Source organism: Paenibacillus sp. NPDC058177 (genome assembly GCF_042883835.1).
Classification (GTDB): domain Bacteria; phylum Bacillota; class Bacilli; order Paenibacillales; family Paenibacillaceae; genus Paenibacillus_AQ; species Paenibacillus_AQ agri.
This window is the reverse complement of sequence record NZ_JBHVVB010000008.1, coordinates 17,359-75,029: the sequence shown is the minus strand read 5'-3', so window position 1 is coordinate 75,029 and position 57,671 is coordinate 17,359. Positions and strand designations below refer to the sequence as shown.

General features: G+C 49.7%; 48 protein-coding genes (1 of these 48 running past the window's edge). 23 read left to right on the top strand and 25 right to left on the bottom strand.

The annotated features are described in order from the left end of the window. Nucleotides 1–666 carry the 5' portion of an MDR family MFS transporter gene (locus ACFVU8_RS25160; RefSeq protein WP_387430996.1) on the bottom strand. It extends 594 nt beyond the left edge of the window, so the window shows 666 of its 1,260 coding nt (coding positions 1–666); its start codon is at nt 664–666; its stop codon lies off the left edge, out of view. A gap of 199 nt (nt 667–865) precedes the next feature. Here ACFVU8_RS25160 and ACFVU8_RS25155 point away from each other — a divergent pair, with 199 nt between their 5' ends. The 3 genes from ACFVU8_RS25155 (at nt 866) to groL (ending at nt 4,137) form a co-directional block, all read left to right on the top strand. Continuing rightward, nucleotides 866–1,750 carry a LysR family transcriptional regulator gene (locus ACFVU8_RS25155; protein ID WP_387430994.1) on the top strand — a complete coding sequence of 295 codons (885 nt, stop codon included), beginning with the start codon at nt 866–868 and terminating at the stop codon, nt 1,748–1,750. A 324-nt stretch (nt 1,751–2,074) separates the two neighbouring features. Next, nucleotides 2,075–2,356: a co-chaperone GroES gene (gene groES / locus ACFVU8_RS25150; protein WP_175373947.1), complete on the top strand. Its 282-nt coding sequence runs from the start codon at nt 2,075–2,077 to the stop codon at nt 2,354–2,356. A 149-nt stretch (nt 2,357–2,505) separates the two neighbouring features. Further along, nucleotides 2,506–4,137, top strand: coding sequence for a chaperonin GroEL (groL, locus tag ACFVU8_RS25145; protein WP_175373948.1), 1,632 nt, complete (start codon nt 2,506–2,508; stop codon nt 4,135–4,137). An 800-nt stretch (nt 4,138–4,937) separates the two neighbouring features. On the opposite strand, the gene ACFVU8_RS25140 is transcribed toward groL, so the two are convergent. Further along, nucleotides 4,938–5,891, bottom strand: a complete 954-nt coding sequence (locus tag ACFVU8_RS25140) for a hypothetical protein (RefSeq protein WP_387430992.1) — start codon at nt 5,889–5,891, stop codon at nt 4,938–4,940. 333 nt (nt 5,892–6,224) lie between these two features. Between ACFVU8_RS25140 and ACFVU8_RS25135 the strand changes: the two genes are divergently transcribed. Continuing rightward, on the top strand, nt 6,225–7,994 hold the full coding sequence (locus tag ACFVU8_RS25135) for a M3 family oligoendopeptidase (protein ID WP_387430990.1): 1,770 nt from the start codon (nt 6,225–6,227) through the stop codon (nt 7,992–7,994). Between the two features lie 459 nt (nt 7,995–8,453). On the opposite strand, the gene ACFVU8_RS25130 is transcribed toward ACFVU8_RS25135, so the two are convergent. Further along, complete coding sequence (locus ACFVU8_RS25130) at nt 8,454–10,049, bottom strand: bifunctional metallophosphatase/5'-nucleotidase (RefSeq protein ID WP_387430988.1); 1,596 nt, start codon at nt 10,047–10,049, stop codon at nt 8,454–8,456. 171 nt (nt 10,050–10,220) lie between these two features. Between ACFVU8_RS25130 and ACFVU8_RS25125 the strand changes: the two genes are divergently transcribed. The 9 genes from ACFVU8_RS25125 (at nt 10,221) to ACFVU8_RS25085 (ending at nt 19,637) form a co-directional block, all read left to right on the top strand. Continuing rightward, entirely contained in the window at nt 10,221–11,204 is a 984-nt protein-coding gene (locus tag ACFVU8_RS25125) for a phosphate/phosphite/phosphonate ABC transporter substrate-binding protein (protein WP_066377456.1), read from the top strand. A 109-nt stretch (nt 11,205–11,313) separates the two neighbouring features. Next, nucleotides 11,314–12,102 (top strand): phosphonate ABC transporter ATP-binding protein, encoded by a 789-nt coding sequence (gene phnC / locus ACFVU8_RS25120; protein WP_387430986.1) that lies wholly within the window; start codon nt 11,314–11,316, stop codon nt 12,100–12,102. Next, nucleotides 12,099–12,890 (top strand): phosphonate ABC transporter, permease protein PhnE, encoded by a 792-nt coding sequence (gene phnE / locus ACFVU8_RS25115; RefSeq protein WP_387430984.1) that lies wholly within the window; start codon nt 12,099–12,101, stop codon nt 12,888–12,890. The genes phnC and phnE (ACFVU8_RS25115) overlap by 4 nt, the downstream gene beginning before the upstream one ends. Next, on the top strand, nt 12,887–13,690 hold the full coding sequence (gene phnE / locus ACFVU8_RS25110) for a phosphonate ABC transporter, permease protein PhnE (protein ID WP_387430981.1): 804 nt from the start codon (nt 12,887–12,889) through the stop codon (nt 13,688–13,690). The genes phnE (ACFVU8_RS25115) and phnE (ACFVU8_RS25110) overlap by 4 nt, the downstream gene beginning before the upstream one ends. A 139-nt stretch (nt 13,691–13,829) precedes the next feature. Further along, on the top strand, nt 13,830–14,351 hold the full coding sequence (locus ACFVU8_RS25105; RefSeq protein WP_387430979.1) for a GNAT family N-acetyltransferase: 522 nt from the start codon (nt 13,830–13,832) through the stop codon (nt 14,349–14,351). A gap of 86 nt (nt 14,352–14,437) precedes the next feature. Further along, on the top strand, nt 14,438–15,169 hold the full coding sequence (locus ACFVU8_RS25100; RefSeq protein WP_083205455.1) for a ZIP family metal transporter: 732 nt from the start codon (nt 14,438–14,440) through the stop codon (nt 15,167–15,169). Between the two features lie 45 nt (nt 15,170–15,214). Then, nucleotides 15,215–16,675, top strand: a complete 1,461-nt coding sequence (locus tag ACFVU8_RS25095; RefSeq protein ID WP_387430976.1) for an O-antigen ligase family protein — start codon at nt 15,215–15,217, stop codon at nt 16,673–16,675. A gap of 113 nt (nt 16,676–16,788) precedes the next feature. Continuing rightward, nucleotides 16,789–19,443 carry an S-layer homology domain-containing protein gene (locus ACFVU8_RS25090; protein WP_387430974.1) on the top strand — a complete coding sequence of 885 codons (2,655 nt, stop codon included), beginning with the start codon at nt 16,789–16,791 and terminating at the stop codon, nt 19,441–19,443. 29 nt (nt 19,444–19,472) lie between these two features. Further along, nucleotides 19,473–19,637, top strand: coding sequence for a hypothetical protein (locus ACFVU8_RS25085; RefSeq protein ID WP_387430972.1), 165 nt, complete (start codon nt 19,473–19,475; stop codon nt 19,635–19,637). A gap of 865 nt (nt 19,638–20,502) precedes the next feature. Here ACFVU8_RS25085 and mgrA read toward each other — a convergent pair. Both mgrA and ACFVU8_RS25075 read right to left on the bottom strand, forming a co-directional pair. Then, entirely contained in the window at nt 20,503–21,492 is a 990-nt protein-coding gene (gene mgrA, locus ACFVU8_RS25080) for an L-glyceraldehyde 3-phosphate reductase (RefSeq protein WP_387430970.1), read from the bottom strand. A gap of 193 nt (nt 21,493–21,685) precedes the next feature. Next, nucleotides 21,686–22,534 (bottom strand): AraC family transcriptional regulator, encoded by an 849-nt coding sequence (locus tag ACFVU8_RS25075; protein WP_387430968.1) that lies wholly within the window; start codon nt 22,532–22,534, stop codon nt 21,686–21,688. A 405-nt stretch (nt 22,535–22,939) separates the two neighbouring features. Between ACFVU8_RS25075 and ACFVU8_RS25070 the strand changes: the two genes are divergently transcribed. Further along, nucleotides 22,940–23,848, top strand: coding sequence for a general stress protein (locus tag ACFVU8_RS25070; RefSeq protein ID WP_387430965.1), 909 nt, complete (start codon nt 22,940–22,942; stop codon nt 23,846–23,848). A gap of 162 nt (nt 23,849–24,010) precedes the next feature. Here the strand turns inward: ACFVU8_RS25070 and ACFVU8_RS25065 are convergent, their stop codons facing one another. Both ACFVU8_RS25065 and ACFVU8_RS25060 read right to left on the bottom strand, forming a co-directional pair. Next, complete coding sequence (locus tag ACFVU8_RS25065) at nt 24,011–25,207, bottom strand: polysaccharide deacetylase family protein (protein WP_387430963.1); 1,197 nt, start codon at nt 25,205–25,207, stop codon at nt 24,011–24,013. A gap of 181 nt (nt 25,208–25,388) precedes the next feature. Continuing rightward, entirely contained in the window at nt 25,389–26,315 is a 927-nt protein-coding gene (locus ACFVU8_RS25060) for a DMT family transporter (protein ID WP_387430961.1), read from the bottom strand. A 202-nt stretch (nt 26,316–26,517) separates the two neighbouring features. Here ACFVU8_RS25060 and ACFVU8_RS25055 point away from each other — a divergent pair, with 202 nt between their 5' ends. Next, complete coding sequence (locus ACFVU8_RS25055) at nt 26,518–27,936, top strand: aminotransferase-like domain-containing protein (RefSeq protein ID WP_387430960.1); 1,419 nt, start codon at nt 26,518–26,520, stop codon at nt 27,934–27,936. A 103-nt stretch (nt 27,937–28,039) separates the two neighbouring features. Here ACFVU8_RS25055 and ACFVU8_RS25050 read toward each other — a convergent pair whose 3' ends face one another. From ACFVU8_RS25050 to ACFVU8_RS25030, 5 genes are all read right to left on the bottom strand, one after another. After that, the gene (locus ACFVU8_RS25050; RefSeq protein WP_387430956.1) at nt 28,040–30,010 is read right to left on the bottom strand and encodes an FtsX-like permease family protein; all 1,971 of its coding nucleotides are present in this window, start codon (nt 30,008–30,010) and stop codon (nt 28,040–28,042) included. After that, complete coding sequence (locus ACFVU8_RS25045) at nt 29,985–30,755, bottom strand: ABC transporter ATP-binding protein (protein WP_175373967.1); 771 nt, start codon at nt 30,753–30,755, stop codon at nt 29,985–29,987. Before ACFVU8_RS25045 ends, ACFVU8_RS25050 begins: the two co-directional genes overlap by 26 nt. Nucleotides 30,756–31,093: 338 nt before the next feature. Beyond that, complete coding sequence (locus ACFVU8_RS25040; protein WP_387430955.1) at nt 31,094–32,089, bottom strand: sensor histidine kinase; 996 nt, start codon at nt 32,087–32,089, stop codon at nt 31,094–31,096. Further along, nucleotides 32,086–32,784 (bottom strand): response regulator transcription factor, encoded by a 699-nt coding sequence (locus ACFVU8_RS25035; protein WP_379467207.1) that lies wholly within the window; start codon nt 32,782–32,784, stop codon nt 32,086–32,088. Before ACFVU8_RS25035 ends, ACFVU8_RS25040 begins: the two co-directional genes overlap by 4 nt. A 42-nt stretch (nt 32,785–32,826) precedes the next feature. Then, nucleotides 32,827–33,987, bottom strand: coding sequence for a phosphodiester glycosidase family protein (locus ACFVU8_RS25030; RefSeq protein WP_387430952.1), 1,161 nt, complete (start codon nt 33,985–33,987; stop codon nt 32,827–32,829). 262 nt (nt 33,988–34,249) lie between these two features. On the opposite strand from ACFVU8_RS25030, the gene ACFVU8_RS25025 reads away from it, so the two are divergent. Both ACFVU8_RS25025 and ACFVU8_RS25020 read left to right on the top strand, forming a co-directional pair. Continuing rightward, on the top strand, nt 34,250–34,831 hold the full coding sequence (locus tag ACFVU8_RS25025) for a histidine phosphatase family protein (RefSeq protein ID WP_387430949.1): 582 nt from the start codon (nt 34,250–34,252) through the stop codon (nt 34,829–34,831). Between the two features lie 295 nt (nt 34,832–35,126). Beyond that, complete coding sequence (locus ACFVU8_RS25020; protein ID WP_387430947.1) at nt 35,127–35,954, top strand: diguanylate cyclase domain-containing protein; 828 nt, start codon at nt 35,127–35,129, stop codon at nt 35,952–35,954. Nucleotides 35,955–36,002: 48 nt separating this feature from the next. Here ACFVU8_RS25020 and ACFVU8_RS25015 read toward each other — a convergent pair whose 3' ends face one another. The 9 genes from ACFVU8_RS25015 to ACFVU8_RS24975 form a co-directional block, all read right to left on the bottom strand. Next, nucleotides 36,003–37,271 carry an SLC45 family MFS transporter gene (locus ACFVU8_RS25015; protein WP_387431186.1) on the bottom strand — a complete coding sequence of 423 codons (1,269 nt, stop codon included), beginning with the start codon at nt 37,269–37,271 and terminating at the stop codon, nt 36,003–36,005. Between the two features lie 4 nt (nt 37,272–37,275). After that, a complete protein-coding gene (locus tag ACFVU8_RS25010) occupies nt 37,276–38,013 on the bottom strand; it encodes a glycerophosphodiester phosphodiesterase (RefSeq protein WP_387430945.1) in 738 nt (245 codons plus the stop codon). A 136-nt stretch (nt 38,014–38,149) separates the two neighbouring features. Continuing rightward, a complete protein-coding gene (cysC, locus tag ACFVU8_RS25005) occupies nt 38,150–38,686 on the bottom strand; it encodes an adenylyl-sulfate kinase (RefSeq protein ID WP_387430943.1) in 537 nt (178 codons plus the stop codon). Continuing rightward, a complete protein-coding gene (locus ACFVU8_RS25000; protein ID WP_387430940.1) occupies nt 38,683–39,549 on the bottom strand; it encodes an STM4011 family radical SAM protein in 867 nt (288 codons plus the stop codon). Before ACFVU8_RS25000 ends, cysC begins: the two co-directional genes overlap by 4 nt. Further along, nucleotides 39,546–40,931: an STM4012 family radical SAM protein gene (locus tag ACFVU8_RS24995; protein ID WP_387430938.1), complete on the bottom strand. Its 1,386-nt coding sequence runs from the start codon at nt 40,929–40,931 to the stop codon at nt 39,546–39,548. The genes ACFVU8_RS25000 and ACFVU8_RS24995 overlap by 4 nt, the downstream gene beginning before the upstream one ends. A gap of 35 nt (nt 40,932–40,966) precedes the next feature. After that, nucleotides 40,967–41,752, bottom strand: coding sequence for an STM4013/SEN3800 family hydrolase (locus ACFVU8_RS24990; protein WP_387430935.1), 786 nt, complete (start codon nt 41,750–41,752; stop codon nt 40,967–40,969). A 13-nt stretch (nt 41,753–41,765) separates the two neighbouring features. Next, a complete protein-coding gene (locus ACFVU8_RS24985; protein WP_387430933.1) occupies nt 41,766–43,253 on the bottom strand; it encodes an STM4014 family protein in 1,488 nt (495 codons plus the stop codon). Beyond that, complete coding sequence (locus ACFVU8_RS24980) at nt 43,213–44,058, bottom strand: STM4015 family protein (protein WP_175373978.1); 846 nt, start codon at nt 44,056–44,058, stop codon at nt 43,213–43,215. Before ACFVU8_RS24980 ends, ACFVU8_RS24985 begins: the two co-directional genes overlap by 41 nt. 175 nt (nt 44,059–44,233) lie before the next feature. After that, nucleotides 44,234–44,743 (bottom strand): GNAT family N-acetyltransferase, encoded by a 510-nt coding sequence (locus ACFVU8_RS24975; RefSeq protein WP_387430931.1) that lies wholly within the window; start codon nt 44,741–44,743, stop codon nt 44,234–44,236. A 293-nt stretch (nt 44,744–45,036) separates the two neighbouring features. On the opposite strand from ACFVU8_RS24975, the gene ACFVU8_RS24970 reads away from it, so the two are divergent. Further along, a complete protein-coding gene (locus tag ACFVU8_RS24970; RefSeq protein WP_387430928.1) occupies nt 45,037–45,729 on the top strand; it encodes a copper homeostasis protein CutC in 693 nt (230 codons plus the stop codon). Here the strand turns inward: ACFVU8_RS24970 and ACFVU8_RS24965 are convergent. Beyond that, nucleotides 45,718–47,409, bottom strand: coding sequence for a helix-turn-helix domain-containing protein (locus ACFVU8_RS24965; protein ID WP_387430926.1), 1,692 nt, complete (start codon nt 47,407–47,409; stop codon nt 45,718–45,720). The two genes, ACFVU8_RS24970 and ACFVU8_RS24965, sit on opposite strands and share 12 nt — an antisense overlap. A gap of 123 nt (nt 47,410–47,532) precedes the next feature. Next, complete coding sequence (locus ACFVU8_RS24960; RefSeq protein ID WP_387430923.1) at nt 47,533–48,558, bottom strand: ABC transporter substrate-binding protein; 1,026 nt, start codon at nt 48,556–48,558, stop codon at nt 47,533–47,535. Between the two features lie 302 nt (nt 48,559–48,860). Here ACFVU8_RS24960 and ACFVU8_RS24955 point away from each other — a divergent pair, with 302 nt between their 5' ends. Further along, nucleotides 48,861–49,916, top strand: a complete 1,056-nt coding sequence (locus ACFVU8_RS24955; protein WP_387430921.1) for an SPFH domain-containing protein — start codon at nt 48,861–48,863, stop codon at nt 49,914–49,916. Continuing rightward, nucleotides 49,913–50,908, top strand: a complete 996-nt coding sequence (locus ACFVU8_RS24950) for a diacylglycerol kinase catalytic domain-containing protein (RefSeq protein WP_379467193.1) — start codon at nt 49,913–49,915, stop codon at nt 50,906–50,908. The genes ACFVU8_RS24955 and ACFVU8_RS24950 overlap by 4 nt, the downstream gene beginning before the upstream one ends. Before the next feature lie 126 nt (nt 50,909–51,034). On the opposite strand, the gene ACFVU8_RS24945 is transcribed toward ACFVU8_RS24950, so the two are convergent. Next, on the bottom strand, nt 51,035–51,538 hold the full coding sequence (locus ACFVU8_RS24945; RefSeq protein WP_379467192.1) for a hypothetical protein: 504 nt from the start codon (nt 51,536–51,538) through the stop codon (nt 51,035–51,037). A 278-nt stretch (nt 51,539–51,816) separates the two neighbouring features. Between ACFVU8_RS24945 and ACFVU8_RS24940 the strand changes: the two genes are divergently transcribed. Together ACFVU8_RS24940 and ACFVU8_RS24935 are read left to right on the top strand one after the other, a co-directional pair. Further along, complete coding sequence (locus tag ACFVU8_RS24940) at nt 51,817–52,725, top strand: L,D-transpeptidase family protein (RefSeq protein ID WP_387430918.1); 909 nt, start codon at nt 51,817–51,819, stop codon at nt 52,723–52,725. Nucleotides 52,726–52,770: 45 nt separating this feature from the next. Beyond that, entirely contained in the window at nt 52,771–53,211 is a 441-nt protein-coding gene (locus tag ACFVU8_RS24935; protein WP_379467399.1) for an acetyltransferase, read from the top strand. A gap of 131 nt (nt 53,212–53,342) precedes the next feature. Here the strand turns inward: ACFVU8_RS24935 and ACFVU8_RS24930 are convergent, their stop codons facing one another. Then, nucleotides 53,343–53,822, bottom strand: a complete 480-nt coding sequence (locus ACFVU8_RS24930; RefSeq protein ID WP_379467397.1) for a GNAT family N-acetyltransferase — start codon at nt 53,820–53,822, stop codon at nt 53,343–53,345. 492 nt (nt 53,823–54,314) lie between these two features. Here ACFVU8_RS24930 and ACFVU8_RS24925 point away from each other — a divergent pair. Then, on the top strand, nt 54,315–57,671 hold a 3,357-nt coding region (locus ACFVU8_RS24925), incomplete at its 3' end, for a X2-like carbohydrate binding domain-containing protein (protein ID WP_387430916.1).

The following is a 57,671-nucleotide window of genomic DNA, read 5'->3' as shown; positions in this document are numbered from 1 at the left end:
GTTCTCTCGCTGTTTTGCTGCCGTTAGCCAAGGTACGGCTGGCCCAGCAGTTTGTCTGCTTCCCTGCAGCCTGGACGGTGCCGATTCTTTCAAGCGGAGCCAGAGCAGCCCTGAATAGGCAGCCAGCAGCAGTGCGGCGATCCAGAAGACGAAATGCACGTTCCAGGAGAACAGCATGAGTCCGAGGGCGGGACCGAAGGCAGCGCCGAAATTAAGCGCCATGTGCAGCAGTGCATAGACCTCTGCCCGCTTCTCCTGCAGGACAATGTCGGAGATCTGAGCGCTGGCCGCTGGCTGGAACAGGGCAGAGCCGATCCCGTTCAGGCTGGAGGCGGCTGCAAAGAGGATGATTCCATCCGCCAGGGCATAGCCGGCGAAGGATAGGGTTTGTAACAGTAGCGAAGCAACCATAACCGGCTTGCGTCCATACCGGTCACTGAGGCTTCCGCCGCCGACTCCGGCGAAGATGCCGAATAAAGGCTGCAGGCCGACGATCAGGATCGGCAGCAGCACAGAGCCGTTCATTTGGTCATGCAAGTATAAGACCAGAAAAGGCCGGATCATGAACATTGTTAATGAACTGAGAATAGTACCAGTGAACTGGAGCCAAACGGCCCCGTCGTAGGACCGAAAGAATGATAATAGGTTGATTTTTTTGGCTGACATGAAGTGTTTTCCCCGCTTTCTTTCACTTGGCTAGTGCATTCCCCGATCTGCACAACTGGAGTATACATGCCGCTATTTTGTTAGTAAAATTAAGGTTGATGATGTTGATATTAGTTTTTACTAATGGCTGATTTGGGCTTGATGAACAGATGTGTCACAGAGGGGAGGATTCTTCTGCCGGCTTCCGGCAGGGAGGAAGATGACTATACTCCAGTTGCAAGTGTTTGCGGCCGCAGCGGAAGCAAAGAGCTTCACCCGTGCTGCCGAAGATCTTGGTTTTACCCAATCTGCCGTATCGCAGATGATTCAAAGTCTTGAGAAAGAATTGGGCATTTTATTGTTTCACCGCAGCCGCCAAGGCATTGTTCTGACCGGGAACGGAGAGGCGATGCTGAAGCATGCCCGTCTTATTTTGCATACAACCCAGGTTATGAAGGAAGAAGCCGCTCTTGCGGTGCAAATGCAGGCCGGTTCGCTGCGGATTGGTGCCACGCCGGATATTGCCTGCCGGTTCGTGCCGGAATTGTCCGAGGTATTCAAGCAGTCTTTCCCTGGCGCGGAGCTTGTGATCTTCGAAGGAGAATCCGAGGAGATTAATGAATGGATCGCCAGTAGTGTTATTGATGTCGGCATAACGATGTTCCCGGACCCACAGTGGCATAGTGTGCCTCTGATCCGCGATGAGATGGTGGTGCTTTTGCCGGAGAATCATTTGCTGGGGCAGGAACCCTTTTTGAATTTTGAGCAAATCAAGGAACAGTGCTTCCTAATGCCGAAGGACGAGGATCTGCGCAAGCTGCTGCTGTCCCGTCATCCCGGTTTCAATGTTGTGATGGAAGTGAAGGATTTCAATACGATTCAGGCGATGGTACAGGAAGGCTTGGGTCTGTCTATACTACCCCGGTTCTATATTTCCAGACTCGGCGCCAAGCTACCGGCTGTTTCTTTCGCACCTGCACTCATGCAGGAAGTCGTGATGGCGGTCAAGAATGAGAGTGATATTCCGCCGCTGGCAGCCGAATTCATGCGACTCGGCCTCGCCTATATCCGCAAGCACAGACAAGATGCTGTTACGGGTGAATGATAGAGAGGAAAGGCATATTTTTCCGATGGCTGGATAGAATGTAAAGGGGCATGTGTCGGACAACCCTCCAAAACCATTTTTTCCCGAAAACAAAATACGAATTTGTGTAAAAGGACTTGAAATCCGCTCTCAAGTTGAGTATCATAAAAATTGTTGTTAGCACTACGGAGTGTCGAGTGCTAATGATGCTGAAAAATATGGAATGACGGGCATTTCCTATGCCAGATTCATATTTTTCAAAATATCGCAGTCTGTAGACTACAGCGATATTCCTAATCTCTGTTTTCAAGATCAATCACATAATTTTAAAGGAGGCTATTTTTCATGATCAAACCTTTAGGTGAACGCGTATTGGTAGAACCGAGCGAGCAGGAGGAAACTACTTCTTTCGGAATCGTGCTTCCGGACTCCTCCAAGGAGAAGCCACAAGAAGGCAAGGTTATCGCAGTAGGCAGCGGCGCATTGAAAGATGGCGTGCGTGTGGCACTGGAAGTTAAAGAAGGCGACCGTGTAATCTTCTCGAAGTATGCCGGAACCGAAATCAAATACGAAGGCAAAGAATATTTGATTATGAAAGAAAGCGACATTCACGCGATTCTTGACTAAGAATCGTTTATAAGATTGAACTCAATTACTTATGAATAGTGCACGAAGAAGTGTACGCTAACAAAACTAGGACGATGCTTTCGAAGCCAGTTTTGACGGAGAAGATCGAGGAAGTATATTCACAAAACTTTTGGGAGGTATATTACACAATGGCAAAAGAAATCAAGTTCAGTGAAGATGCTCGCCGCGCAATGCTGCGCGGGGTTGATGCTTTGGCAAACGCGGTAAAAGTAACACTTGGACCGAAAGGCCGCAACGTGGTACTGGAGAAGAAATTCGGTAGCCCGCTGATCACTAACGATGGTGTAACCATCGCCAAAGAAATCGAACTCGAAGATGCTTTCGAGAACATGGGTGCTCAACTGGTTAAAGAAGTAGCTACTAAAACCAACGATGTTGCTGGTGACGGTACTACAACTGCAACTGTTCTGGCTCAAGCCATGATCCGTGAAGGTCTGAAGAACGTAACTGCAGGCGCTAACCCTATGGTTATCCGCAAAGGGATCGACAAAGCAGTTCGTGCAGCAGTAGAAGAACTGCAAAAGATCGCTAAGCCAATCGAAGGTCAACAATCCATCGCTCAAGTAGCGGCAATCTCCGCTGCTGACGATGAAGTAGGCCAACTGATTGCTGAAGCTATGGAAAAAGTGGGTAAAGACGGCGTAATCACCGTTGAAGAATCCCGTGGATTCCTGACTGAGCTTGAAGTGGTTGAAGGTATGCAGTTCGACCGTGGTTACATTTCTCCGTATATGATCACTGACACGGATAAAATGGAAGCCGTTCTGGAGAACCCGTACATCCTGATCACTGACAAGAAAATCAGCAGCACGCAAGAAATCTTGCCGCTGCTTGAAAAAATCGTTCAACAAGCTAGACCGCTTGTAATCATCGCTGAAGATATCGAAGGCGAAGCACAAGCTATGCTGATCGTGAACAAACTGCGTGGAACTTTCAACGCTGTTGCTGTTAAAGCTCCTGGCTTTGGCGACCGTCGTGAAGCTATGCTGCAAGATATCGCTGCCCTGACTGGCGGCCAAGTGATCACTGAGAAGCTCGGTCTGGACCTGAAGAGCACTTCCATCGAGCAACTGGGTAACGCACGTCAAGTGCGCGTAACCAAAGAGAACACTACAATCGTTGACGGAAGCGGCGACAAAGCAGACATCACTGCTCGCGTGAACCAAATCCGTGCTCAACTGGAAGAAACGACTTCCGAGTTCGACAAAGAGAAATTGCAAGAGCGTCTGGCTAAATTGGCTGGCGGCGTAGCCGTTGTCAAAGTTGGCGCTGCAACTGAAACTGAATTGAAAGAGCGTAAACTGCGCATCGAAGACGCCCTGAACGCAACCCGCGCTGCGGTTGAAGAAGGTATCGTATCCGGTGGGGGTACAGCTCTTGTGAACGTATATAACGCTGTTGCGGCAGTGAATGTATCCGGCGACGAGAAAACCGGCGTAAACATCGTGCTTCGCGCGTTGGAAGAGCCAGTTCGCACAATCGCAGCGAACGCTGGTCAAGAAGGTTCCGTTATCGTGGACCGCTTGAAAAAAGAAGCTATCGGCATCGGCTACAACGCTGCTACCGGTGAGTGGGTGAACATGTTCGAAGCAGGGATCGTTGACCCTGCCAAAGTAACTCGTTCCGCACTGCAAAACGCTGCTTCTGTAGCGTCCATGTTCCTGACTACTGAAGCGGTAATCGCTGATAAGCCAGAACCTGCAGGCGCTGCTGGCGTTCCTGACATGGGCGGCATGGGTGGAATGGGCGGCATGATGTAATAAGTTTTAGAAAACCCTTGGAAGGCCTGGTTTTACGGGCCCTTCAAGGGTTTTTATTTTGGGGAAATATGGTTTACAGATCATACCAGCATCCAGTACAATAAATGCAACGGAAGCAACGTGCCCTGCCAGTAATGGCGGGGCATTTTACATAAGGAGTGTTAGGGTGAAAAAATATTCAGAGAGTTTGGTGTCCACTTTTGTGTGGCAACTATTCTTATAGTCATTTCGTTATTAATCAAAGATCATGATGATACGAATATGGAACAGCTATCCTTGATGATCGTACTGATGTCTGGAGCGCTTATATCTATCGGCGGATATCGCTATCTGAGAAACAGAAAAGGTATTGAAATGATAATTGGCGGAGTTATTGTGTTAGGCATAGCTTTGTTTTACTTGTCTTTTGAAGTGTGAACAATTCAGCGCTCAATGCAAAGTGCCGACTGAAGGGGATATAATATGTTTTTAGCAGATGAAGATTATCAATATAGAAGTACATATTTTATCGTTGCGCATTTGGAGCCACTAATCTATGGTCTGCTTATATTGCTTTTAATAGTAGTGGGCTTGTTATGCTGGAATAAATACATAAAGAAGAAAGATAAGGATTAAGAATAATAGTTAGGACGAAGAGGCTTCCTGAGTAGATTAAATTAATGAATTCAATTTTCTAGACATTGTTCGGTCCACCGTATAAGGAATGGGCCACATGATGTAATAAAGGCCGACCATTCCTTTTCCAGCGCGATGAGTAGAGCTATCCCTCAAGCTCCACCTTGAGGAGGACGGCTGAAAGGCTATGCAGAAGGACTCTTTTTCCGCCTAAAAAGATAAACAGCATTTTCATCCGACGGGGGCAGAATGAGAGAAGAAAGCTTCTCGTCTAGCTCCATAGTAAACTTATCAGCGTTATAATAGGCGTCGAAATCTCCGGTAAATGCGGGATTCCTTGTCCCGATAACGATATATAGGTCAACTGAGGGTGTCTTGAATACATGTTTTTCATATGCATTTTTAGGTACAGGCCAAGAACATAGCACTACCTGGGGAGTGTATTTGAGCAGGGCCGTTTTGGCGTCCGCTTTTTCCACAAAAGAGGGGTAAGCTATATAATGGCTCCAACTATAGTCGTCGGTAGCTTGGCAGTTTATATGCTCGCCCTTCAAAAAATTAGCCAAGGTGCCGTCACCGGCAGCGATTTCAAGACAGGACTGGTTTCCGATCAGACTTGAAAGCTCTTTAATAAACGCTCGCGAATAGAAACAATAGATCCCTTTTTTATTGACCAAAGGCATTAATATCTTCTTATGGATGACGAACCTCCACCAGAACTTAAAAAGTCCCAGTGAGACGGGCTTCCTCTCAAGACCTTTTCTGAACAAAAGCTTCTGCAAAATAGTGCCATCCCAAAGATTGAACTTTACATTGTTCTCCGGGGTTTTGGATGAAACGGCGATATTAAGCTGCTCTAGCAAATAAATAGCAAATCGGGCCTTGATCACATCGGGCAAAAATACATTTATTGTTGTTTCATTGAACCTGCTTTTTTGAATTTTAGTATGAGCAATCTTTGCGCTTGTCGTATATTTATCAAGGATGGCAGTAATAAGCTTAGACTCTCTGCCGTTTCTTAGTACACCAATTTCTTGCAGGACCTCTTCTTGATACTCCGGATATTGTTGTAATAATACTTCCATGCTAATTTCATTGGCCAATATTTTCTTGGCGGTGCTACTCGCAAAATTTCTCATGTTATTCTCCAGTAATCATTTAGTGATACTACTATATAGACTGACTAAGAAACTTAACATAAGGGGAACGGAATGGAGGGGAAGTTTGGAACTGAAGGAGCGAAAGCGACGCCTTTGTCTCCGGATTTTATCCGCGAATAGCGGTACAATCTAAAGAAATCTGGAGACAACAGCGGCCGAAAGTCCAAACCTTTTCCGCAATGACGATCTAACCCCGTGTAATAAAGAGTTTATAGGAAAGTGTAAAAAAGGATAATGAAAAATGACATTGACTACTGGTATTATTGAGGAATTGAACTTAACATATTGCCTGTACGAAGGAGAGGTTCATCAATGGGTATGACATGGGATCTGAACAGCCTGTATCCTTCTTTTGAGTCTGGGAAGCTGGAGGAAGACCGCAGTCGTCTGGGTCAATATATAGAGGATTTAAAAGAATGGGCTACGGCAAATTTGCATACTGAGAGGCCTACACCTGCTTCAACCGAGGCTTTTTTGCGAATATATAATCAATATAAAGGTGTATATGTTTGCCTGATGGCCTACGCAGAGCTAGTACTCAGCGCTGACGGCAGCAGTCAGGAAGCAATAAATCTTCTGGATGATATTGAAAATGCGAATGCAGGAATTGGCGGAGTGATCGCAGGATTTAAACGCTGGTATGCTAATTGTGAGAACCTGGACGAGCTTACCGGAAGTTCAGCGTATCTACTGGAGCATCGTTTTTATTTAAGCGAAGTGCTGTCCCAATCGAGGTTTGTGTTAAATGAAGAAGTGGAGGCCGCTATTGCCAAAATGCAGAGCACCGGGTCCAAAGCCTGGGAAAGGCTTTATATGGAGACGGCTTCGAGCGTACTTGCAGAACTTGAAACGGGTGATGGGTCGCGTAAAGCAACACTGGCGGAACTGAGAAGCATGGCCTATGATCACAATCCCAAGGTAAGAAAAGCAGCACATGAGGCAGAGACTGGGGTCTGTAAATCAATTGCTCAAATCTGTGCGGCCTGCATCAACGGAATAAGCGGTGAGGCGCTAACAGTGTACGGCATGCGGGGATACGACTCACCTTTGGACAAGGTGCTGACAGCTTCAAGAATGGACCGGAAGACATTGAACGCCATGCTCTCGGCACTTCAAGAAAGCTTGCCAAGCTTTCATAAATTTTACGAGAAGAAGGCGGTACTGCTGGGACATTCAGCCAAGCTGCCTTTCTATGATCTTTTTGCGCCAATGAATGAAGAAAAGAGTGGAATCTCCTATGAAGATGCACAGAATACGATAGTATCTAGTTTCGGAGCTTTTAGCGGAGAGCTAGCGGATTTCGCCCGGAAGGTATTTGAACAGCATTGGATTGATGCGGAGCCGAGAGCTGGAAAAGGCGGCTACGGAATGTGTATTGATATTTTTTCGATTCAGGAAAGCAGAATTATGACGCAGTTTACAGGTAATTCTATGGATATTGCTGTGCTTGCTCATGAGATTGGCCATGCCTATCATAGCTCCTGTCTGGCGGGTCAGACGATGCTGAATACGGATTATCCGATTCCGATTGCCGAGACGGCTTCGATTTTTTGTGAGACGTTGGTTAACCAGACCTTAATTGCTGGTGCAGCAGAGAAAGATATTGCGCCGATTCTGGAGAGAAGTATTTCTGACGCTGGCTATTATCTTGTGGATTTCTATGCCCGATATTTATTTGAGATACGCTTGTATGAGCGGAGGGCATCAGGAACGTTGTCTGTTCAGGAGCTTAATGAGCTGATGCTTACATGTATGTCGGAAGCTTATGGGGAGAGCATTGATCCGGACACGCTTCATTCGTATATGTGGCTGGGTAAGGCGGGATATTTTATGGCAGGGAATGAATTTTTGAACTTTCCATATTCATTCGGCCTGTTGTTCTCCAAGGGGCTTTATGCGGAATATTTAAAAAGAGGCGAGGACTTTGTGGATCAGTATCGTCTGTTCCTGAGTGCTACAAGCAAGCATAACATCGTTGATGTGGCTGCCAAAATGAGCATCGATGTTCACTCCGTTGATTTTTGGAGAGGGGCGCTCAGTCTGATCGAAGAAGATATTGCAGAGTTTATCCGCAGGACCTAAATTGGATAGCGAAGCGCTCATTAGTGCGCTATTATAAGCTGTACGTATGAACAAATGTCTACACTCGCTTGCCTAAGCCCACGTTTGAGTTTGAGCGGGGCTTTGATAGCAGGAAAATATACCGTTAATTCGCTCCCTTCGGCTTATTCGTCCTAAATAAAGGGAATTTATCCCGTTAAAAAACCTCTTTTCTCCGTAATTGTCCAGCTATGAGGTGATTAACGGGATATTTTCCAGTTATCTTTAGGAAAGACGTAAATTTAATCAAAATAACAGGAACTATTCCCGTTACTCCCATGCCCGATCGAGTGAAGTGGAGCTTTCTGGCGTAATTGTCATCTGGCTGGGGGAGCTCCTTAGAACGAAAGGGTCATTTTGTACTTTAGGCTACAGGAAGTTCTTTATTGAGATATCGAAGTCATTATTGAAATGAAGTTGTGTGTTTATAGGATCCCACAGTTATTCTCCAGTTCCCACAATCACTCGCCAATTCCCATCGCAAGTCGCCTCAATATGCCCCTTCTGCTCAATATAATGCGTCACAATCTCCGATATATCGATGAGAATCTCTTTAATGACCGGTTTTCCCAGATACATCTCATAGTCGCCCCCGCCGACCGCACGGTAATTGTTCATGACAACGTCGTATTCCCCGTCATTGTCCAGCGGATTGCCATGGTAGTTCAGCAGAGTGACGCGCTGGCCGACTGGCCGGGCAATATCGAGGATGTACTGAATGCCTTCCCACATATCATAATTGTAATGTTGCGGTTTAGGCTCGATATAGGTTGGATTGATCTCAAGCTGGCCGTTTTCATCAAGCTGGAAGTAATTCGCGGTCTGCTCTAAGGCCTGCCGAATATCGCTTCCTTTCAGTCGCAGCACGGTCAATGTGTTGGGATAGATGAAGTTGGCCAGAATGTCCCGGCGTGTAATGGTCTGATCGAAACCTCTGCACTCGTTGCGAAGCAGCGGTGCTGTCGAAATGTCTATGCCCGCCGCTTCCATCTGCACCTTGTTCATGAATTCAATGAACGGGTGATCGGCCAACCGGCATTCAGCAGCGTTAGCAATGGAGAGGTCCCCCTGAACCTGTCCCACGGTGTAGTCAAGCCAGACCTGCGTTTCAGCTTCAACCGCACGTGTCAGCTCAATAATACGCTCATCCACAGCAATAGTGGAGTCTACGGATAGCAACTCGGCTTGCTTGTCCCGAAGCTTCCATTTACCATTTTCTTCGGTGAAGGTGGCTGTAATCTTGCCTAGCGCCTGCCCATTGAAGCCGGGTTGAAGCACAGTTACTCCATTGATTTCACTGGTAATGGAACGGTGCTGGTGACCGGTAATCAGCACATCCAGTCCCTCAATCTCCATACACATCGCATAGCCTTGGTTCTCTCCGGTCAGTCTTTCTGTAGGTTCCCCGGTAAGCAGATCCCGTTCGAATCCCCCATGATACGAAACGACCAGAAGGTCGGGCTGTTCGCCCGTCCGAATGTCCGCACACCACCTTTTCACAGATTCAAGGGCATCATGGAATTCCAATCCCTCAAGATGAAGAGCGTTCTCCCAATGGGGAATATAGTGTGTAGTTACGCCAAGAATCACAACTTTGATTTTCTGATCGATCCATTTGACAATATAAGGCTTGCCGAAGGCCGGCTCACCGGTATCCCTATTGGTAATCCCCGCCGAGAGCCACGGGAAGTTGGAGTCCTGCACTGCTTGGCCGAGCACATCCATCCCGAAGTTGAATTCATGATTACCGAAAACTGCTGCATCATAGCGTAGCTCATTCAGGACAGAAATTGCTGGGTGGCGGTTCTCTTTGCCTTGAGTAGCTGAATAATATGCCAGCGGCGTACCTTGGATAAGGTCACCGTTATCGATCAGCAGCAGTTCAGGTGTATGAAGTCGTTCCCTGTGAATGAGGGTTGCGATTTGGGCCAAGCCTTGATGGTGCACCTCGCGAGTCCGGTAATCGACAGGCTGGATATGGCCGTGCAGATCACTTGTGACGAGAATTTCACAGGTGATAGTATCGTTTTTTTTCATGAGTAATAGGCCTCCCCAAGATCATTTCGCTATCATTCTAACAGAAAAAAAAGTGGATTTAAGAGGTTAGGGAAGATTTTACGGAGAATTGACAATCCCCCTCCTTACTTTTAACAGAATCCCTTTATAGTTTAGAAGTACAAAAAATAGACAAATCTGGAGGTCTTAAGGTTGAAAAAAATCAGTAAATTCGTTTTGCCGCTAATGATGTCTTTTGCATTACTTAGTGGTTGTGGATCTAACAACACGAACCAGGCCAACTCCGCAGACCAAGGATCGGCTAATGCTACCAATGCCCCACAGGAAACGACGGCTCCAGTAGCGGAAGGCTATGTTCCCGAGAAGCTGACTGTACAATTTGTACCATCCCAGAATGCGGATACGCTCGAAGCTAAAGCCAAGCCGCTAGAAAAATTGCTGAGCGACAGACTTGGAATTCCTGTCCAAGTTAGCATCTCCACTGACTACAACACCGTGATCGAAGCAATGGCTTCTAAGAAAGTGGACGTAGGCTTCTTGCCGCCAACCGCTTATGTTCTTGCCAAGGAAAAAGGCGCAGCTGAAGTTATCCTGCAAGCACAACGCTTTGGGGTGAATGACGATACAGGCGCACCTACCGATCAACTGGTGGATTTCTATAAATCGATGATTATTGTTAAAAAAGATTCTCCGATCCAAACCGTTGCCGATCTGAAAGGAAAGAAGATTGCTTACCAGAACGTAACCTCTTCTGCAGGTTTTGTATGGCCGGCTGCGACGCTGATGGACGCAGGTCTTGACCCGTTGAAGGATGTTCAGGCGATCACAGTGAAGGGGCATGACCAAGGCGTACTGGCCGTGCTGAACGGTGATGTTGATGCCGCTGCTATTTTCCAGGATGCCCGTAACATCGTCCTGAAAGACTATCCGAAAGTCTTTGAAGACACGCGGGTACTGGCCTTCACGGACAAGATTCCTAATGACACCATCTCGGTTCGTTCCGACATGAACAAAGAGTGGGTGGAGAAAATCCAGAATGCCTTCATCGATATTGTGGCCGACAAAGAAGGTCATGAAATCATCAAGGATATTTATTCCCACGAAGGTTATGTAAAATCCGATGACAGCAAATTCGATATCGTTCGCGAATACAACGAGAAGGTTAAAACAGAGTAGGTCGGGTCTTTCACAACAATCTTACTGATAAGACATGAGGATAGCCGGTCCGGGCGCTTGCCCCGGTCTGGCTATCTCTTTTATTCGATAATATAAAGGAATGATTCCATTGATAGAGCTTCACAATGTATCCAAAACTTATCCGAACGGTACCAAGGGCCTGAATGGGATTAATCTTACCATCGCTCACGGCGAATTTGTCGTGATTGTGGGACTCTCCGGTGCGGGGAAATCAACGCTGCTGCGTTCGATCAACCGGCTACATGACATTACAGAGGGCGATATACGCATCGGCGGTCAATCCATTACGAAGGCCAAGGGTAGCCAGCAACGGAGGATTCGCAGGGACATCGGGATGATTTTTCAAAGCTTCAACCTTGTGAAGCGCACTACGGTTCTGCGTAATGTGTTGGCCGGAAGAGTTGGTTATCATTCTACGCTGCGCACGATCCTTGGCCGTTTTCCGAAAAACGACATCGAACTGGCATTTCAGGCACTGGACCGGGTGAATATTGTTGAGAAGGCCTATTCACGTGCAGACCAGCTCTCGGGCGGACAGCAACAGCGGGTGGCGATTGCCCGGGTATTGGCACAGGAGGCGCGGGTGATTCTCGCCGATGAGCCTGTAGCTTCACTGGACCCGCTCACGACGAAGCAGGTTATGGATGATCTGAAGAAAATCAATACAGAGCTAGGCATCACTACGATTGTGAACCTGCATTTTATTGATTTAGCGAGACAATATGCCACCCGAATCATCGGGCTGCGGGCTGGAGAGGTCGTATTCGACGGACCGGTGTCTGAAGCGACCGATGAGAAGTTCGCAGAAATCTATGGACGTCCCATCCAGAAGGACGAGCTGCTTGGCGAACCTGTGACAGAGGTGCCTGTGTCATGAGTACCAATACGGAGAAACTTCGGCCGAAAGCACCGAGGAAGCTGAAGCACTATTTTACGGCGGCGATCTTGATTATTCTGCTGTGGAGAAGTGCTGTTCTGACAGATTCCAGCTTGGGAGAGCTGGTGTCGGGCCTGCCCAATATGCTGGACCTGTTAAAGGAAATGTTCCCGCCGAAATGGTCCTATTTTGAAAAAATCGTGGATGCGATGCTGGAGACGATCCGGATGGCACTGGTCGGCACTACACTGGGCGCTATTCTGGCTGTGCCGGTGGCATTATTTAGTGCAAGCAATATCACCGTTAGCCGTTGGCTGCATCATCCGGTCCGCCTGCTATTGAATCTGATTCGCACGATCCCTGATCTGCTGCTAGCTTCTATCTTTGTAGCCATCTTCGGGCTAGGGCCACTGCCGGGGATCTTCGCCTTGACGGTCTTCTCGCTGGGACTGATTGCCAAGCTTACCTATGAGGCGCTGGAGACCATTGATCAAGGACCGCTGGAAGCCATGACTTCCGTGGGGGCGAACAAGATTCAGCGCATTGTCTTTGGTGTAATTCCACAGGTGCAAGCGCATTTCATGTCTTATGTGCTGTATGCCTTTGAAATCAATGTCCGTGCGGCGGCTGTGCTTGGTCTGGTAGGAGCGGGAGGTATCGGCCACTACTATGAGGTTACGCTAGGCTTTCTGGAATACAACAAGACCTGCACCATTATCCTGTTCACACTGGCAGTGGTGCTGATTATTGATTATGCAAGTACAAAGCTGCGGGAGAAATTATTATGAGTAAACCATGGAGTGAGATTGTTCCCAAGCCACGAAAGAACCGTTTTCGCTGGCTGATTTATGTAGCGCTGGCTGCAATTTATATTTGGGCTTTTTCAGGTGTGCCGTTTAACGGATTTAAGGAGACGGCCGGGGTAATTACGAAGGCGATCTTTAGCGGAATCTTCTCCCCTGATTGGGGATTTGTTTATTTGCCGGACGGCGAGGACCTGCTGCACGGATTGCTGGAGACACTAGCGATTTCAGTGCTCGGGACATTTATTTCTACATTTATTTGTATTCCGTTCGCTTTCTGGGCAGCGGTGAATATGAGCCGGGGAAAAGTAATCTCGGGTTCCGGTAAGCTGGTCTTGAGCTTTGTTCGTACCTTTCCCGAGATTGTTATGGCCTTGCTGTTCATCAAGGCCGTAGGCCCGGGTTCTTTCGCCGGTGTACTGGCTCTGGGGCTGCACTCAATAGGGATGCTAGGGAAGCTGTTCGCGGACGAAATCGAGAATATCGACCGTGGACCGCTGGAAGCACTGGTTTCTTCGGGTGCTAGCCGCATGCAAGTATTGTGGTTCGCGGTGCTGCCCCAGGTGTTGCCCGGGTTCCTTTCCTATACACTGTACCGGTTCGAGATCAACGTCCGCTCAGCGACGATTCTTGGTGTCATCGGTGCCGGGGGGATTGGTACGCCGTTAATCTTCGCGCTTGGAGCGCGAAATTGGGACCGCGTAGGTATCATTCTACTCGGAATTATTGTGATGATTACGGTGATTGATATTATCTCAGGTACGATTCGGAAGCGATTGGTGTAAACACAAAGAGCTACAAGACAAAACTCACACTAGCTAGATTCTGTGTGAGTTTTATTTATATTGAGACAAGGATTTCGAATTTGCGATAATATAACAGGGGAAGTGGAGAATGCAGCTTTAAGAAGGAGAAGTGGTAGATTTGGTTATTCGTATTTTAAATGCTAATGATGCTGAGACCTATCAGAAGCTTCGGTTAAGAGCATTAAGAGATCATCCCGAGGCCTTTTTAAGCAGCTATGAAGATGAAAAGGATATGCCGCTGGCTATGGTACAAACAAGGCTGCAGGCCGATCAGAATAGGTTCACTCTCGGAGCTTTTAACGATAATGGTGAGCTTGCAGGTATAGTGACTTTTATCCGGGAGAACCGAGAGAAGGTCAAGCACAAAGGGCTTGTGGTAGCGGTGTATGTGAGCCCGGAAGCCCGGAAGCTTCGTCTCGGTTTTGCTTTAATGGAGGAACTTATCGCCAGAGCGGCACAGCTTGAGGGCGTGGAGGTTCTGAACCTGGCTGTGATGTCTGGGAATGAAGCAGCGGTAAGGTTGTATGAGTCGCTAGGGTTCACTTGCTATGGCAAGGAGAAAAAAGCGGTTAAGATCGGTGATACTTACTACGACGATGAACATATGAGCCTGGATTTAAGTGAACGGAGAACATTTTGAATCCGAGGAGCTACAAAAAATTGTAATAACATTCCTGCCTAGAGCATATGTTGGTCTATCCGACTTGTCCCAAAGGAGTTGAAGACTTGGCTACTGCGCTTCTAGGCAGTTTTTTATCGGCAATGGCGACTGTTCTCGGCGTAATCCCTATTCTGTTCGTGAAGAGACTATCGGAGAAATGGAAGGATATACTGGTTGCGTTCACAGCCGGAATCATGGTATCTGCTGCCACCTTTGGCTTAATGCCTCAGGCAATCCAGGAGTCGGGGATCATATCCTTGACCCTTGGTCTGATCACCGGCGTGCTGCTGCTGGACTTGATCGAGAGCCATATTCCCCACATTGATGTGGAGAACAAGCCCGGCTACACCAATATGGATTCGAAGGCATTGCTCGTTATCATTGCGCTCTTTATCCACAACATCCCAGAAGGGCTTAGTACAGGTTTTAGTTATGCCAGTCAGCAGGCCAGCCTTGGGCCTACGGTTGCTCTGGCTATCGGTGCACAGAACATCCCGGAAGGGCTGATTCTGGCTGTATTTATGATGAATTCCCGGACAAGCCGATGGAAGGCGTTAGGGATTGCCGCTTTGACCGGACTGATGGAGATGGTATCGGCGGTGATCGGTTATTTTACGGCCAGTTCGCTGCAGAATGTAGTCGGCTACGGTCTTGCTTTTGCTGCAGGGGCGATGCTCTTTATCGTATACAAGGAACTGATTCCGGAGAGTCACGGCCATGGCTACGAGCGTTCATCGACTTATTCGTTCATTATCGGGCTTCTCATCATGGTGTATATCACACAGATTTTCCAATAGGGTGGATAAAGGATTTTTGGTAAAGTCTGTCGAACAAGAACATTTATGATGACCATATATGAAACGAAAAAATTGCCATTTTATACGTTGCTGTTATTTATTATTGCTGGAATGCTTGGAGCGGGTTTTTTTGAGCCCCGTTCCTTTTTGGCGTTAGCTGCGGTTCTTTATGCTGTAACAGCGGTATATCTGGCAGGGGTTAAAAAGTTTACGCTGCTACCGGTGCATGTTTTTCTACTGATTATTATGGTTTTATATTGGCTGGCTGTCGGATATGCCGCTGATCCTGAGCAAGCTGTTCTGGAAGCGGTTAAAGTGTCGCTGCTGCTGCCGGTCACGCTGCTATTCTCAGGCTTATCCAGTCTTCAGCGTGACCGGCTTTGGGCGGCATGGTCCTGGGGCGGTGCAGGACTCACACTTTGGGGGCTCTTCTTCGGCCTCTTCCGTGAGGGCAGGCTGGAATCCACGTTAGGCTATGCCAATGTGTACGCTGTCGTGATGGCAGCGGGCTTGGCCGCTGGCTGGCATGCCTACAGACGGTCCAGTCAGCGGAGATATTGGCTGCTAATGGCCATTCAACTGTGCGGGCTGTTGATGTCAGGTTCAAGAGCAGTATTGATTCTTGTAGCTGCCGGAACGGCCTTTCTTTTATTTTTAAATAGAAGAAGCAAAGGGGCTGTATGGGGAGCAATTATTATGCTTGTGGTCCTATTGGCAGCAGTTGTCGTCGGCGTACTCTATGGCGGCACTGGCAGCATTCGTAGCATTGGCTGGAACGCCACGGAGTTTTCTCTGCGTCGTATCTATTGGAGTGATGGCCTCCGGTTATGGCAGACGCATTGGCTGACGGGTACCGGCGGGGGCGGCTGGGCCGTGCTGTATCCCTCAGTTTTCGTAAAATATGTGCACCAGCAGTATTTGCAAATGGCTCTGGATACGGGCATTGCCGGAGCCTTGGCGTTTATTGCCATGATCCTAACTGCGCTCCGGGCCAACTGGCGCCGTGGGCGGGAAGGCTTAAGCATTATGCTGGCCGTGTTGCTTTTCTGCGCCCATCTTGCTTTTGACATCGACCTGGCCTATCCGCTGGTCTTCGGTTTGTTTGTCATGCTGCTGGCTGAAATGGAGCTTGCGGGATACAAGGGAAAAGAAATCATGCTCACCGGCCTGAGAACTACTGCAGTTGTGCTGCCTTGCCTTATCGCTATCTGCACTTTTGTTTGGATGACAGCAGGATATATGTTGATCTCTAAGGGAGAAGCGGCAAGTGCCCGGAGGGAGTGGAAGAGCGCGCTGCAAAGCCTGCAATCGGCGGAGAAAATGCTACCTTGGTCGGATAAGGTACACTACCAAATGGCTACTGCTTATTCCGGTTTGGCAGAGTCCCAAGGGGATGAGAGTACGATGAAAAAGGCAATTAACGAGATTAGGATCGCTGCGTCGAAGGTCCCTGCTAACAAGAAGTATCAGGAGATGCTGAAAAAGGTGGAGAAAAGTAAGAAATAGGAATATATCTATAGCAAATACATATTGTTATTTGTTGGAATTCATCTTATTATGGGGAAAGATTTCCAATACATAGATATCTATTTTTAGGAGGAATTATTCTGCACAAGATTATGCGAAAAATCAGCGTTTCCCTGGCAGTTGTCATGCTGCTGGCTCTGAGCGCTCCGGTCTTGACATATGCGGCTAGCATTCTCAAATTGAAGTATGATGCTTCAACCGGGGAGATCTCGGGAATTATCTATTCCGATCAGAGGGATATTTCTTTGAGTCTTGACCTGGGAGGACAAGAGGTTCCCGTCTCTTCGAACGTGGTGGGAGAAGTGTATCATTCCTATTCATCCAATATCTTCTGGGCGAATGTGAATGGGCAGATTGGAACGGGACTGGCTCCCTGGAACATTAAGGTCAGGGCGGGCGATGAGAATCTGATACCGGCCAGTGTAACGGGAACCACCTATGACTTCAATTTCGCCCCGTTGTTTCATGCTCCCGATATCTATCGGAATTTTCAATATGATTACTATAATGACGGCACTCATCTTTTTCTGAATTGGTCGCCAGTAAACCGGGGTAGCGTGTTCGGCTTTTTTCACTACAAGGTATACGACAATAACGAGCTTATATTCTCAACCCGTGACAACTCTATGTTTCCGATAACAGAACGATATGATCGACTTCCGGTATTTCCATACCATTCTTTTCACCAATTTCAGGTAAGTGCAGTGGACTGGCTGGGTCATGAGACGGAGAGGTCGGCGCCGTATATGATGAGAGCTCCGGGCTTGATGAAGGAGGCAAAGGCTGAGTATGGGGGAGCCAAACCAGGAACGAAGCTCCAGCCACTTGAGAGCATCGTATCCTTCACGCCAAGCTCGGATCAGCTGACAAGTGTCTCTTCGGACGCATTCCAACTGGATTTGAAGTTCACAGATGCCCTTGATTACGACTACAATGCCGTGCCTTATACGCTCAACTATGCTGCTATCCAGGCAAGTGATTTCGAACTGGTAAAATCGGACGGCACGGTCATTCCCGTGAGAGGATTAACGCCCAAGAATAAGACGATTAGCCTTTCTTTCCAACAGGTTTTAGATAGTAGAGCAACCTATACGTTGCGTCTCTCCAAACAGGCTTCTGGTGATGAGATTGCCCTACCCAAGGTGAACACAAGAAGCGCTGGTATTGATCTTTATGTGGAAACTCTGCCTGAACATGCCTTGAGCTATAGATTTGAAGCATCTGTAGAGGCGTTCATCGGTACATTTCCAGAACCTCCTACAGGCTTAAGAGCTACTCCAGGAGACGGGACACTAAGCTTGAATTGGAACCGTAATACGGAGGAGGATCTGGATGGGTATCTGGTATGGTTGGATGGCAAGTTGCTGACGCAATCTCCGATTCAGAAGACCAGCTTCTTCATTGATGGATTGACCAACGGAAAGACGTATCATGTCAACGTAGCTGCCGTAAACAAGGACGGTGGTCGTTCGCTGCAGGCCTTCATCTTCCCCGTACCTAAGGTACCGGATGGAAGTGGTGGTACGGAACCGGGAGGTTCAGGCCCTGGGAATGGTAACGGCGGCGGTGGTGGCGTAACGGCTCCAGCACCTGCAACGTTGGAACCGGCCCCTGCAGGTCCAGCGCTGTTAGCCACTCTAGTGGACAAGGATGGTATCTCCAAGACCTTGGGTGTTGCGTTAAGAAGCGAGAATGGCAAGGTTAAAGTACCGGTTGCAGAGGATATCAAGCAGCTTCTGTTGCCAGCAGCCGGGGAGTTATTAATTAAGGACAACACTCTGGTGATCGAAAAAGATGACTTATCGCTGGCTATCCCTGGACAGGTGCTTGAACAGCTAAAAAGCCTGGTTCCTGTAGCGCAGCTAAACACTTCAAGAATTTCTGTCGGATTCGCCCCGATCGGTAGTATCGAGCTTGCTGAAGATACAGCCAGAGCAGCTTCGCAGTCTGCTAATTCTGTAATTACGCCAAGTGGTGCAGCCTTCAACATTACGCTGTCGCTTATCACGAATGATGGAAAGGAAAGTAAGCTTAGCGAGTTCAGCTATCCGGTAACGTTGAAGCTCAAAGTTGCAGAAGGAAGCAATCCCAATCTTACGGGCATCTATTATCTGAATGAACTGGGCGGAGTGCAGTATTTAGGAGGACGGTTAAGTGACGGATATTTGACGATAGATGTCAGTCATTTCAGCAAATACGCCGTGCTGCAATATGACAAATCGTTCACGGATGTGCCTGTCAGCCATTGGGCTTCACCTGCGATTAAATCCATGGTTGCTCAGCATGTGGCAACAGGAACAAGCGATACCCGCTTCTCCCCTAATCAGCAAGTGACACGCGCGGAATTTGCTACCTTTATTGCCCGCAAGCTGAACTTGAAAGCTTCCGGTGCATCTGACTTTACCGATGTACCTTCTACCAAATGGTATAGCGATTCCGTAGCCGTCGTAGTGGGGGCGGGGATTGCCAGTGGACAGTCCGAAACGCTGTTTGCACCGGATCGCCCGATCTCACGCCAGGAGATGGTCGTTATGGTGATGAAGGCTTATGCCTATAAATATATGCTACCATTTAATGTAGGCGATGAAGGAATACCGTTCGCCGATCAGGCGCAAATATCGACCTGGGCCAAGCCTTATGCAGCCGCTGCCCATAAGCTTGAATTAGTTCAGGGTAGCGATAACAAACTTGAGCCGAATAAGAAAGCTACTCGTGCTGAAGCCGTTATGGTGATCTCTAAGCTGTAACACACTGCTCGTGCTAAGGCGTGACTGAATTGAATTATGCTATGACTCAAGAGGATGTTCCTAAAGCTATTAGCTCTAAGGACATCCTCTTTGGCATGATCCGCCCCAAAAGAATGGATGATGGCGGTTGGTGGCATATGGGCTCGTTGGCTGAACGCTCGTTGGCTGGGGGCTGCTCGTTGGCTGCTCGTTAGCTGGCTGCTCGTTGGCTGGTCGCTCGTTAGCTGGTCGCTCGTTGGCTGGTCGCTCGTTAGCTGGTCGCTCGTTGGCTGGTCGCTCGTTGGCTGGTCGCTCGTTGGCTGCTCGTTGGCTGGCCGCTCGTTCGCTGAACGCTCGTTAGCTGCCCGCTCGTTAGCTGAACGCTCGTTAGCTGGTCGCTCGTTAGCTGGCCGCTCGTCGGCTCTCCTCCAGAACACGTACTCTCTGCGCTCCACAGCTCTATCGCTGCCCGTTCCCGCCTGAAAGCTTTCCATAGGACAGCTAGCACTGGAGTATAGACTGTTGACAGTTTTCAACCACTGGGAGCGGTAAATTCCCCTTAACCAGTCGCCTTAACAGTGGAAAAGAGGAGGCTGCTCCCCAACTAACAGCATTTTTGTACCTTATTTTTCTTTAATGTAGGTTAAAAAGTTAAATAAGGGCATTATTGTATCTTATTTTTTGAAATAGCACGCTGAAAGGGGTATTCTGGAAGATTTAAGGTACAATATTGCACTTAATTTCTACTAACCGGTAGCTGCAGAGGATTTAAGGTACAAAAATGCCGTTAATTACACGTCGATCCTTCTTATATAAGCTCTCTTGCTCCTTTCCAGGCCCGGGACAATTGATCAAAGGGAGAAAGGGAGAAAGGGAGAAAGGGAGAAAGGGAGAAAGGGAGAAAGAGAGAAAGGGATAATGCACTCAAAGCAATAAAATAGGTGCTTATCAGCTAGCAAATAGGTGCTTATCAGCTAGCCCCTTTGTTATGCAAGTCATAAAGCAAAAACGGCAACCGAAGCCGGTGCAGCGTATAGCTACCCGGCTCCAGTTGCCGCTTTTTGGCACGCTTGTATTCAATTATCCGCGTAAAATGGACTCGATTTGCTCCAGCTCTTCCGCGCTAAGCTCAGGCGCGTTCAAGGAAGCTACGGCATCCTCGATTTGGCTCACCTTGCTGGCACCGATCAGGGCAGAGGTTACTCTTCCGCCGCGAAGAACCCAGGAGAGGGCAAGCTGCGACATCTTCTGGCCGCGTGCGGCGGCAAGCTCGTTCAGCTTCCGTACTTTGCCAAGAACTTCCTCAGTAATTTCATTCTCGGAGAGGAACACGCTTGGTCCGGCTGCCCGGGAATCGGCGGTAATTCCGTTCAGATAGCGATCAGTCAGAATACCCTTTTGCAGGGGAGAGAACGCAATGGTGCCGATGCCTTCTTCGGCCAGCACATCCTGCAGTCCATCTTCAATCCAGCGCGACAACATGGAGTAGTTCGGCTGATGAATCAGACATGGAGTTCCGAGCTGACGCAGAATTTGCGAAGCCTTGCGGGTATCCTCCGCGTTGTAGTTACTGATTCCCACGTAAAGCGCCTTGCCCTGGCGGACAAGCAGATCCAGTGCGGCCATTGTTTCTTCCAGCGGGGTGTTAGGATCTGGACGGTGATGATAGAAAATATCTACATAATCCAGGCCCATCCGTTTGAGGCTCTGATCAAGACTGGAGACGAGGTACTTCTTGGAACCCCATTCCCCATAAGGACCTGGCCACATATAATATCCTGCTTTTGTAGAGATAATCAGCTCGTCACGGTAAGCGCCAAAGTCTTTGGCCAGAATCTGGCCGAAGCTCTCTTCCGCAGAACCTGCAGGCGGTCCGTAGTTATTAGCAAGATCGAAATGAGTGATACCGAGATCGAAGGCGCGTCTGACCATGGCTCTGCCGTTCTCAAAGGTATCGATGCCGCCAAAATTATGCCAAAGGCCGAGGGAAATGGCTGGAAGACGGAGACCGCTATTGCCTGTCCGGTTATATGTCATGCTGTCGTATCGGGTAGGGCTGGCATTGTACATGAAAGTTCCTCCTAAATGTTTTATGAAGCTTGCTCACTTGAGATCCTTCAAGATAAAACTGACTCTGAAAAGCACTGTCAATGGTACGCTTAGGCGAAGGATTTTTCAGAAAATCCACGCTCTTTTCAGGTTTGGGCTACGTTCTTATTGTAGCGAAAGGAGTCATCCAAGCGTATGTCAGAAAGGAAGGGAATTATAGTACAATGTCCGTTTTGGCATGACTTAGCCGGAAATCCTTCGGAGAGCAGCCCTTCACCTTCTTGAACATACGGGAGAAGAGTAGCGGGTCCTGGTAGCCCACCGACCTTGCGATTTCACCTATGCTGCAGGGTGTTTCTGTTAGCAACTCACAGGCTTTGGCGATGCGGAAGTGAAGCAGATATTGCTGCGGCGGTAGCCCAACAGTGCGCTTGAACAGTGCCGATAAATATTTTCGGTCCAGCTTCAAGGCGGAGGACATCATCTCCACAGTAATCGTCTCACAGTAATGTGAATGAAGAAAATGCAGACATTGCTCCACATAGGCACTCTTTTGCCGCAGCACGGGCAATTGGATCGGAGACGCCGGGACGGTCTTAAGCAGTAGAGAAAAGAACTCATACATAATCGCTTTTAAAGACAGGTCCAGGCAATCTGCTGCCTCTGCTGTGGAGGTCAGTTGCGTATACAAGTTGGGCATTAACTGATCATCCATCGGAAATACAGGACAACCTGGAGATAAAGAAGTTTTGGACAGAATAGACTCCATCTGTTCACCGGTAAAACCGATCCAGGAATAGGACCAGGGATCATCTTGATCAGCGGCGTAATAAGTAACAATATGAGGATACGTCAGGAAGGCTTGTCCGGCGCCAAGGGTGTGGCTGCATCCGCCAACCTCGACCACACCGGTGCCTCCATGGATAAAATGAATTTTGTAATGATCACGCACACCGGGACCGACCGTATGTCCTGGAACGCATTGTTCCCGTCCCCAGTAGTGCAAGTGCAGATCGGGATTGCTCCGAAAGGGGCGTTCCGGATTATAGTTATAGATCGCCATGGCTGCTTCAGCCTCGTTTCTCCGAAAAAATAGTTCTGATTCTATATAAGTTGAACTAAAGAAAAACGAAAAGGGGAGAAGGAGTAGAGGGGAAGATTGGAACTGAAGGAGCGAAAGCGATCGCCTTTGTCTCCGGATTTCAACCGCTACAAGCGGTTAAATAGAGGAAATCTGGAGACAACAGCGACCGTAAGTCCAAGCTTCACCGGAGTGACGCCGATCCTTGTGTTAGTATCTTAAGTTCAATATATAGAACAGCACCCTCATTATACCCCAATTCCTGAATAGATGGTTGTGTACACCCCTGGTGGAATGAACAGGCATTCGTTTATCTGCTGAAAGTTTGGTTAATTAAGCTATGAAGCAGGGCAAACTAATGAGAACCAACAACAGGAGGGTACCGTTATGGATAAAAGAATTGTGGGTGTTTTTACAGCCGAACATGAGGCTTCCGCAGCCATTGAGGAATTAAAAAGACATGGTTTTCGGACCGATGATATCTCCGTCATTGCCCGTAATCCAGAGGATGCCCATACGATCCTTGAAGGAACAGGAACTAGGGCGCCAGAGGGCATGGCTTCAGGTGCAGCAACAGGAGGCGTGCTTGGAGGCGTGACAGGACTGCTGATCGGGATCGGTGCGTTGGCTATCCCCGGCATTGGGCCGATTATTGCAGCAGGACCCATCGCAGCAACTTTGGCAGGGGCGGCTGTGGGTGCCGGGACCGGCGGCCTGGTTGGAGGACTGATCGGACTTGGTATTCCGGAGGACGAGGCCGAAAGCTATGACCGGTATGTAGGCTCGGGACATATTCTCGTGATGGTAGATGCGGGAGGCGAGCGTGAACAAGAGGTCCACCGTATTTTCGGAGGGTATCATGCCGTGAATGCCAATTACTCGGATAGGGAGATTGCGGAGGAGTTACCCGAAGCTCAGGCGCTGGATGTCCGTGAAGCTACCAATGATTCTGATTCCGTGCAAGATACCGTAGAAGCCGCTTTTAACGGTTCTGGTTTGGAGGACAAGAACGATACTGATAGCAGAAGCACTCCCTCTTCAGAAAAGCTCCCACAGGACCGGGCGGCACAGGACATTCACCGTCCAGGAATGACTGGCTCTGTTGAAGAATCGGATGCACTTGCGGCAGCTGACCAGAAGGATGCCAGATCCTTGGCCTATTCAACAGGCACGATGGATGCTATGGACACGCTCCCAAGCGAACATGGAGGTAAAGGCACTGTAGGCGAACAGATCCGTGAGGAGCGACGGCGGGAGGCCGAGAAGAAGGACTTAGGTGAAAAGGAAGACTTATAGCAGTACGTTGGCCTTCACCCCCTCTAGCCCCACAGCACTCCAACCCAGCGTCAACAATGAAAAGGCGACCTGTGCCCAGAACCAATATCCTGTATGCAGGTATTAGATCTGGGCAAGATCGCCTTAATTTGTTTTCTGATACGCCTTGCTTGAATTAAAGCATTAGAACATGCTCAACGTCACTTTGCGGTCTCTGTTGCTGAGGGTCATGTTGACCTTTGTAGCGGCGCTAAATTCCCGTAAGGGAATCATCAGCTCGTTGTCTTTCATTTTAGGTACGGAGCCGGAAAAAGGCAGCGGAATGTCGTTGACCATGAGCAACCCTTTCGTTTCAGCATTCTCCGATTCTTTGCCTCCCCGTTTCATTCTGGCAATCAAATGCTCCGGTGTTTCTCCCGCCTTGGAAGCGTCCAAACGGTAGCCGATTCGGTCAAATTTCGTATTGATGCCTTTTCCGATCGTGAAGAAAAGATTGATGCCCTGTGACTGTGCTACTTCGAGGGCAGTCAGGCTGTATTTTCCGTAGGGGAAGCACAGGATGTTACGGGTATTGCCGAGTTCGGTCTGCAGCCGGTTATCCGCGTGCCGCAAATCAGCATCGATTCTGTTTCGGTATTCCTGCACGGTTTCTACCCGATTTTCTTTGGGCAGAAATTGTAAATGTGCCAGCGCAGGCTTCTGATCGCCTTCACTGTTAACAGTGATCATATGATGGGCATCGTAGGTATGGTTGTAGAAGCTCATACCGGACTTTTTCATCTCCCGCATTTGATCCCATGTTAGCTTGGGCAAACCTGGCACATGTCCGTCAACCGCGCCGACGATGACAAAGTTGGTCGCCGTATCCCCAAACTCCTTCAGGAGCGGATAAGCATAGGTGTAAAAGGATTCGTATCCGTCGTCAAACGTCAGCAGTACCGCGTTATCCGGTATCTTACCGCCCTTAAGCATGAAATCAGCATATTGATCCATTGTGATGATGTGGAAATTATTCTTTTTTAACAATTCAAGCTGGGTTCTAAATTCTGACGTAGATATGGAGGAGGCTCCCTTCTGTACCTCTGGAGAAATGGCATGGTACATCAGCGTAAGCACCTTGTCGCGGTAATAGATCCCTTTACCGGTGGGAGTCGATTCTTGCGGCAACGGGTCCCATTTGATTTTCAAGCCCAGACTGTTCTCCAGAAAAGATGCGGGAACAAATAATTCACCGTGGCTAAGCTGAAATTTGGGTGGGGGACTTTCCTTGCCCTCCACTAGAAAGCTGTACTGTATCGGAAAAATCATTCGGTACAAGAAGACAAGCAGGACGGCGCTGATTACGGTGAGTGTCAAAAGCTTAACTTTACTCGATTTCATAGATGAATCCTCCTTGGCAACAGATAAATAGTAGAAAAATTCTGATTCCGTCCAGATGTTCTGATCGTATTCAGCGAAAAAAAGGATGGCCCCTGCCGTTCCCGGCATTTGGACCATCCCCAATTTATCATATCTCGCTTAAAATTCTGTGAAAAAAAAGTCATTTTTCTGAAAATGTAAGCTATATTTTTTTTGGTAACGCTGGTGTGCGCTTGACTTTGAAAATCATCTGCTTCAGAGCTTTTCCATTAATAAGTATGGTTCCAGCAATAATGGTTATTATGCCGAGAAGGGTCACCCAGTTGATCGTTTCATTGTAAAAAAGAACCCCCACCCCTACAGCAATAGGCGGTGAAACGTACAGCCAGGTTGATGGGAAAACCGGGTTGGTCTTGGCGACGAGCCAGTAGAATAGCGTATGACCCACCATGGACCCGATCACAATAAGATACAGTACTGATCCAGCTACAGGGAAAGAGAACAGCCAATCTGGCTGCACATTCTCTGTAAAGAACGAGAGGATAAAGATGAACGCTCCGCCGTACATCATTTGGGCGGCATTCAGGGCGATAGGCGAGACTTCGGGCATATTGGTGATGACTTTTTTGGAATAAATTGCGCCTGCCGCATAGCAGAGCTCTCCGATCAGAATGACGATACAACCTATAGTCCATAAGGGAGAGACATCCACGGTAAGATTAGGCAGAACCAGCAGCAGAACACCGGTGAATCCGATAAGACAGCCGTACAGGGAGAGTGCGGGGGTCTTTTGCCGCAGAACGAGAGTTTGCAAGAGCAGAATCATAATCGGACCGGTTGCCGACAGTACCGCAGCCAATCCTGAAGATACATATTGTTCCGCCCAATAAAGGGCAGCGAAGGTTCCGAAGGTCAGTGCGGCTCCGGTGAGCAGCATTTCCTTGCGCAGCAGCAGGGAGAAGCTGGCTTTGCGTTTCCAGACCATCCATAGGAACAGAATGACACCAGCCAGGAAAAAACGCAGTCCTGCGGAGAAGAAAGGCGGCGCTCCGGCATCCACGCCGATTTTAATGGCCAGGAAGGTCGTGGCGAAGATCAGGCAAACAAGAGTATAAGCTAAAAGAATCATGTTCAGTTCCCCTTTGGAAATATTGTGGAGTCGTGCTTGAAGTATTCGTTAATCATATAAGGAAGAGAACAGAACAGATTGATAAATACAGAACAGATGGTTACGGAGATAATGTACAATACGGTATAAGGAAATATAGAAAGTGCGGCAAGAATAGAAAGAACGGAAAGAACGGAAAGAACGAGAAGGAGGCTTGTGTCTGATGAAAAAAGTGAGGGGAACGGAGCAGGCGCATCCCTTGTTCCGTCAAGTATATGAGTACGCCCTGAATCGTATAGAACGGGGAGAGTGGAAAAGTCATGACAAGCTGCCATCCATCCGGCTGTTAGCCGAGGAATTAGGAGTACACCGGCTGACAGTGTTTAAGGCTTACCGTCAATTGACCGAGGACGGCAAGGTGTATGTCAAGGATAAGTCGGGTTATTATGTATCCCAGGGCAACGGGCAAATGCTGGTCCAAGGTTTTGACGAAGGAAGCGGGGTCTCTTCGTATCTGCACAGCAATCCCATGTATGACATCCAGCGCATTCCTGTGAAATATCAGTTCTCCTTGGCTCTCATTGATCCGGGGCTGCTGCCTAATCTTTTCTTATCTGACTATGTGAAAAGAGTGTTCGACATGTACCCCAAGGTGATGGGGACTTATGCCAGCGTACAGGGTGACGAAGAACTGCGGGAAACGCTTAGTGGGCATTTTCGGAAGCAGCAGCATTTGCAACTGTCATCTGGCGAGCTCTTGATAACCTCTGGGGCCCAGCAGGCGATCAATCTGATTGCCAGGATGATGCTCGGACCTATGGATTCGGTGTTGATAGAACGACCAACATACAGCGTAGCTATGGATATTTTTCGCCGGGCAGGTGCACGGCTGGTTCCGGTGGAGATCACTCCGGACGGGTATGATCTGGATGAGGTTGAGGCCTTGATGGCCAAGCATAAGCCTCGCATGTTTTACATGAATCCGACGCATCATAATCCCACAGGTTATACGGTGCCTGTACGGCAGCGTAAGCTGCTGGTGGAACTCGCGGAACGTTACCGCTGCCTGCTGGTAGAGGATGATCCGTTTCGGGATATGTATTTTGAAGAAGAGCCACCGCCACCTATTTTTGCCTATGATACTGAGGGTTGGGTCGTCTATATTGGCAGTTTCAGCAAATACGTTGCGCCCGGTCTGCGGATATGCGCTGTCGCCTGCCGGTATCCGCTGATGGAACGGCTGATCATGATCAAATCGCTTGAAGATAACGGCACGCCGCTATTAAACCAGAAGATTTTCCTGCATTACTATACTTCGCCCCGGCTGCAGCAGCATCTCGGCAAGCTGCGGATCGCGCTTCAGGTGCAAAAGGAAATTATGGAACAGGAACTGTCCCAAAGCGGTTGGCAATGGGAGACTCCCGGTGGCGGGCTGACGCTCTGGGTAAAGCTGCCGGATGGAACGCCGGTGGATGCCCTTCTTCGCAAAAGTCTGGAGCATTCCCTATCTTTTGTGCCCGGATCGGTTTTCGATCCGCTTGGCGAGATGAGATCATGGCTGCGGCTGTGCTACTCTTTTGTAAGCGAACCGCTGCTGCGTGAGGGCATGCAGAAGCTGACGGCTTTGGCGCGAAAATTATAATGCGGGGGTAAACTGTAAAAATAAAAGGAAAACCTCCTGCTAATATGCGCTTACGGCCCTAGATAGGGTAGGTAGCATTAGCAGGAGGTTTTTCAGTTTGCCATTAAACCATCATTTTCTTAAGACTGTGAATATAGCGTGATTTCACGATGAGGAAGAACACACTTTGCAGAACGAGATAGGCGGCAAAGGTGACGAGGACGGGCTCAACTACATTAACGATCCCCATCTGACCGAGAATTGGACTGATCACGACTAGGCTTTGAATGGCCGAGATGAAGATAGGGATATAGAACAGGATAGCAATCTGCTTGGTTGCAACTGCAGACATCTCTCCGGTACTTAGCCCAATTTTGGACAGCGCGCGGTACATGCGGATATCTGCGGCCAGCTCACTGTGCAGTTTGAAATACAGGAAACTTGCGGATGCGACCGAGAAGATTAGTGCTACAAAAATGCTGACGAAGCTGACCATGGCTGTGCTTTGCTTCAGTAATAGATAGTTTTCCCCACGAGCCACTAGGTAGGAAGTCAACTTCCCACTGCTTTTGTCCCGATTTGCGGCTTCAATCTGGTACAGCTTCGCCCCAATCATAGCTTCCTGACTGCTTGCTGTAGGCAGAGATCCTTTATCCCATGCCGGAACTTTGTAGAGATACTCTATATAAGGTGTAATTTCCCTTCCAACCTTGGCTGATTTGGCGGCCCGAATCGTTTCCAGCGTGGATTCTGGGATGATCACAATAGGAGTGCTTTTATTAAGGAAATCCGCTTGGTCTGAAATAATGATCTTTTTAACTGCGAGCGTCTCTGCCGGATGATCTTCCATAGTGATTCCGCCCTTGCGGATATAATCAGAGGCGATGTTGTCCGTACTGGCGAGCAGAGCAGCCTCATTGGGACCCAGGCTATTAATAGCCGGGAATCCGAGTATCCCTACAAGCTCCTTATATTGGGCCAAACCCAGCAAATAAAAGGTTTTGGGTCTATTTCCGCTTTCGCGAGAATTGGCCAACGTGGCATACAGCGTATCGATTCTCGTCTCTGTATACGCAACGCCTGCCGCTTTTAGCTCGCGATGAATTTCACTCCGGTTAGGTTCGGCGGAAGACGTCTCGTAAAAGGTCTTGGTCACGGCAAAAGGATTGCCGAAATACATATCGCTGCCAGCCTGATTGATCGACAGAACGACGCCCGCGCCCATGCTGGCGAGTGCGGTAACCACTGTAATCAGGAAGAGCATCCGTGAATTATCGCGCAGCTTGTAGCTCATCTCTGAGACCCAGAGCAGACGTGTGCCGCGCCAAGTTGATTTCCTGCTGCGCTGGAGCAGGCGCATGAACAGTACGGACAGCTGTGAGTAGAAGAAATACGTTCCAGCGATTCCCGTTACGGCGGCAAGAATAATGGTCACAGGGTTCAGTTCTATGCGCAGCGCGAAAAATCCGGTCGTAAGCAGTGCGGCGCCAAACAGAGATAACAGAATGGAGGCTTTAGGCGGTTTTTTAGGTTTTGCGTTGCCTTGCAGCAGCTCCAGCACTCTGTTTTTACGAATGAACAGTAGGGTGAAGATCGAGATCACCAGGAACAAAGCGACAAAGGAAGCCGCTGTGAACAGCATTGGCTTGAGAGGCAGATAGAACGGAAGCTCATCAATGCCGATGATTTTGGTGCTAAGCAGCAGAAAGAACTTGGAGAGCAGCATGCCGCCTCCAATTCCCGTGACAATTGCGAGCAGACCAATCAGCATATTTTCCAGAAAGACCAGCTTATTGATCTGCCCCGGACGTGCACCCAGAATAGTCAGCAGCCCGAATTCCAGATTCCGCGATTTAAGGAACGTTCCAATGGAGTACATAACGAAGAAAAAGGCGAACACATATACAATAGACGCTGCCACCTTCATGCTGATTGCGGCACTAGGTCCCATGGAATTATTGGCTACATCCGGATGATAAATGAAGACGGTATATGCAAAAAAGACCATGACCATAAAGGCGCTACTCAGAAAATAGGCGATGTACGCCCTGGCATTGCGCCGGACATTATTAAACGCGAATTGAGGAAAGTTCATGACTATTCCCTCCCCAGAATGAAAGTGTATCGATGATCTTCTGGAAGAACGCCTGCCGGTTATCCCCGCGATGAATCTCGGCTGCGAGCTTTCCGTCCTTGATAAAGACGATCCGGTTGCAATAGCTTGCTGCCAGCGGATCATGGGTCACGAGCATCAAGGTGGCGCCGTCCTTGCGGTTGATCTCTTCCAGCGACTCCATCACGATTCGGGAGGAATTGGAATCCAGTGCCCCGGTCGGCTCGTCGGCCAGAATAATTGCGGGCGAGGTGATAATGGCGCGGGCGATGGCCGTCCGCTGCCGTTGTCCACCGGAAATTTCATAGGTGCGCTTGTTCAGGATGCCCGTAATATTAAGCTGTCCAGCCACCTTTTGCAGCAATGCTTCCATTTCACTGAGCTTACGGTTATCCAGGGTTAACGGTAACACGATATTTTCCGCTACGGTCAACGTTTCCAGCAGGTTAAAGTCCTGAAAGACGAAGCCGAGCTGTCTGCGGCGAAAATGGGCGAGCTCCTTCTTGTTCATCCGGTAGGGATTGCTGCCATTGATGTTCACTTCGCCCGAAGTGGGCTGGTCAATGGTGGAGACCATGTTTAGCAGAGTGGTCTTGCCACTGCCGGACGGGCCCATAATGCCAACAAACTCACCGCTTTCGATGCTGAGATGAATATCGGTTAGCGCTTGGGTGAGCACTTTACCGGGATATACTTTGTTAAGTGCTTTAACTTCCAATACGTTCATGACGTTTCATTCCTTTCCTGTCTCAAGCGTTAATGTCGCTCTTGCCGCTTAAAGGGACAAGAGGCATGACTTCCTGCTATCAATGTACAGGAATGGGGCAGGTGTGTGCTATGGAATTACCTTAACATAATCTTACATATCCTTTAAGGTTATGTTCGTATTACTGGCAAGGCCGTTCCTTGAGGCAGGTTTTGATGTGCGGCTGTATTATTCCCCGGATCATATTCCTCATTCTGGATTAAGGTTTTGCATAGGGGATTAATCTCTGAATCCAGCGTTAAAAAAGAGGTCATCCGTAAAAAGCCGCAAGTGGCTTTTTACGGATGACCCTTGGGGTACTATCTTTGGGCAGCGCCGCTGAAAATAATCTGTACGGTCGTTCCCTCTTGAACCCGGGACTCCAGCTTTACCTGGTGTCCCAGCCGGGCGCAAATCTCGCGGACGAGATAGAGACCCATGCCGGTAGATTCATGGTATTGGCGTCCCCGTTCGCCGGTGAAGTAAGGATTGAATACCCGTTTCATGTCTTCCGGAGATATGCCGATACCCTGGTCCGAGATTTTAAGAAGTGTATCCAGGCCCTGACGCTCCGCTGTGATGGTCACCGTTTTACCAGAGCCGGAGGTGTAATTAACAGCATTGGTCAGCAACTGATTCAGCATGAACATCAGCCATTTGGCATCGCTGTATACCGAGAGGTCCGGGTCTACCCGGATCTCGGCATGAATGCCCCGCCGGATGAAGAGCCGGCGGTTCTCGGAGACCGCCGCGCTTACCGTCTGACGCAGGAGCAGCGCTTCCACCTGAAAGTCTTCTTCGAAACGTTCCAGCCTAGAAGTGTAGATTACCATCTCCAGCCCTTTACGGAGCCGTTCCACCTCTTCCTGGATGCTGGCAGCGGCATCCTCCTCCAAATCCTGGAGTGTGAGTTGGATCACGGATAGCGGCGTCTTCATCTGATGAACCCAGCGGTTCATGAAGACGATATGCTGATCCATCCGCGTGACATGCATGTTAAGCTGCTCCTGATAATGGCGATCCATCCGCTGCATCAACTCATTGACTGCTTCCGGCAGTGGAGAGTCACCGAGCGGCGCAAGGTGATCCTTGGAAGAAGGCTCCTGCTGCAGACTCAGTACAGCATACAGCCGGCGGTGCTGTACATAACGGTAGCACAGGTAAAGCAACAGAATGATACTACTAATCAGCATACCGTACAGCACAATGGATAGCGGCCTGTTCTCCCCGGATATCCAGTACAGCACGGGTACTAGCAGCATTTGCAGCAGGTAGAACAGCAGCAAGGGGAGTTGATTCTTCCAGAATAGCTTCATAGGCTGCTGTCACCAAGACTGAGACGGTAGCCTGCGCCCCTCACAGTTTCCACGATGTCTTCTAGCCCCAGCTCCTTGAGCTTTTTCCGGGCCCGGGTAATATATACGTTCAAAGTGTTGTCATCAATGAAATGCTGGTCTTCCCACATGAGGTCCAGCAGTCGCTCCCGGCTGACGACACGGCCTTCCTTGAGCATAAGTGCTTCTAGCAACACAGCTTCTTTCTGAGTCAGTTCGGCAGTTTCCCCGGCATACTGCACAACGTACCGCTCCGGATAAAGGATCAGCCCTCCTGACCGCAGCGTACGTTCTTCCTGGGTCTGCGCATAGGAACCGTAGGCCCTGCGCAGATGGCTGCGGATTTTGGCTAGTACCACCTCGTAGTGAAAGGGCTTCGTAATATAATCGTCGGCGCCGTTCTCCAGTGCCATAACCTGATCCATTCCGCTGTCCCGGGCGGAGATGAAGAGAATGGGACATAGAGAGAACTTGCGGATTTGGCGGCACCAGTAGAACCCGTCATACCTCGGCAGATTGACGTCCAGGAGTACGAGATCGGCAGCGCTGTGCTTAAAGTCCTCCAGGACACTGTTAAAATCGTCTACGATAACGGTCCGGAATTCATATTTGGTAAGATAGGCACTCAGCAGGGTGGCTAGCTTGGCGTCATCCTCAACAATGAAAATCGTCTCCATGTTCAGGTCTCCTTTGGTTCAGAGTAAAGGCAACAGCAGAAATTATTGATATTTGACGATCAGGGCATTGCTGATCTGGCGCCCAGGCGAGGTTAAATATTTTCCATTGTAGAATAGCCCGCTGGAGGCTCCGCCATCCAGATTCATTGCCTGATAAGCGCCAGCCTGCTTCATAATCTCTGCCATTTGCGGAATGGTAGCACCGCCTGTTGTCACAATAATCAGCTTATGGTCGCGTGTCAGGCCCAGTGCGCTGCGCGCGCCGCCGCCGGTCAGAATCTTGGGATCGCGGAAGCCTTCGGCCGCCACATTCAGGGATACCTTGCCGTCAAGCAGCAGACGCGGGCCAGCTTGAACAGCACCCTCAACTTGTCCGGCGTTGAAGCGAGCCTTGAAATCAAGACCAGCTACCAGTCCGGCCAAGTAATTCTTATCGTAAGCGAAGACGGCTCTGCGATCGGCTGGGCTGTCTTTGAGCAGCTTACCGTTGCTCACGATATATCCGTAAGGAGCTTTATATGATCCTTTGGTATAGGCATCAAAGAAAGTTCCGTTGACAGCAGCAATGGCACCACTGCGCTTGGCAATGCTGTTCAGATCCTCTACTTTTCCAACTGTATTTCCAGCCAGGACCATATCCAGTCTGACCTTGGGATGCAGCAGAGAGACGGTGACCGTCTGGATTTGGAAGCTGCGGCTTCCGACCTTAACGCTCTTGGCAGCCGCAACTACCCCTTGGCTCTCCGCGGGGATCAGTGCGCCACTAAGTACAGGCAGGGTGGAGGAAACGTCCCCGCTAGCGATCGTAATGGAAGAGGATGGCGCGTCCCACTTTAGCCCCAATCCCAGTGATTTGCTGACTACAGACAGGGGGACATATAAAGTGCTGTTATCTGTAAAAGCGCGTTCCGTAGTCGTTGTTGCTTTACCATTCAAAGAGGCTCCAACTTGTCCAGGTACAAGCGTGAGGACATTGTCGTCCTTAGTAATTTCAATTTTGTCTCCGGCAGCGCTCCATCCAGCCTTAATTCCATCAAAGCCATTCAGGAAGCGGAGGGGAATGTACGAATGGTTACCCTTGTCAACGTATACCAGAGTCTTGGGTGCGGGGGCCGCACCGGCGGACGAAGGCGCCGAGGTGAGCGTTGGAAGTAGAAGGGCGGCGGTCAAAATCAGTGAACTGCATGTTTTTCTCATGTTCATAATCCGTATGTATCTCCTTTGGTCTGTGCAGCATCTAATGCCGTCAATTAGGATAATATGGCCCAATTTGCATAATCTTGGGCGTACTTATCATATAACTGGTCCCCGAAACCGTCAATTCATACCATTTGGAGCGCAGGCAGAAACCCCTGTATTTTGGTTTAGGGAACCGCTTAGGGGAACCGCCATGTGCAACCGCAGCCGTCATAGTTTATACTTTAAGTAATCATGGAATATATAATGCATAAAGGCAGGTAATGCAATGACGACCACAATTGGCTTGATACGGCACGGAAGCACGTTCTGGAACAAGGAAGGCCGGGTCCAGGGCATTACAGATAACCCGCTCGATGAGGAGGGGCTGGAGCAGGCAGAAGCGATTGCTGAACGACTCAGCGGAGAAACATGGGATTATCTCTACTCTAGTGATTTGCTCCGGGCACGACAGACGGCGGAGGCTATCAGCCGGAGACTAGGTATGGAAATTGCCGGTCTCGTACCAGGTATGCGCGAGATGGACGGGGGACTTATTGAAGGCACCAATGAACAGGAGCGTGTGGACCGCTGGGGAAAAGACTGGAAAGCGATTGATCTCGGTCTGGAGAATCCTGATTTTGCCCAGCAGAGAGGCCGGCAGGCGATCGAAGAACTGGCGGAGAGACACCCGGGCAAAAATGTGCTGATAGTCAGCCATGGCGCTTTGTTGCGCCACACGTTGCGCGGGCTTATTCCCGGTCTGGATGTTAATGATCTGCTCAAGAACACCTCTATTACTCGGGTAGTTAAAACAGATGGCATCTGGAGTTGCGAGCTTTACAACTGTATCGAGCATCTGAGTGGCTAGAGGTAGTTGTTCACACAATAAGTGATTTCCCTTCTAAAATTATTAAAATGGCAGTCCGCGATTAATGTGCGGACTGCCATTTTTAAAGCAATGCACTAACGTTCAGATGTGCAGCCGGAACTATTTTACAATACTGTTGTACAGCAAGGCTGGCCTTGCTTCTCACTTCGTTCCAGTTCCGCCTTTTCAGGCTCCTTTGGACAGACTTGTTCAGAAAATGTTGAGGTGGCTTATGTTATACTTAAATATTATTATCCGCAATTTTAATATTCAATAAAGGTTGTGTGGATGAAACATGGAAGAAACCCGAGAATTTATATTAACTGTGTGCTCCTTCCTCATTGCTGTGTCAGCCGCCTATGCATCACTGCGGCTGCTTCAGGGTTATGCAGGCAAGTCCCAGCGAGTCCGGGCCATGTACACCGGCATAGTCATTATTATAAACGGCTGCGGTATATGGGGGATGCATATCCTCGGACGCGTGCGCAGTCCACATACTGACGAAACCGGACAGAATCTAATTATCTCTTCGGCGGTTTACGCCATAACCATTGCTTTTCTAATGTACCTGTGCTCCAGAATCATGCTGATTATGGCAGAAAGAGACCAGCTCAAGGAGCTGGCCTATAAGGATGCTTTGACAGGGCTGCTGAATAAGAATGGTATGGACCATTTTTGGGACCACTGTAAAGAAAATGAACAGATTGCGGTATTGTTTATCGACCTGAACCGTTTCAAGTCGATCAATGACAGGCTCGGCCATCATGTAGGTGATTTATTATTGGAGGCCGTTGGCGGCAAGCTGGCCCAGTTCTCTAGTAAGGGGCGGCGGCATATTTATCGGATCGGTGGAGACGAGTTCGTCATCATTGCCAAGCGCTACAGCCAGAAGGAAGCAGAGCAGCTCGCCGTCCGTATTCTGGAGAAGACCGCCAAAAAATATAGCCTGGAACAGCATAATCTGTTCGTATCAGCCAGTATAGGTATCACCATGAGCCACGGCAAGGTTGACCGCTACCGGCTTCTCAAGGAGGCTGACATCGCCATGTATAATGCAAAGCAGCTTGGAACCGGACGTTACTCCGTATATAAACCGGTCAGCAACACATTGAATGCCAAATAGGATGACATTTTAAAGATCGATCGATGTGATAACACGGGTTTCTTTTGTTCAGGCACCCGGGGTTCGATAGGGACTGGCGGTACTCTTACGTCCCTTTATTAGCAGCAGGCAGAGCAGAGCCACCGCCATACTAAAGGCTGCGCAGTAGAACAGTACAGAATATCCTAGCAGATCAATTAATAGACCGAGAATTGGCGGAGACCCGACGGCGGCCAGGGAGGACACCAGATAATACATTCCCGTCCGAGTGCCGATGCTCTCCTCAGTTCCTGTAGACACGAGATAAGGATAAGAGTTAATGTTGATGCAGGCCCAGAAGATGCCCCCCAGCACTAGCTGTCCCCGCAGTATAAGCAGATTCTCAGCCAAACCTACAAGCGCAAACACAGTCATCAGACCGCATACGCCGGTAATGATGACTTTTTTCTTGCCGAACCGCCCTCCCAGCCAGCCGCTGGGAATGGCGAAGAGTACAAAGGCCAGCGAGAAGAAGGTGAGTGAGAAGGAAGCTGCCTTTTCGCTAAGACCAAGGTGGTGTTTGCCATACAGCGTAAACAGCGTTTCCACCCCTTGGTAAGCAACGAACCAGAAGAAAATAGCAGCTAGCAGAAATAAGGTGGTCCGGTCCAATTGGCTTTTAAATGAGATGCGTCTAGCTTTGGCAGTGAGTGGTACAGAACTCGGTAGTAAGTTCTTTTCGCCGATAAGAGGGGGTTCGGTTGACACTTCATCAGAAGGCATAGCTGCATCGTTCACCCGGTCCCGTTTCTCATTAATAAATCGTGATACAACTAGCAGACAGAGTAGTGTAATCAGTCCGGCCACAATAAAGGGCAACGCCGGGCTGGAATCATAAAGGATAGATCCCACACCAAAGGCCAGGATGGAGCCGATTCCACCCATGAAGTTGATTAGTCCGTTCGCCTTCGTCCGCTGGTTATCTGGTGTAATATCGGGCATCAGCGCCACAGTGGGCGAACGGTACAGGCTCATCGCCAGATTCATGAGCATCATGAAGAGTAGCAAGGTGAATAGTCCGGTGTGGAACGGAATCAGCATCGTCAATACAGCGGCCAGGGGCATGCCGATTAACAGATAAGGCATTCTGCGCCCATAGCGGGTCACTGTACGGTCGCTGCGGTTACCGATCCACGGCTGCAGGAACAGCGCAAAGTAATTATCAATGGTCATCATAAAGCTGATCAGAGCTACACTGTGCACATACTTTTCCAGGAAAAAAGGAACAAACGCGTTATACAAGCTCCACGTAATGCTGATGCTGAAAAAGCCGAAGCCGAGCAGCCAGACCTTTTTCACCATGTCACACTCCTTTGGCAGCCAGCAGTCCGGCCAGAATGTCAGGATGGTCCGTAATGATTCCGGCTACACCTGCATCGATCAGGTATTTCATCCGCTCAGGATCATTAACAGTGAACGGATGGTAGACGACGCCACGTGCCGCAGCTTCCGAAACGAATTCCGGCAGTACCGCGTAGTGGCTAGCGTGCAGCGCAGTGGCACCAAGTGTAGCGGCATAATCCCAAGGACGGTACAGGCCCTCCATGTACAGGATACCCATGCGGATCTCCGGGGCCAAGGCGTGGAAATAAGCAAGAGAGTAGTGATTAAAGCTTGAAATAACAACCCGTTCACTCATTCCCCATTCCCTGACAGCGGCAATCACTTTTTCCTCCATGCCAGGGTACGGGAACACTCCGTTTTTAAGCTCAATATTGAGAATAGTGTCAGTCTTGTGGAGCAGCTCCAGGAGGTCTTCCAGCAACGGCAGTGGTTCCCCTGCAAAGTCTTTTCCGAACCAGGAGCCGGCATCGAGGCTGAGCAGCTCGCGCAGTGTGTGATCCTTCACAGCACCGATGCCGCTTGTGGTGCGTTCCAGCGTTTCATCATGAATGAGAATAAGTGCGCCATCCTTGGACATTTGAACGTCAGTTTCGATCCCGGTTGCTCCCAGCTCCAGGCTCTTGCGGAAGGCCGCCATCGTGTTCTCCGGGCAGACTGCGGATGCACCGCGGTGGGCAAAATTTATAATTGAAGTCATCGGTATACTGTCCCTCCAATGGTTTGTTTAGTGTGCCTGAGAGGTCAGGCTATCCCCATTCTATTTCCACATGCAGCAAAGAAACCCTGTCCGAAAAAGCCGGCAGGGCTCCAATTTCGCAAATTTAACGCAGCCATTACATCCCCTTGTTGTTTTTCAGCCATTCCAGCAGAGTAGCCACACTTTCTTCGGGGGATTGTTCTGCTGTATGCAAGGTTAGCTCCGGATGTTCCGGGATTTCGTAGGGATCAGTGATGCCTGTGAACAGGGGGATATCGCCACGGCGCGCCTTGGCGTATAGTCCCTTGACATCCCGTTCCTCGCATACCTGTAAAGGACAGTCCACATAGATCTCGGCGAAGCTTGACAGGGTCTGCCGGGCGTATTCCCGCATCTCGCGGTAAGGACTGATCACAGATACGATTGTGATTACGTCATGACGGTTCAGCAGCCCTGCGAGATAGACAGCGCGGCGGATATTTTCGAACCGGTCCTCGCGGCTGAAGCCCAGGCCCTTGCAGACATGCTGCCGGAGGTCATCGCCATCTAACCATTCCACAGGTAGGCCCAGCTCTTCCAGTACTGCCGTCAGTCTGGAGGCAATCGTTGATTTGCCGGCACCGGACAAGCCGGTTAGCCACAATGTAAATCCGGTATTCTTGTTCTCATTCATAGGTTCATATCTCCGTATGGGATTCGCTCCAGCAGCCCGGAGCCATAGATTTCCTGCAGCTCCAGATGGGGCATATGGATGTAGCCAATATAGCAGTCGCAAACGTTCATTCGGCAAGCCCGCTTGGCCGAGAGGACTTCCAGTCCGTCCCGGTACAGGTTGCCGATTACACCCCGGTCTTTGTAGCAGCGTTTCACCAGCCCGGCACCCTGGACATAGAAGACGGTGCTGCCAGCGCTGCAGAATTTACCGAGGCTTTCATAATCTGTTGCATTAATTTCGAAATGCGGGTCCAATCCTCGCAGATAGGCCAGATCTTCAGCCGTGTAGTAATCCGGGCGATCCTTGTAGGCATTGATCCACAAGTATACGTCCTCAGGCAAAGAGGTACGCAGTGAAGTTATAGCGGGAAAGGCACTGCGGACGCCCACACTGCCTACACTGAAAGGAATTCCGCTGTTGTAGAGTTTCATGCACTGGGCGAGAAAACGTTCTTCTTCCACTTGTCCGGGATGATAGGTTGCCCAGAATGCTACCTTGGCCGGGTCCAGCCCGGCGGTGAAATCCAATCTGGCCGACAGATTGGTCTGGATCGCCACCTTATCGACATGCTCCATACCTGCAAGGGTCGTGATGGCGTCCTTGTACCAGCGGTGAGTCAGGCCTTCACCGTACGGATTGAAGAAGATGGAAAGGCGGTGACCGGATTTTCCCTGATCGCCCGCCCATTGTACGAACCGCTCGACGCCCTCGCGGTCTTTGGCGAGTGTGGCGGCGCTATCCCGTGTTTTGCCGAAGGGGCAGTAAGGGCAGTCATAGTTACAGGAGGTGAGAGTGCCGCGGTAATAGAGAACGGCCTTCATGGGAGGACGAACCTTTCCATGCGCTCCCGGATGTCGGATGAAATAAACCAGTCACCAATAGAGTCAGAGTAGCCGAGGGCTTCGCCAGTCAGGCGCAGCACATCGTCTTCCACAAGGCCGAAGCCTGAGTCGGTAAGCAGCGCTAGCTCAGGAAAATCGCTCCACAGCAGGGTGCCGAAACGTTCCGTATACTGAGACAGCTTCAAGCCCTCGCTGTGCAGAATAGCCTTCAGGATAAAGCGGCGTTTCTGTTCTTCCGGCTCCAGCACAATTCCGTAATCGGCGGTATCATAACGTTCTGCGGCCACATAATCGGCGATGATGCTCTCCGTAGCCTTGCGGCTGACTCCATAACGAGAGGCATAGTGTACGCCCCGGGTATAGGAACGGGCTCCGCACCCCAGCCCCACCATCCCTTCTTCCTGGCAGCTGTAATCCAGAAGCGGCTTGTGACTTTCGGCTGTCTCCTTAGCGAAGCGGCGCATAGAATACTGACGGTACCCATGACGTTCAAGCAATTCCCGGGCAGCATTATAGCACTGTAGCCGGATATCCTCCTGTCGGTCCAGATCGCCGGGTTTCACTATCGTGTGCTCACGGGTGTAGAGGGGATAGATGAAGATTTCACCTGGATTATAAGACAGCGTCTGATTCAGCGAATACAGCCAAGTCTCTACGGTCTGACCTGGAAGTCCATAGATCAGATCGAGATTCAGAATTGGAAAATCATATCGCCCCAGCAGCTCCAGCGCCCGGTAGACAATGTCAGGGTCTTGAGGCCGGTAAATCGCTGCCGACTCTGAGGCGACGAAGCTTTGAATGCCCATGCTGACCCGGTCTACGTTTGCGTCTTTCAGAATTTCCAGTTTTTCTACAGTAAGGGTCTCTGGCGAAGTTTCTACCGAGATCGAGACTTTGTCTGTTGCGAGCCCCATGATGTCCGTGGCAATGTAGAACAGGCGGCGGAGCTGATCCGGGGCAAGTAAGGTCGGGGTGCCGCCGCCAATGGCAAACCGGGCATATGGCTTATGGGCCGTGAACGGCGCCCACTGCCGGGCTTGACGCTCCAGAGCATCCACATAGCGGGCGTGCACATCAGCCCGTTTGTCCGGCAGTGTGAACAGATTGCAGAACCCGCAGCGGGCACCGCAGAACGGGATATGCATGTATAGAAAGAACGATTCGGCAGGTTCGTCACGCCATAGTTCATTCAAGGGCAGCGGCGGTTCCAAATCACGGTAAGCCGTTTTATGCGGATAGGAATACAGATAAGAACGATAAGGATTAGCGGTAATTCCGCTTTTCCATTGCAGAAGCTCCTCCGATGAGGGGGACGGGCTAACGTCGCCATGGAGCAACCGGGGATGATACGATGACGCCATAGACTGTTCTCCATCCTTTCGGAATCCATTTGGTATCACAAAATAAATTCGCGGTATGGAACATTCCATACCGTCTCATGCGCGAGCCGGTGACCTTGATAGCCATCTTCGCCATAGGCTGTGCCATGGTCGGAGAAGGCCAGACAGAATGTCGGATTGCCGCGCTCACGGAAGGCCTGGAATAGACGGCCGAGTTCTCCATCGACGTAGCGGAGCGCAGCGCGCTGGCTGTCGACGGAGTCTTTTTTGGCTCCTGGCAGGAAATAATGGTTCGGTCCATGGATCGCGGATACGTTCAGGAACATGAATAACCGCTGTGACCGATCCACAGTATCCAGAATTTTAAGGGCATGATTCACCTGATGCTCTGTAGAACGGGGGTTCGTCACACCGAAGTTCATACGCCAGTAGCTTTGTTGAAAATAACCGGGCAGTACCCGGGCGAGCGGATTCTTCTTGGTGAAAAAAATAACGCCCCCGATACAAACCGTCCGGTAGCCTTCAGCCGCCAGTCCGGAGACGATGTCCGGTGTATCGAACAGCCAGGTATGGGGATGGGTCTTCATCCCGGTGTTCTTGGAATGGAACATGCGAATATGTTCCGACTTGTCTGTTGTTGCAGGCGTTGGCAGGAAGCCGCCGAAAAATGCGTGATGAGCCGCATAAGTGAAGCTTCCCGGCGTATGTCGTTGCTCCCATGATCCGGTTCCGCACAGGTTGGGACAATTCTCTTCCTCCAGAACGGCAGCATCATAACGTAGAGTATCGAGTGTAATCATTAGGATGTCATGGGTGCCAACAATAGTGTTCATATCTGTCATGATGATCCGTCCTTTATAAACGATGTTGAGGGAGGGAAGGCTGGGCTCTGTCAGCCAGCATCTTCATCTCCCATTCATAGGTACCGTAGCCGTGGTACTCCACATCATACAGCAGATCGCCGAATGGATTAACATCGGCAATATATGTGCGCTGCGGGTTGCCAGATACCAGTACATCCATCCCCGCAATTGCGGAGCCTGGAAAAGCAGCAAGTGCCTGCCTGGCAGTCTCCTGCACTTGTTCCAGCATCTCTTCGGATAGCCCGGCTTCGGTGGGTGTCATCCGCTGGCTGCGCAGATGCAGATTTGTGATCGGTGTCGTGCTGCAGCGGGCCACAGCATGGCAGGCCTCTCCGAAGACGACAAGCTGACGGATATCAAAGGATCGTCCGCCTTGACTAGCCTTGGGCACCCACTGCTCGGCATAGGCCCCGTGCCGATAGAGCCAGTTGATAATAGCTTCGATGGTTTTTCGGTCGGTATAGCGGCGCAGCTTGCCGGAATTATAATAGACTGGAGGCCGGGTAATGAAGGATTCTACCCCGACGGTTGTTATCGCCAGTTCCGCCCCAGTGGAAGGGTTCACCTGATAAGCGATCACGCCGGAAGCGGCAGAGCCGCAGGCCAGCTTGATGAACACACGGTGCATTCGTTCCGCGGCCATTTTCTCACGGAGCGAAGCATAGTCCACAGGGGGCTGAGTGCCACCGAGCGGGCGCGGCACGGGAACTCCCGCTGCTGCGAGAGTTCGCTGTGTCTCCCGCTTGTCGGTCATGGCGATAATCTCCGCCGGATCATTAAGCCATTCCGCGCCGGGCCAGGCCGCCGCCGCCTCGCGCTTCAACCTTCCCAGCAGCCGGCAGTAGCCGCGGAACCACTGGGAAGGATGGTGCAGCACGCCCGGCAGGTCCTGCAGCCGGAGCGCCGCCTTGACGCTGAGCGGCAGCGGGCCGAGCTGTGGCCGCTCAGCGCTATGGGGCAGCGAATCGAGTTGTCGCTGCTCGGTGTTTGGCGGCAGCGAACCGAGTCGTCGCTGCTCGGTGTTTGGCGGCAGCGAATCGAGCTGTCGCTGCTCCATGTTCGGAGGCAGCGAATCGTGTCCGCGCTGCCCAGTGCCCGGCGGCAGCGAGCTGTGCTGCTGCCGCTCCAAGCCAGGATACAGCGCATCGCTGGCATCCGGGGCGTCCGGCGCGCCCAGGGCAATCAGGGCGCGCTCACTCTCGAAGCTGCCGCCTGGCGAATCCAGGCGCAGCAGCGGGGAAACGCTGCCTCTGCCGGCAGCGTCGGCTATTGCTGGCTGCTGCTCAGCCAGCAGCTCAGCTATATGCCGGCCCTGGAGCAGTCCGGCGTAGGGCAGGATGATGGCGGGCGGGAGGCCAAGCCTCTCCCTGGCCTGCCGGATGCCCTCGGTCCGCCGGTCGCCAGGATGGCCGATGACGATCAGCGGCTGCATCTCTGCGTTACTCCGTGATGGACGGATAACGCCAGTCCTCGTCATCATCGCTTTGCTGCTGGTCGCTGACATCGACAGGCAGTCCGCTCTGCTGCCAGCGGGCTACCATTTCATTAGACATATAATGATAGCTGAGATTCAGCGCTTTTAATTTCTTGATTCGATCACTGGCGAGCAGTGCTTCAGCACCGGTATCGCTTAAAGTGCCAAGGGACAGGTCGAGTGTGTCGAGCTGATCCAGAATTGGAGCATCTGCGATCGCTGCTGCGATCTCGTCCTGCATCTCGCTATTTTTCAACCCTAGATAGTTGAGCTTGGGGAACTTGCCGGGTTCAATCAGTGGGAGAATATCCTCCAGACTGCCGTCAAATCCGTATTCATCTACACCGAGGTACAGCTCTAGCTTGCGTAGATTCGGCAGACTGCTGCCGGCAATTTGCGCAAGAACATCCTTGCCCAGGCCGCCACAGATGATTCTCAGTTCCTCCAGCTTGTCATGCTTCAGATGGCTCAGGCTCAGATTATTCGAGCCTTGAATGGTGAAGGATTGCAGCTCCGGAAAGGCAGTGAGCAGCGGCGACAGATCACTTTGGGTAATCCACGAAATCTCGCATTCCTCAGAGTCCATCTCGCCGATGAACAGCTTACGAAGCAGTGGGAAGCTTGCACTGTGCTGGACAAGGGCCTCTACCACCTCTTCCGAGCTGTTCTCATAGGTCTGTCCCCAATCGCCAATAATCAGGCTGCTCAGTGCTGCACTTTCAGCGCTCTGGCTGAGCTTTTCAATCTCTTCACCAATCCGCTTACCCTCTTCGAATTCGTCGTAGCCAATCGTAAGCTTCACTTCAGTCATGATGTTCCCTCCCGGAAAAAGTTTTACTTCGAAACTACCCTATCATTTGGCGAAAGGGGAGTCAAATGACCAAAGACCCAGCAACGCTGCTTGCAGATCATCAGTTTTATCCTCATGAATAAACGGCAAGCCCCAACTCCCGGGGCTTGCCGTTTATTCATAAAATCGTGCTTCGTTATTGTTTTTTGTAGTACAACACTGTGGTGTGGAGTTCTCCATTCCCGGAGCGGGCAAAATACGGGATTCTGCCCGCCTCAATAAAACCGCGCGACTGGTAGAGCAGGTTGGAGGGATCACCCTCACGGGTATCCAGTGTCAACAGCTCACGGTCTTCTGCAGCAGCTGCAGCCTCGGCGGTATCCATGAGCCGCCCGGCAATGCCTTTTCTGCGATGATCCGGGTGAACCATCAGTTTGGCGATCTCCGCACGGTGGAGCGCATTGGCCTTTCTAGCCAGCTGCAACTGGATCGTACCTGTAACGGTATCTCCTTCCCGCGCAATCCAGAGCAAGACACCGGGACCCAGGACGCTCCGCCAATAATCCACGGCTTCGGCTTTGTCTAATGGCGGGAGGAAGCCGATGGAGGCTCCATCATTCACAACGGAGATCAGCATTTCGCTTAACCCAAGTTCAATTTCTGGAGTCAATGATTCCACTAGTGTGATTATAGGTTCGGTAGTCATGTGCGACCCATCCTTTCAATATGACGATGATGAAATATACTAATTGTCATTATACTGATGTGAACTATATTTACAATAGAATTCGACAGTAGGGTGATTATGTTACATGTATGTAATATATAAAAGTTTACGAGGTAATTATTTACCTAATAAAGTCCTGAATTGATGTAAAATTGTAAAAGCTCCTTGGAACGCAGTACAATGAATGTAGATTATTGTAACTTATAGAGAGATTGGATAAAGCCATATTAGCAGTATTCATAAGGAAGACATGGATAGGGGGAAGAGTGACTATGCTATTGGAAGTGATTGCGACAACCTTAGGGGATGCTGTGACAGCCGAGCGTTATGGTGCTGACCGCATAGAACTGATTGCAGGCATCGCTGAAGGCGGTTTAACGCCAAGCCTTGGCCTGATTGAGCAGGTGCGAGCGGCCGTAAAAATCCCGGTCCGGGTAATGATTCGTCCGCATGCTCGCTCTTTTGTATATGATGAATCCGAGCTTAGAGTTATGCGCAGAGATATCCGTCACATTGCGTCGGTAGGCGGGTTGTCCTTGGTGTTGGGGGTGTTGCACCCTGATGGTACCATTGATGAGCGGGCGCTGGCTTCGCTTCTGGAGGAGGCTCCTGGTGTGCCGGTTACCTTCCACCGGGCGTTTGATGAAGTGACCGACCAGTTGGAGGCTCTGGAGGTGTTGCTTGGATATCCACAGATTACGGATATTCTAACGTCCGGTGGCCGCCGGACAGCCCCGGAAGGGGCGGAACGGTTGGCCGTACTGGAGCGGCTGACTGTGGGGAAGCCGCTTCGTATTCTGGCCGGCAGCGGTTTGACCGCTAGTGGCCTAAGTGATTTTGTGCGCGACACAGGCGTGCGCCGTTTGCATTTTGGCTCCGCCGCTCGGAAGAACGGTGATCCGCTGCGCCCGGTGGACGCGGCGCGGGTCACCGAGATTCGCAGGATTCTGGGGTCATTGAAGTAGTCGATTTACCGGAGCAGGATCTTGCAACAGCTTGGGCAGCCATGTCAGCAGCTTCTCCCTGGTCAGGGCATCGGAGGCGTTCCATTTAGCCCCGTCCAGCAAATAGACGAGGCCGTTTTGCACAGCCGGCAGGCTGGCCCACTCGGGACTTCGCAATAGCTCTTCCATGGCCAAACGGGAATCCTCCCGTTCGGGGATGAGCATGAAGATGCGGTCGCCTGTGTAGGCAGCCATGTCACCGGCTTCAATCTCGCCGAAGCCGAGATCCTGGTCCAGAATTTCCACTTTGATCCTGTCCACAGGCATAAAGCCGCCCGGCGCATAGAGCGCCGGGGCCAAACCGGAGCAACCCATGACAAACAGGCGGTTTCCATGGTCATGAATCAGAACAGAGGCCGTTTCACCCGGTTTCACCAGCTCTTCAACATACAGGCGCTGCCACAAGGCAGCGTTTTTTATGTTGAAGCTGTCCAGCCAGGCTGCGGCCTCACCTTCTTTGCCTAGCCAGCTTCCCAGCAGACGGAGTCGATCCTGCAGCGAAGCAAATGAATTGAAGGCCAGCGTCGGCGCGATGGTGGAGATTCGGCTGTACTCTTGATCATTGGAATTGGCCAGAATGATCAGATCTGGACTCAGGGAGTCGGCTGCTTCGGCATCCATAGGGAAGCCGACATTGACCAGCTTTTTCAGTCGGTGCTTGTAGACCCGATTCCAGGAGAAGGCATCTTCTCCACCGATAGGCTTGATCCCCAGCGCCAGCAGATCGCCGATCGTCTCGCCGTGATAGATGATACGTTTCGGCTTCTCCGGAATTTCTACTTCATGACCAGTCCAGTCGGTTACCCGGCGTGTTGGGCGATGGGAATGGGCGTACTGACCCGGGGCGATCCCTGTTCTCTGCCGGAAGCGGCGATTGAAGTAATACTCATCAGCATAACCGACCTGGCGGGCAATTTCCCGTAGCGGTTCACCCGAGTGGAGTAGCAACTGCTTGGAGTGTTGAATGCGCAGATCAGTCAAATACTCTAACGGCTTGCTCCCGGTAAGGTTCTGGAAGATTGGGGTGTACTGCCAGATGGACATGCCGGCAATCTCGGACAGCTGCTTCACTGTAATGTTCTCCATATAGTGATCCTGCAAGTAACGTATCGTACGTTCAACAGATTGGGTAGGACTTTCAATGTCTTCAGAACGGAAATTGTACTCGAACAAGAACAGCAGTAGCTCCTGAAGTTTAAGATTCTGCTTCATACGACTGATCTCATCGGTATACGTACGTTCTGAGTATAATTCTTCCACAAGCCGGATCAGCTTGGAGAACGGATAGGCGACCAGTTCCCGTCGGCCTGTCAGCAACCGGCGGGAATACGCTACAGGTGAATTGTTTTCACTGGTATAAATGGATGTAAAACTAACCTCATAGTAATAGAGCGTTGACTCGTTGTCGCAGATTTGGAGAGACTCCCCGGGGGAGAGTAGGACGCATGCTTCTGTTCTTAGCATCACAGTCTCGTCGCCTGCTTGCAGCTCTCCTGTACCGCTGGTAAAGACGAGCAGAGTATACTGCTTAGCGGGTGCTGGCTGGGAGGATGTACCGGCAGTTTGCATTCTTAGTTCAACATCCGACAGTTGAAACAGTAAGGAATGTAGCGGCGCGGTAGGGGGTGTGGGGTGAAGCATAGGTAGTGTCCTCCTTGGTTCAGTGATAATCATTATCAATTATATCTATTGTATATAAAACAAAGAAGCCGATCAACAGATGTTGATCGGCTTCGAATCGTTTGCTGCAGCGGCAACTCCGTTTTACTTTTCGGAAATCAGGTTCGGAATCTGCTGCAGGAGCCAATCTCTGGTGGAGGCGTCAGCAGATGTTTGCTCGATATCCTGGAAGTATACATATCCGTTTTTGACGGCAGGGAGGTTCTTCCACATCTGGCTGCTAATCAGCTGTTCTGTGGATTTTTTGGCTTCGTCCGCTACCGGATTCAGGATGAAGATACGATCACCAGCGTATTCCTTAAGCAGCTCCATGGATATTTCCTCGAAGCCTTTCTTATCATCCAGTACCTTCTGGATTAATGGAGTTGGCTTAAAGCCATTCTCCTCATACAACACCTGTGAAAGTCCTGTAGTGGCCATAACAAACAGGCGGTCGCCAGGGTAATACGTGAAGACCGATGCGGTCTCACCTGGCTTCATGCCGGAAGCTTTAAGCTGTTCCCACATCGCTGCTTCCTTAACCTTGTACTGGGCCAGCCAGGATTCGGCTTCTTTTGTTTTACCAAGGATTGTTCCAAGCTCCAGCATCCGTTCCTTCAGCGGTGCAAAGGTATCGAAGATGACGGTAGGGGCGATTTTGGACAACGCTTCAAAATCTGCTTCATCCGTAACGGAGTAAATGATCAAGTCGGGCTGCAGATCAAGTGTCTTCTCCAGGCTGATGGGTAAGCCAACATCCTCTACGCCTTGAACCTTATCCTCATAAATTTGGTTCTCATACAATACTTTGGCCGCGCCAATGGCTTGTACACCCAGAGTCAGCAGGTCGCCGTAAGTCTCCCCGAAGAAGACAATTTTCTGCGGGTTATCTGGAATTTCTACAGTATGTCCTCTGTAATCTGTATACGAATGGGTACCCCCAGTCTTTGTAGCCGTATCGCTTGTAGCTTCCGGTGACGAAGATGCCTCTGCAGTGGTGTTACTAGTGCTGGTATTGTTCCCTTTGTTATTGCTGACCTGTGGCTCGTTCTTACTGCTGCAGGCGAGCAGCAGCGTGCCCATCAGTACGATCATGCATACTACGGCTATGGATTGTCTAACTTGCTTCATTATAGTTTGTCCCCCCATATAGATATAATACCATCACCAATAATGATAATCATTCTCGATAAAAATTATCATAAAGGAATGTGCTTCATGACTCAATGGACAAACCTAAAGCGAACAATTGGTTTTGTGCAAAAACAGTAGGAATGAGTCGCTTAAACAAAGAAAATGAACAATACAAACAGTGAACATGAACAACTCAAAAAACTGTTAATAACATATTGATAATAACAAAATGTCATGTTATTATATTGTTAATAACAAAATGTTAATAACGAAAGAGTTAACAACAGGAGGTTTTGTCCATGTTCGGATTCAGATTTGTGAAGTTCCAGCCCAGTGAATATGTACTGAAGGTGAAGAACGGCAAAGTCGTCCGTGAAGGTATCGGTCTTTCTTTTCATTATTATGCACCTACGACCTCGGTGGTTGTTGTTCCAGTATCGTCGATAGACGTTCCGTTCATATTCGAGGAGATTACCCATGACTATCAGACTGTGACTGTACAGGGGCAGCTAACTTATCGGATCGTCGACTACCGTAAAACAACGCAAATTTTGAATTATACCTATAATCTGAAAAAAAACATGTACCTTTCCGATGATCCCGGTAAGCTGGCCCAGCGGGTCATTAATATCGCCAAAGTGCTGACAAAGAAGCAAATGGAGCAGCTTCCGCTCAGGGATGCCATTCAATCCAGTGAACGTCTGGCCCGGAGCATTACACAGGAAATCGCCAGAAATGAAGAGATTGAGAAGCTGGGGATTGAACTAATGGGCTTGTCGATTCTCGCCATTGTGCCGAACAAGGAGACGCTGCGGGCGCTGGAAGCGCAGGCTAGAGAAGAAATTCTGCGCGATGCCGACAATGCGCTGTACGAGCGGCGCAATGCTTCGATTGAACAAGAGAGACGGGTTAAGGAGAATGAGCTGAGCACCGAGATCGCTGTAGAGACGAAGAAAAAACAGATCCGCGAGACGCAGCTGGACGCCGAGCGCGCGGTGAAGCAGAAGCAGAATCAGATGAAGGAAGAACAGCTCAGCTTCGATACGGCACTGGAAGAGAAGAAGCAGGAGCTAATTGAACTGGCTATTGTCAATAAAAAAGCAGAAGCAGATGCCCGTGCCTATGAGCTGTCGGCCATTATGAACTCGCTGCAAAATGTGGCACCGAATGTGCTACAGGCTTTGACCCAGGTGGGCATGAATCCGGAGAAGCTGATCGCCATCGCGTTTCAGGATCTGGCCGGCAACGCCGGAAAGATCGGGCAGCTTAATATCACGCCTGATCTGCTGCAAGGACTGATTGCGAAGCCTGACGGCATCGCAGCGCCAGCGGGCAGAGGGGCGGGCGGCCGATGAGTGGAGCAAGATCGGAGAACAAGATTGTTTTGGTGAAACGCAAGACCCGGCTGGAGGAGCTGGTCGTCCGCTATAATACGATCCAGCAAGCCCAATTCTATATCGAGCGGCTTGGGGCAGACTTCAGTGACTATGTGTCTGAGGACTTTCATTATAGGGCAGCCGTGGAACAAGCCGTAATTGAGCTTGGCGCATTGGGGCGGGTGCAGGTGCTGGACCGCCAGCATGTCCCGAACTTTATCTTTGGAGAAGAGGATACAGTGGTGGCTGTCGGGCAGGATGGACTTGTCGCTAATATCCTCAAATATCTGAACGGCCAGCCGCTGGTTGGGGTCAACCCCGACCCAGGCCGTTGGGACGGAGTGCTATTGCCCTTTACGGTCAAGGATCTGAAACTGATCATTCCAGATGTACTTCGCGGCAGACGTCAGCTGACAGAAGTAACACTAGCCAAGGCTCAGCTTAACGATGGGCAAAGTCTCTACGGTGTCAACGATCTGTTCATTGGCCGAAATACACATGTGTCCGCCCGTTACCAGTTGCAGGTTAGCGGGCAGACAGAGCAGCAATCCTCCAGCGGGGTTATCGTATCGACTGGGCTTGGCTCGACTGGCTGGCTCAAAAGCGTGCTGGCTGGGGCTGCTGGTATATCGAAGAGGGCGGCAGAAATGAAGGTGATGTCTATGTTGGAAGATACGGATAGCAGCAGAGGTAATGCTGCTACAGGAACTCAGGATCCGCCGGAAGTCAGGCTGCCCTGGGATCATTCCAAGCTGTATTTCACGGTAAGAGAGCCATTTCCCAGCAGAGCCACCTCTGCCGAATTGGTTTTTGGACAGATTGGTGAGGAGAGTCCGCTGCGCATCACTTCGCAGATGCCGGAGAACGGGGTAATCTTCAGTGACGGTGTGGAGAGTGACTTTCTGGAGTTCAACTCCGGAGTGGAGGCAACGATTAGTCTGGCCGAGAAGAGAGGCCGATTGGTTATATAGTAAAAGGCCTTATGAAGGCCGGCAGGTCGGTGGGTTAGCAGGTCGGCAGATCGGCTGACCAGATGATCAGCATTAGAAAAAGGCGGACGGTGACCCGTTCGCCTCTTTTTTACCATGGTATGCTGCTTATTGATAGCTTCTGTTGTTGTTTGGCATGGAATTGTTCGGCATGGAATGGTTCATACCGGAACTGTAACCTGTGTTATATCCGGAATGATTCGAAAACCCTGAATTGTTACCCATGCTACTGCTTGATTGCATTGGAGAATGCTGTGATGTATGCATAGGTTGCTGCTGGTTAAACGACGGGTTATAAGACGGGGTGAAGGATGGAGTGTAGCTTGGCATTGAAGTGTTGTAGCTGCTGGTCTGTGCACTGCTCTCAAGCTGTCTACAGATCTGAGAGATCTGCTGCATTTGCTGGATGGCCGTTTGATGACCTTGCAGGGCACTTTGAATCATTTGGGCAGCTTTATGTTCACGCTGGGCAATTTCTTCAAGTCTTACTGCATTTTGCTGCTCCTGTTGCAGCAGCTGTTGGTAGTTTTGGCTTGCTTGTTGCGTTTGGTTCACGAGTTGCTGAATAATTTGCTCACATTGGTTGATTTGGCTGGAAAGATTTGAATTCAATTGGGTAGCCTCCTTGGCGGGTTCGGTTTATAATGCGCTTTTATTATGACTTGCAGCAATTTGGATTATTCTGTAGCCCCATTATTTACTAGCCCTGTGGTGCCGGATTGGTGGACGGTTATGTTATCGCATTTGTTTCGGGAAAGAAACGGTAGATCCAACGTGGACAAGGGTAACGAAATAGGTACAGGTCGTGGTGCAACAATTACGGCTGGTTTTCGTATGTAAATAAAAGTGTTTCATCTGGAAACACTCAACGACTTGTCGGAGGTGCATACATGAATTTTTGTTTGACGGAAGGCCGTTTGCGGCTTTCCCTGAAGCGGACCCTTGGGCTTATGCTTGTGCTCGGGCTGCTGTTCACAGCCTGCATAGGGGGCGTGGCGGAAGCATCCGCCAGCACGGACCTGCTGATTGTGAACAAGAAAACCAACAAGCTGGCGTATTTCAGCGGTGGGAAGCTGGAGAAGACTTTCCCGGTAGCTACAGGTAAGACCAAAGCTTTAACCCCGGAAGGCAGCTTCAAGATTGTTGTCAAAATCCAGAACAGACCCTATTATAAAGATAAGATTCCTGGAGGAGATCCTTCTAATCCGCTGGGCGACCGCTGGCTGGGGCTGGAAGTAAACGGGACGAAAGGCACTACTTATGCGATACATGGCAATAATAACGAATCATCTATCGGAAAATATGTAAGTGCCGGATGCATCCGCATGCATAATGAAGATATTCGCTGGTTGTATCCTCGGATCTCCAAGAATACTACAGTTGTTATTATTTCGACTTCTGCCGATATGGAGAGCATTGCGGTCAATCATGGATACGCTGTAGGGAAGACCATTGTTCCCGGAACGTTCATCGTAGGCGGGGTTTCCACGAAATTGCAAGAACCGTTTGTCGTTGAACAATCCCGGGTCTACGTTCCGTTAAAGGAATTGGTCACTCTGAGCGGAGGAACGATGAACCGTAACGCCGGAACAGGTGAGCTGACCATAGCAATCGGGAACCGTTCGGTGACGCATAAGCCATTGTCTGATAAGGCTGTAGTTAATGGTACGAGTGTTACTATGCTGCCCTCCCGGAATGTGAATGACCGTCTGTTGATTCCACTCAGCAGCGTGCCCGCATTGTTCGGGATCAATGTGAAATGGAATCCACAGCAGCAGTCGGTAACGCTTTTGAAATAATAACGAACTTATTTTCTATTATTAATATTATGAAAGCAGGATCGGATTACGATGAAGATTATTCCTTATGAAGCACAAGCGCATGAACAACTAGTGGAGATTTGGCTGCAGGCTGTGCGGGCTACACATCATTTTTTGACGGAGGAGGACATTCAGTTCTTCCATGGAATGGTGCGTGATGAAGCGCTGACCAGCGTGGAAGTGTGGATGGCAGTAGACGAGGCTGGGAAACCGACGGGTTTTATCGGCCTGGATGGACCGAAGGTAGAGATGCTGTTCGTGGACCCTAAGGTGCATGGTCAGGGAATTGGCAAGGGATTGTTAAATAAGGCAATCAGCCTGAAGGGTGACAAGCTACAGGTAGATGTCAATGAGCAAAATCCAGGTGCCTGTGCTTTTTACACTAAGTTCGGTTTTGTGCAGCAGAGCCGTTCGGAGCTGGATCCTTCCGGTAAACCATTCCCTATTCTCCATATGAGCCTGTAGATTGCTGATTATCTGTTCTATAAAGCAAGAAGCCGGGAGCCTTCGTTTACACGAAGACTTGCCGGCTTTTTTGGTCTCTTTGACAGCAGAGAGCTGTTCATCACGCCTCGTTCTAGCTCCTGTAAGACATATTACACAATAGGCAAGACCTTATATACATGTCTATATACAGTGTCTTTGAAATGATTGAATTCATCTTCATTTATAGGACGGCCATGACTCATGATCTTCAAAGGCAAATCATCCTGACCCTCTCTGAGCGGTGGCTGCATATAGTCATACGTATTTAGACAGAAGCCCAAACGTTCATAAAAACCGATTCTTCTGCGGGACCATTCATCAGCCGGTGGTTCCACCTCAAGCAGTACCGGTATTTCCGATGCTGCGATGTAGGCGCGCATGAGCTTGTCCCCTGCACCTTTGCCCCGAGCAGCCGGATCGACGGCGATATGCTCCACAAAGCGGAATTCGGGAAACTCCCACACACCCATAAACGCTATAACGCTACCCGTGTCATTCTTGTCTGTAATGAGGCGGTAACGTGGATGATTCAGTAGAGCCTCCTGTGCTTCACGTGTTCTGAATTCCGAAATTGGGAACGAAGCCTCCATAATGGTAAAGACCTCTTGAAATGAATGTTGCAAGCTACTCAAAATCTCACTCTCCTATGTCTAAGCTGGTTAAGATGTCGCAAGAACCCAATAGGGTGCATTATTCTTTTGCTCCAGCCACGGTTATCTAGTTAGGTTAATCAAAATATAAACTATATTATTCCTATGGTACCCATACATACTGAAAGGCGTCAAGAATAGAACCGGATAAGCTCATTTGAACACTAGCCCGTAAGGTGAATCCCTTTGAATAAAAGTGGTCTTTTTATGGGTTATTTGCTTTTCAATCGGATTAATCGGAAATTGCTATGAAAATAATCATAAATATTTTTGTTTATAGGTCGAATTCGTGAAGGAATTTCGGTTTTTTTGTCGAAATATAGGATTGATTTAACAAAGTCTAGTTTGTTTTGATTTTCATTCATGAGAGGAAGGAGTATGCGGCTTCTTTACTAATTATATTTTTTCGAAAAAAATATTGGGGGTTACCTTATGGGAGAAGGCTTCACGGCATCAAGGTTAGCGAAAATAGGCCTGTTGTTATTCAGTATATTTATTCTTTACAGCATTCATCCCTCCGCTTCATTCGCAGCAGGTGCTGCACCCGACACCTTTATTACCAAGAGCAAATCAGATTTGCCCAGTTCAGCGATGACCAATATTGCTTACGGCAATAATCTGTATATTGCAGTCGGCTACTATGGTGCAATTATCAAATCGACGGACGCAGAAAACTGGAGTAATGTAAAAACGCAGGCGGATGTTAATTACACCGGCGTGGGCAATCCCAGCTCTTTTGTCTTTTACGGAGCAGCTTATGGAAGTGGAAAGTTTGTTGTTACCGGAAATGAGGGTGTGATACTCACCTCTACAGATGGTACGAACTGGACACAACGGACTTCAGGTGTGACCAAAACAATCACGAATGTGAAGTACCTGGATCATAATGGGGTCTCTGCATTTTATGCGCTAACGGAAGGCAAGCTGCTGAAGTCCGCTGATGGGATCACATGGACCGCAGTTGTGCCAACAGGTTTGAATGCTACGACAGCGCTAACACAAATCACCGTAGGCAATAATGGTAACCGCCTTGCAGTTGGTGATACTTCAGGATTCATTTACTCTACAACCAATGGTACGACATGGACGTCTGCACGTCCGGTGAATCCAGAGGGCAACCCCTCTATCGGTACCAATATGCTGGTTTGGATGAAAGACCAGTACTACATTTCAGACCCTTGGGGTTATATGTGGACGTCTACAAATTTGTCTGCATTTACGCTAGCGGGTGCTCCGTTTAAACAAAACTCCTCACAAGTAAATAATCAGATGTTCAATGGATTCTACGATGGCACCAAATATTATTTGTTTGGCTTTCAAGCTCCTTATGGTTATGGGGCGGTTTACACGTCTACAGACGGTAACTCATGGACCATGCAGCCCTATAACAATTTTTTCGTGACTCAAAGTTCATCCTTCCTCAACGGGAAGTATTTCCGTCTTGGCAATGAGGGGCTTATGGTTTCTTCCAACGGCTCCGATTGGAGCTACAAGTGGGGCGGAACCTATAATGAAGTCATTCATGACGGCTCGAAGTATATCGCAGTGGGTAAACAAGGAAGCGACGGGGCAATATGGACCTCGAATGATCTGACTTCCTGGAACCCGGCAAGTGTGTCGGCAAGAGCTAACAGTTTTAATGCCGTTGCTTACGGTAATGGTAAATACGTTGCTGTAGGCGACTGGAACCAGGATAAAACCACAGTTGCAACTTCCGCAAACGGTTCCGCCTGGACGGTGCAGACGGGTGTTACGGACTCTACTCTTTTTTCAGATATCGCTTTTGGAAATGGCAAGTTCGTAGCGGTAGGTACGAAGGGGTACACGAGTCCTTCTCTTAAAACATCAGCAGATGGTGTCGCATGGAGTGATCCTGTCGTGCCAAATCAAGCTATTCAGGCGTTGTTCTCTGTGACTTTCACCAACAATCAATTTATTGCGCTGGGTTACTCCTACGATAACTCCGCTAATGTGAACGGATTGAGCATTTGGACATCCCCGGACGGCACCGACTGGACCAATCGCTCTAGTAGCTATCCTAACCAGACGGATGCTATCAGTGATATTCTCTATGACGGCACCAAATATATTTTGCTAGGCTATGATCCCTCATATAAAATGTTCTCCCGTACCAGTACGGATCTGGCCACCTGGTCTGCGCCAACGGTAATAGGGAATGACTCCTTATTCGGTTTGACACCGGTATTGGGGGCAAAAGGGAATAATATCTATGCACTTGGAGCAGTTTCCGGTACCTATAAACCAGAAGTCTATTATTCCAATGATCAGGGAACGACTTGGCAGAATGCCAACGTTGATTTAACAGATGCACAAGCGTATTCACTGATGTCTGTGAATGGTCAAGTGATCATCTCCGGAAATTCACAATTGGTGCTGACCACGACCTCACCTGTATCATCCACTATCAGCCCGGACACCGCCAACTTTGACAAGAACGTTGCAGTACAAGCGGATGTAACAACTGCGCTAACGTTGAATGGCAACACGCTAACTAGCATCAAGAATGGTGCAGCAGCATTAGTGGACGGCACAGATTATACGGTTACAGGCAACACAGTGACAATTGAAAAATCGTATTTAGCGGCGCAAACGGTTGGTACGACAACACTAACCTTTGAATTCAGCGCAGGGAACCCACAGACACTGGCAATCACAGTGAGCGACAGCACGCCGAAGAATAGTGAGCTAAGCACAAACACCGCTAACTTCGATAAGAAAGCTTCTGCACAAGCAGATGTGAGCGTAACGCTGACGCTGAAAGGCAACACGTTATCTAGCATCAAGAACGGAACAACGGCTCTAGTATTGGGAACCGATTACACGCTAACAAATGAATTAGTTACGCTAAAGAAAGAGTATCTGGCTACACTGCCTGAAGGAGTCACGAACCTGGTGTTCACGTTCAGCGCAGGCAACCCGCAGACACTGGCAATCACAGTGAGCGACAGCACGCCGAAGAACAGTGAGCTAAGCACAAACAGCGCTAACTTCGATAAGAAAGCTTCTGCACAAGCAGATGTGAGTTTAACGCTGACGCTGAAAGGCAATGCGTTATCCAGCATCAAGAACGGAACAACTACTCTAGTACTGGCAACCGACTACACGCTAACAAATGAAGTAGTTGCGCTTAAGAAAGAGTATCTGGCTTCACTACCTGAAGGAATCACAAACCTGGTGTTCACGTTCAGCGCAGGCAACCCGCAGACACTGGCAATCACAGTGAGCGACAGCACGCCGAAGAACAGCGATCTAAGCACAAACACCGCCAGCTTCGATAAGAAAGCTTCTGCACAAGCAGATGTGAGTGTAACGCTGACGCTGAAAGGCAACACGTTATCCAGCATCAAGAACGGAACAACGGATCTACTATTGGGGACTGACTATACGCTAACAAATGATGTAGTTACGCTTAAGAAAGAGTATCTGGCTACACTGCCCGAAGGAGTCACGAATCTCGTATTCACGTTCAGCGCAGGCAACCCGCAGACACTGGAAATCACAGTGAGCGATACTACGCCGAAGAACAGTGAACTAAGCACAAACACAGCCAGCTTCGATAAGAAGGCTTCTGCACAAGCGGATGTGAGCGTAACGCTGACGCTGAAAGGTAACACGTTATCTAGCATCAAGAACGGAGCGACTGCTCTAGTGTTAGGGACTGACTACACGCTAGCAAATGATGTAGTTACGCTTAAGAAAGAGTATCTGGCTACACTGCCCGAAGGAGTCACGAATCTCGTATTCACGTTCAGCGCAGGCAACCCGCAG

What these genes read in the sequence shown, in the direction of transcription:
- ACFVU8_RS25020 (WP_387430947.1), top strand. Translation starts at nt 35,127, where the DNA reads ATGGAAGAAACCCGAGAATTTATATTAACTGTGTGCTCCTTCCTCATT.
- ACFVU8_RS24975 (WP_387430931.1), bottom strand. Translation starts at nt 44,743, where the DNA reads ATGACTACCGAACCTATAATCACACTAGTGGAATCATTGACTCCAGAA.
- ACFVU8_RS24965 (WP_387430926.1), bottom strand. Translation starts at nt 47,409, where the DNA reads ATGCTTCACCCCACACCCCCTACCGCGCCGCTACATTCCTTACTGTTT.
- ACFVU8_RS25000 (WP_387430940.1), bottom strand. Translation starts at nt 39,549, where the DNA reads ATGAAGGCCGTTCTCTATTACCGCGGCACTCTCACCTCCTGTAACTAT.
- groL (WP_175373948.1), top strand. Translation starts at nt 2,506, where the DNA reads ATGGCAAAAGAAATCAAGTTCAGTGAAGATGCTCGCCGCGCAATGCTG.
- groES (WP_175373947.1), top strand. Translation starts at nt 2,075, where the DNA reads ATGATCAAACCTTTAGGTGAACGCGTATTGGTAGAACCGAGCGAGCAG.
- mgrA (WP_387430970.1), bottom strand. Translation starts at nt 21,492, where the DNA reads ATGTACAATGCCAGCCCTACCCGATACGACAGCATGACATATAACCGG.
- ACFVU8_RS25135 (WP_387430990.1), top strand. Translation starts at nt 6,225, where the DNA reads ATGGGTATGACATGGGATCTGAACAGCCTGTATCCTTCTTTTGAGTCT.
- ACFVU8_RS24930 (WP_379467397.1), bottom strand. Translation starts at nt 53,822, where the DNA reads ATGGAGGCTTCGTTCCCAATTTCGGAATTCAGAACACGTGAAGCACAG.
- ACFVU8_RS25065 (WP_387430963.1), bottom strand. Translation starts at nt 25,207, where the DNA reads ATGAAATCGAGTAAAGTTAAGCTTTTGACACTCACCGTAATCAGCGCC.
- ACFVU8_RS24970 (WP_387430928.1), top strand. Translation starts at nt 45,037, where the DNA reads ATGCTATTGGAAGTGATTGCGACAACCTTAGGGGATGCTGTGACAGCC.
- ACFVU8_RS25155 (WP_387430994.1), top strand. Translation starts at nt 866, where the DNA reads ATGACTATACTCCAGTTGCAAGTGTTTGCGGCCGCAGCGGAAGCAAAG.
- ACFVU8_RS24980 (WP_175373978.1), bottom strand. Translation starts at nt 44,058, where the DNA reads ATGACTGAAGTGAAGCTTACGATTGGCTACGACGAATTCGAAGAGGGT.
- ACFVU8_RS25050 (WP_387430956.1), bottom strand. Translation starts at nt 30,010, where the DNA reads ATGAACTTTCCTCAATTCGCGTTTAATAATGTCCGGCGCAATGCCAGG.
- ACFVU8_RS25010 (WP_387430945.1), bottom strand. Translation starts at nt 38,013, where the DNA reads ATGACTTCAATTATAAATTTTGCCCACCGCGGTGCATCCGCAGTCTGC.
- ACFVU8_RS25045 (WP_175373967.1), bottom strand. Translation starts at nt 30,755, where the DNA reads ATGAACGTATTGGAAGTTAAAGCACTTAACAAAGTATATCCCGGTAAA.
- ACFVU8_RS25090 (WP_387430974.1), top strand. Translation starts at nt 16,789, where the DNA reads ATGCGAAAAATCAGCGTTTCCCTGGCAGTTGTCATGCTGCTGGCTCTG.
- ACFVU8_RS25040 (WP_387430955.1), bottom strand. Translation starts at nt 32,089, where the DNA reads ATGAAGCTATTCTGGAAGAATCAACTCCCCTTGCTGCTGTTCTACCTG.
- ACFVU8_RS25025 (WP_387430949.1), top strand. Translation starts at nt 34,250, where the DNA reads ATGACGACCACAATTGGCTTGATACGGCACGGAAGCACGTTCTGGAAC.
- ACFVU8_RS25140 (WP_387430992.1), bottom strand. Translation starts at nt 5,891, where the DNA reads ATGAGAAATTTTGCGAGTAGCACCGCCAAGAAAATATTGGCCAATGAA.
- ACFVU8_RS25055 (WP_387430960.1), top strand. Translation starts at nt 26,518, where the DNA reads ATGAAAAAAGTGAGGGGAACGGAGCAGGCGCATCCCTTGTTCCGTCAA.
- phnE (WP_387430981.1), top strand. Translation starts at nt 12,887, where the DNA reads ATGAGTAAACCATGGAGTGAGATTGTTCCCAAGCCACGAAAGAACCGT.
- ACFVU8_RS25060 (WP_387430961.1), bottom strand. Translation starts at nt 26,315, where the DNA reads ATGATTCTTTTAGCTTATACTCTTGTTTGCCTGATCTTCGCCACGACC.
- ACFVU8_RS24990 (WP_387430935.1), bottom strand. Translation starts at nt 41,752, where the DNA reads ATGACAGATATGAACACTATTGTTGGCACCCATGACATCCTAATGATT.
- ACFVU8_RS25075 (WP_387430968.1), bottom strand. Translation starts at nt 22,534, where the DNA reads ATGGCGATCTATAACTATAATCCGGAACGCCCCTTTCGGAGCAATCCC.
- ACFVU8_RS25035 (WP_379467207.1), bottom strand. Translation starts at nt 32,784, where the DNA reads ATGGAGACGATTTTCATTGTTGAGGATGACGCCAAGCTAGCCACCCTG.
- phnE (WP_387430984.1), top strand. Translation starts at nt 12,099, where the DNA reads ATGAGTACCAATACGGAGAAACTTCGGCCGAAAGCACCGAGGAAGCTG.
- ACFVU8_RS25070 (WP_387430965.1), top strand. Translation starts at nt 22,940, where the DNA reads ATGGATAAAAGAATTGTGGGTGTTTTTACAGCCGAACATGAGGCTTCC.
- ACFVU8_RS25130 (WP_387430988.1), bottom strand. Translation starts at nt 10,049, where the DNA reads ATGAAAAAAAACGATACTATCACCTGTGAAATTCTCGTCACAAGTGAT.
- ACFVU8_RS25095 (WP_387430976.1), top strand. Translation starts at nt 15,215, where the DNA reads ATGATGACCATATATGAAACGAAAAAATTGCCATTTTATACGTTGCTG.
- ACFVU8_RS25030 (WP_387430952.1), bottom strand. Translation starts at nt 33,987, where the DNA reads ATGAACATGAGAAAAACATGCAGTTCACTGATTTTGACCGCCGCCCTT.
- cysC (WP_387430943.1), bottom strand. Translation starts at nt 38,686, where the DNA reads ATGAATGAGAACAAGAATACCGGATTTACATTGTGGCTAACCGGCTTG.
- ACFVU8_RS24985 (WP_387430933.1), bottom strand. Translation starts at nt 43,253, where the DNA reads ATGATGACGAGGACTGGCGTTATCCGTCCATCACGGAGTAACGCAGAG.
- ACFVU8_RS24955 (WP_387430921.1), top strand. Translation starts at nt 48,861, where the DNA reads ATGTTCGGATTCAGATTTGTGAAGTTCCAGCCCAGTGAATATGTACTG.
- ACFVU8_RS24950 (WP_379467193.1), top strand. Translation starts at nt 49,913, where the DNA reads ATGAGTGGAGCAAGATCGGAGAACAAGATTGTTTTGGTGAAACGCAAG.
- ACFVU8_RS24940 (WP_387430918.1), top strand. Translation starts at nt 51,817, where the DNA reads ATGAATTTTTGTTTGACGGAAGGCCGTTTGCGGCTTTCCCTGAAGCGG.
- ACFVU8_RS24995 (WP_387430938.1), bottom strand. Translation starts at nt 40,931, where the DNA reads ATGGCGTCATCGTATCATCCCCGGTTGCTCCATGGCGACGTTAGCCCG.
- ACFVU8_RS24960 (WP_387430923.1), bottom strand. Translation starts at nt 48,558, where the DNA reads ATGAAGCAAGTTAGACAATCCATAGCCGTAGTATGCATGATCGTACTG.